Source organism: Bradyrhizobium sp. dw_78 (assembly GCF_018449525.1).
Classification (GTDB): Bacteria; Pseudomonadota; Alphaproteobacteria; order Rhizobiales; family Xanthobacteraceae; genus Bradyrhizobium.
Genome location: NZ_JAAVUS010000003.1, coordinates 1 through 57,671 on the forward strand (window position 1 = coordinate 1; position 57,671 = coordinate 57,671).

49 protein-coding genes and 3 tRNA genes (1 of these 52 running past the window's edge) are annotated in these 57,671 nt (G+C 61.4%); 34 read left to right on the forward strand and 18 right to left on the reverse strand.

Annotated elements, in window-relative coordinates; genetic code table 11:
• On the forward strand, window positions 1-1,502 hold a 1,502-nt coding region (locus HB630_RS09170), incomplete at its 5' end, for a hypothetical protein (RefSeq protein ID WP_213771931.1).
• A 68-nt stretch (window positions 1,503-1,570) separates the two neighbouring features.
• Window positions 1,571-1,646: transfer RNA gene (locus tag HB630_RS09175), tRNA-Thr, on the forward strand.
• 21 nt (window positions 1,647-1,667) lie between these two features.
• Here HB630_RS09175 and HB630_RS09180 read toward each other — a convergent pair.
• Window positions 1,668-2,717, reverse strand: a complete 1,050-nt coding sequence (locus tag HB630_RS09180; protein WP_213771932.1) for a polysaccharide deacetylase family protein — start codon at window positions 2,715-2,717, stop codon at window positions 1,668-1,670.
• A 287-nt stretch (window positions 2,718-3,004) separates the two neighbouring features.
• Here HB630_RS09180 and HB630_RS09185 point away from each other — a divergent pair, with 287 nt between their 5' ends.
• The 5 genes from HB630_RS09185 (at window position 3,005) to HB630_RS09205 (ending at window position 8,051) form a co-directional block, all read left to right on the forward strand.
• Complete coding sequence (locus HB630_RS09185) at window positions 3,005-3,229, forward strand: cysteine rich repeat-containing protein (protein ID WP_213771933.1); 225 nt, start codon at window positions 3,005-3,007, stop codon at window positions 3,227-3,229.
• Window positions 3,230-3,412: 183 nt separating this feature from the next.
• The gene (locus HB630_RS09190) at window positions 3,413-4,810 is read left to right on the forward strand and encodes a cytochrome P450 (protein WP_213772391.1); all 1,398 of its coding nucleotides are present in this window, start codon (window positions 3,413-3,415) and stop codon (window positions 4,808-4,810) included.
• Window positions 4,811-4,851: 41 nt separating this feature from the next.
• Complete coding sequence (locus HB630_RS09195; protein ID WP_213771934.1) at window positions 4,852-6,261, forward strand: adenylate/guanylate cyclase domain-containing protein; 1,410 nt, start codon at window positions 4,852-4,854, stop codon at window positions 6,259-6,261.
• A gap of 179 nt (window positions 6,262-6,440) precedes the next feature.
• Window positions 6,441-6,944: a TerB family tellurite resistance protein gene (locus HB630_RS09200; RefSeq protein WP_213771935.1), complete on the forward strand. Its 504-nt coding sequence runs from the start codon at window positions 6,441-6,443 to the stop codon at window positions 6,942-6,944.
• Between the two features lie 324 nt (window positions 6,945-7,268).
• Window positions 7,269-8,051, forward strand: coding sequence for an SDR family NAD(P)-dependent oxidoreductase (locus tag HB630_RS09205; RefSeq protein WP_213771936.1), 783 nt, complete (start codon window positions 7,269-7,271; stop codon window positions 8,049-8,051).
• Between the two features lie 203 nt (window positions 8,052-8,254).
• On the opposite strand, the gene HB630_RS09210 is transcribed toward HB630_RS09205, so the two are convergent.
• Window positions 8,255-8,330: transfer RNA gene (locus HB630_RS09210), tRNA-Ala, on the reverse strand.
• A gap of 188 nt (window positions 8,331-8,518) precedes the next feature.
• On the opposite strand from HB630_RS09210, the gene HB630_RS09215 reads away from it, so the two are divergent.
• From HB630_RS09215 to folD, 3 genes are all read left to right on the forward strand, one after another.
• A complete protein-coding gene (locus HB630_RS09215; protein WP_213771937.1) occupies window positions 8,519-8,809 on the forward strand; it encodes a YggT family protein in 291 nt (96 codons plus the stop codon).
• 106 nt (window positions 8,810-8,915) lie between these two features.
• On the forward strand, window positions 8,916-9,254 hold the full coding sequence (locus tag HB630_RS09220; protein ID WP_213771938.1) for a DUF167 domain-containing protein: 339 nt from the start codon (window positions 8,916-8,918) through the stop codon (window positions 9,252-9,254).
• A gap of 1 nt (window position 9,255) precedes the next feature.
• Window positions 9,256-10,140 (forward strand): bifunctional methylenetetrahydrofolate dehydrogenase/methenyltetrahydrofolate cyclohydrolase FolD, encoded by an 885-nt coding sequence (folD, locus tag HB630_RS09225; RefSeq protein ID WP_213771939.1) that lies wholly within the window; start codon window positions 9,256-9,258, stop codon window positions 10,138-10,140.
• Window positions 10,141-10,206: 66 nt separating this feature from the next.
• On the opposite strand, the gene ppa is transcribed toward folD, so the two are convergent.
• Together ppa and HB630_RS09235 are read right to left on the reverse strand one after the other, a co-directional pair.
• Window positions 10,207-10,737: an inorganic diphosphatase gene (gene ppa / locus HB630_RS09230; protein WP_213771940.1), complete on the reverse strand. Its 531-nt coding sequence runs from the start codon at window positions 10,735-10,737 to the stop codon at window positions 10,207-10,209.
• 108 nt (window positions 10,738-10,845) lie between these two features.
• A complete protein-coding gene (locus HB630_RS09235; protein WP_213771941.1) occupies window positions 10,846-11,355 on the reverse strand; it encodes a GNAT family N-acetyltransferase in 510 nt (169 codons plus the stop codon).
• 274 nt (window positions 11,356-11,629) lie between these two features.
• Here HB630_RS09235 and HB630_RS09240 point away from each other — a divergent pair, with 274 nt between their 5' ends.
• On the forward strand, window positions 11,630-12,526 hold the full coding sequence (locus tag HB630_RS09240) for a dienelactone hydrolase family protein (RefSeq protein ID WP_249780797.1): 897 nt from the start codon (window positions 11,630-11,632) through the stop codon (window positions 12,524-12,526).
• 102 nt (window positions 12,527-12,628) lie between these two features.
• Window positions 12,629-13,036 (forward strand): DCC1-like thiol-disulfide oxidoreductase family protein, encoded by a 408-nt coding sequence (locus HB630_RS09245; RefSeq protein ID WP_213771942.1) that lies wholly within the window; start codon window positions 12,629-12,631, stop codon window positions 13,034-13,036.
• 103 nt (window positions 13,037-13,139) lie between these two features.
• Here HB630_RS09245 and HB630_RS09250 read toward each other — a convergent pair whose 3' ends face one another.
• Window positions 13,140-13,814 (reverse strand): dienelactone hydrolase family protein, encoded by a 675-nt coding sequence (locus HB630_RS09250; protein WP_213771943.1) that lies wholly within the window; start codon window positions 13,812-13,814, stop codon window positions 13,140-13,142.
• 250 nt (window positions 13,815-14,064) lie between these two features.
• Between HB630_RS09250 and HB630_RS09255 the strand changes: the two genes are divergently transcribed.
• The gene (locus HB630_RS09255) at window positions 14,065-15,165 is read left to right on the forward strand and encodes an HD domain-containing phosphohydrolase (RefSeq protein ID WP_213771944.1); all 1,101 of its coding nucleotides are present in this window, start codon (window positions 14,065-14,067) and stop codon (window positions 15,163-15,165) included.
• A gap of 140 nt (window positions 15,166-15,305) precedes the next feature.
• Here HB630_RS09255 and HB630_RS09260 read toward each other — a convergent pair whose 3' ends face one another.
• On the reverse strand, window positions 15,306-15,725 hold the full coding sequence (locus tag HB630_RS09260) for a VOC family protein (RefSeq protein WP_213771945.1): 420 nt from the start codon (window positions 15,723-15,725) through the stop codon (window positions 15,306-15,308).
• 134 nt (window positions 15,726-15,859) lie between these two features.
• Between HB630_RS09260 and HB630_RS09265 the strand changes: the two genes are divergently transcribed.
• A complete protein-coding gene (locus HB630_RS09265; protein ID WP_213771946.1) occupies window positions 15,860-16,837 on the forward strand; it encodes a tripartite tricarboxylate transporter substrate binding protein in 978 nt (325 codons plus the stop codon).
• Between the two features lie 86 nt (window positions 16,838-16,923).
• Here HB630_RS09265 and HB630_RS09270 read toward each other — a convergent pair whose 3' ends face one another.
• Entirely contained in the window at window positions 16,924-18,153 is a 1,230-nt protein-coding gene (locus HB630_RS09270; RefSeq protein ID WP_213771947.1) for an MFS transporter, read from the reverse strand.
• Between the two features lie 549 nt (window positions 18,154-18,702).
• Between HB630_RS09270 and HB630_RS09275 the strand changes: the two genes are divergently transcribed.
• The gene (locus HB630_RS09275) at window positions 18,703-21,102 is read left to right on the forward strand and encodes a glucan 1,4-alpha-glucosidase (RefSeq protein WP_213771948.1); all 2,400 of its coding nucleotides are present in this window, start codon (window positions 18,703-18,705) and stop codon (window positions 21,100-21,102) included.
• Between the two features lie 39 nt (window positions 21,103-21,141).
• On the forward strand, window positions 21,142-21,960 hold the full coding sequence (locus HB630_RS09280; protein WP_213771949.1) for a Cof-type HAD-IIB family hydrolase: 819 nt from the start codon (window positions 21,142-21,144) through the stop codon (window positions 21,958-21,960).
• Window positions 21,961-21,963: 3 nt separating this feature from the next.
• Here the strand turns inward: HB630_RS09280 and HB630_RS09285 are convergent, their stop codons facing one another.
• A complete protein-coding gene (locus tag HB630_RS09285) occupies window positions 21,964-24,666 on the reverse strand; it encodes an EAL domain-containing protein (protein WP_213771950.1) in 2,703 nt (900 codons plus the stop codon).
• A 463-nt stretch (window positions 24,667-25,129) separates the two neighbouring features.
• Here HB630_RS09285 and HB630_RS09290 point away from each other — a divergent pair, with 463 nt between their 5' ends.
• Complete coding sequence (locus HB630_RS09290) at window positions 25,130-27,085, forward strand: thiamine pyrophosphate-dependent enzyme (protein WP_213771951.1); 1,956 nt, start codon at window positions 25,130-25,132, stop codon at window positions 27,083-27,085.
• A 15-nt stretch (window positions 27,086-27,100) separates the two neighbouring features.
• Window positions 27,101-27,499 (forward strand): cytochrome c, encoded by a 399-nt coding sequence (locus HB630_RS09295; RefSeq protein ID WP_213771952.1) that lies wholly within the window; start codon window positions 27,101-27,103, stop codon window positions 27,497-27,499.
• Between the two features lie 40 nt (window positions 27,500-27,539).
• Here HB630_RS09295 and HB630_RS09300 read toward each other — a convergent pair whose 3' ends face one another.
• Together HB630_RS09300 and HB630_RS09305 are read right to left on the reverse strand one after the other, a co-directional pair.
• Window positions 27,540-29,165, reverse strand: coding sequence for an MDR family MFS transporter (locus HB630_RS09300; RefSeq protein ID WP_213771953.1), 1,626 nt, complete (start codon window positions 29,163-29,165; stop codon window positions 27,540-27,542).
• Window positions 29,104-30,381 carry an HlyD family secretion protein gene (locus HB630_RS09305; protein WP_213771954.1) on the reverse strand — a complete coding sequence of 426 codons (1,278 nt, stop codon included), beginning with the start codon at window positions 30,379-30,381 and terminating at the stop codon, window positions 29,104-29,106. The genes HB630_RS09300 and HB630_RS09305 overlap by 62 nt, the downstream gene beginning before the upstream one ends.
• Before the next feature lie 112 nt (window positions 30,382-30,493).
• On the opposite strand from HB630_RS09305, the gene HB630_RS09310 reads away from it, so the two are divergent.
• Complete coding sequence (locus tag HB630_RS09310; protein ID WP_213771955.1) at window positions 30,494-31,162, forward strand: TetR/AcrR family transcriptional regulator; 669 nt, start codon at window positions 30,494-30,496, stop codon at window positions 31,160-31,162.
• 3 nt (window positions 31,163-31,165) lie between these two features.
• On the opposite strand, the gene HB630_RS09315 is transcribed toward HB630_RS09310, so the two are convergent.
• Entirely contained in the window at window positions 31,166-32,068 is a 903-nt protein-coding gene (locus tag HB630_RS09315) for a LysR family transcriptional regulator (RefSeq protein ID WP_213771956.1), read from the reverse strand.
• 124 nt (window positions 32,069-32,192) lie between these two features.
• Here HB630_RS09315 and HB630_RS09320 point away from each other — a divergent pair, with 124 nt between their 5' ends.
• The 3 genes from HB630_RS09320 to HB630_RS09330 all read left to right on the forward strand — a co-directional run bounded on the left by HB630_RS09320 (window position 32,193) and on the right by HB630_RS09330 (window position 35,580).
• Complete coding sequence (locus HB630_RS09320; RefSeq protein ID WP_213771957.1) at window positions 32,193-32,939, forward strand: SDR family oxidoreductase; 747 nt, start codon at window positions 32,193-32,195, stop codon at window positions 32,937-32,939.
• Between the two features lie 30 nt (window positions 32,940-32,969).
• On the forward strand, window positions 32,970-34,244 hold the full coding sequence (locus HB630_RS09325) for an MFS transporter (protein ID WP_213771958.1): 1,275 nt from the start codon (window positions 32,970-32,972) through the stop codon (window positions 34,242-34,244).
• Between the two features lie 70 nt (window positions 34,245-34,314).
• Window positions 34,315-35,580: a threonine ammonia-lyase gene (locus tag HB630_RS09330; protein ID WP_213771959.1), complete on the forward strand. Its 1,266-nt coding sequence runs from the start codon at window positions 34,315-34,317 to the stop codon at window positions 35,578-35,580.
• A gap of 10 nt (window positions 35,581-35,590) precedes the next feature.
• Here the strand turns inward: HB630_RS09330 and HB630_RS09335 are convergent, their stop codons facing one another.
• The 4 genes from HB630_RS09335 to HB630_RS09350 form a co-directional block, all read right to left on the reverse strand.
• A complete protein-coding gene (locus HB630_RS09335) occupies window positions 35,591-36,163 on the reverse strand; it encodes a MarR family transcriptional regulator (protein ID WP_213771960.1) in 573 nt (190 codons plus the stop codon).
• Window positions 36,164-36,258: 95 nt separating this feature from the next.
• Window positions 36,259-37,017, reverse strand: coding sequence for an ABC transporter permease (locus tag HB630_RS09340; RefSeq protein ID WP_213771961.1), 759 nt, complete (start codon window positions 37,015-37,017; stop codon window positions 36,259-36,261).
• A gap of 3 nt (window positions 37,018-37,020) precedes the next feature.
• Window positions 37,021-37,842: an ABC transporter ATP-binding protein gene (locus HB630_RS09345; RefSeq protein WP_213771962.1), complete on the reverse strand. Its 822-nt coding sequence runs from the start codon at window positions 37,840-37,842 to the stop codon at window positions 37,021-37,023.
• Window positions 37,839-38,810 carry an ABC transporter substrate-binding protein gene (locus HB630_RS09350; protein WP_249780772.1) on the reverse strand — a complete coding sequence of 324 codons (972 nt, stop codon included), beginning with the start codon at window positions 38,808-38,810 and terminating at the stop codon, window positions 37,839-37,841. The genes HB630_RS09345 and HB630_RS09350 overlap by 4 nt, the downstream gene beginning before the upstream one ends.
• 303 nt (window positions 38,811-39,113) lie before the next feature.
• On the opposite strand from HB630_RS09350, the gene HB630_RS09355 reads away from it, so the two are divergent.
• The 3 genes from HB630_RS09355 to HB630_RS09365 all read left to right on the forward strand — a co-directional run bounded on the left by HB630_RS09355 (window position 39,114) and on the right by HB630_RS09365 (window position 42,987).
• Window positions 39,114-40,244 (forward strand): FAD-dependent monooxygenase, encoded by a 1,131-nt coding sequence (locus HB630_RS09355; RefSeq protein WP_213771963.1) that lies wholly within the window; start codon window positions 39,114-39,116, stop codon window positions 40,242-40,244.
• Window positions 40,245-40,253: 9 nt separating this feature from the next.
• A complete protein-coding gene (locus tag HB630_RS09360) occupies window positions 40,254-41,204 on the forward strand; it encodes a polysaccharide deacetylase family protein (protein ID WP_249780773.1) in 951 nt (316 codons plus the stop codon).
• 85 nt (window positions 41,205-41,289) lie between these two features.
• Window positions 41,290-42,987, forward strand: coding sequence for a methyl-accepting chemotaxis protein (locus HB630_RS09365; RefSeq protein ID WP_213771964.1), 1,698 nt, complete (start codon window positions 41,290-41,292; stop codon window positions 42,985-42,987).
• Between the two features lie 43 nt (window positions 42,988-43,030).
• Here HB630_RS09365 and HB630_RS09370 read toward each other — a convergent pair.
• Window positions 43,031-43,100: transfer RNA gene (locus HB630_RS09370), tRNA-Arg, on the reverse strand.
• A 134-nt stretch (window positions 43,101-43,234) separates the two neighbouring features.
• Here HB630_RS09370 and HB630_RS09375 point away from each other — a divergent pair.
• The 6 genes from HB630_RS09375 (at window position 43,235) to HB630_RS09400 (ending at window position 51,078) form a co-directional block, all read left to right on the forward strand.
• The gene (locus HB630_RS09375) at window positions 43,235-44,506 is read left to right on the forward strand and encodes an integrase family protein (protein WP_213771965.1); all 1,272 of its coding nucleotides are present in this window, start codon (window positions 43,235-43,237) and stop codon (window positions 44,504-44,506) included.
• A 34-nt stretch (window positions 44,507-44,540) separates the two neighbouring features.
• Window positions 44,541-45,224, forward strand: a complete 684-nt coding sequence (locus HB630_RS09380; RefSeq protein ID WP_213771966.1) for a hypothetical protein — start codon at window positions 44,541-44,543, stop codon at window positions 45,222-45,224.
• Window positions 45,225-45,706: 482 nt separating this feature from the next.
• Window positions 45,707-46,951 (forward strand): AAA family ATPase, encoded by a 1,245-nt coding sequence (locus HB630_RS09385; RefSeq protein ID WP_213771967.1) that lies wholly within the window; start codon window positions 45,707-45,709, stop codon window positions 46,949-46,951.
• 230 nt (window positions 46,952-47,181) lie between these two features.
• Window positions 47,182-47,628, forward strand: a complete 447-nt coding sequence (locus HB630_RS09390) for a hypothetical protein (protein WP_213771968.1) — start codon at window positions 47,182-47,184, stop codon at window positions 47,626-47,628.
• Between the two features lie 484 nt (window positions 47,629-48,112).
• Window positions 48,113-50,008: a DUF3696 domain-containing protein gene (locus HB630_RS09395; protein ID WP_213771969.1), complete on the forward strand. Its 1,896-nt coding sequence runs from the start codon at window positions 48,113-48,115 to the stop codon at window positions 50,006-50,008.
• Window positions 50,005-51,078 carry a hypothetical protein gene (locus HB630_RS09400; protein WP_213771970.1) on the forward strand — a complete coding sequence of 358 codons (1,074 nt, stop codon included), beginning with the start codon at window positions 50,005-50,007 and terminating at the stop codon, window positions 51,076-51,078. The genes HB630_RS09395 and HB630_RS09400 overlap by 4 nt, the downstream gene beginning before the upstream one ends.
• Before the next feature lie 621 nt (window positions 51,079-51,699).
• Here HB630_RS09400 and HB630_RS09405 read toward each other — a convergent pair.
• Window positions 51,700-52,389 carry a hypothetical protein gene (locus tag HB630_RS09405; protein WP_213771971.1) on the reverse strand — a complete coding sequence of 230 codons (690 nt, stop codon included), beginning with the start codon at window positions 52,387-52,389 and terminating at the stop codon, window positions 51,700-51,702.
• 138 nt (window positions 52,390-52,527) lie between these two features.
• Complete coding sequence (locus tag HB630_RS09410; protein ID WP_213771972.1) at window positions 52,528-54,468, reverse strand: tetratricopeptide repeat protein; 1,941 nt, start codon at window positions 54,466-54,468, stop codon at window positions 52,528-52,530.
• 132 nt (window positions 54,469-54,600) lie between these two features.
• Between HB630_RS09410 and HB630_RS09415 the strand changes: the two genes are divergently transcribed.
• The 3 genes from HB630_RS09415 to HB630_RS09425 all read left to right on the forward strand — a co-directional run.
• Window positions 54,601-54,837, forward strand: a complete 237-nt coding sequence (locus HB630_RS09415; protein WP_213771973.1) for a helix-turn-helix transcriptional regulator — start codon at window positions 54,601-54,603, stop codon at window positions 54,835-54,837.
• Between the two features lie 326 nt (window positions 54,838-55,163).
• Entirely contained in the window at window positions 55,164-55,349 is a 186-nt protein-coding gene (locus HB630_RS09420) for a type II toxin-antitoxin system prevent-host-death family antitoxin (RefSeq protein ID WP_218626071.1), read from the forward strand.
• A 127-nt stretch (window positions 55,350-55,476) separates the two neighbouring features.
• On the forward strand, window positions 55,477-57,671 hold the 5' portion of the coding sequence (locus tag HB630_RS09425) for a type I restriction endonuclease subunit R (protein WP_249780774.1). The gene runs 829 nt beyond the window's last position; only the first 2,195 of its 3,024 coding nucleotides appear in the window; it begins with the start codon at window positions 55,477-55,479; the stop codon falls past the right edge of the window.

Here is a 57,671-nt window from a genome sequence, read left to right on the forward strand (position 1 = left end):
TGGTGGCGGGCGGCCGCGGCGAGGCGGCTGCCGCGCGCGCCCATGTCGCGGTCGCGCGCCGCCACGCCGCGCAGGATCCGCTGACGCCGCTGTTGGATGCGCAAACCGCGCAACTCGACGGCGACCGCGCCGGCGCGCAGCGCGCCTTCCGCGCCATGGCCGAGCGCGCGGACACCCGGCTGCTGGGCCTGCGCGGCCTGTTCATCGAGGCGCAGCGCGCCGACGATCCGGTTTCCGCGGTGATGATCGCGGAGGAAGCACTGAAATTGTCGCCGTCATCGACCTGGGCTTCGCATGCGGTGCTGGGATTTCGCTGCGCCAAGGGCGACTGGAGCGGCGCGCTGTCGATCCTCGACCATAATCTGGCGTCGGGCCTGATCGACAAACCGGCCTATCGCCGCCAGCGCGGCGTGCTGTTGACCGCGCGGGCGCTGGAACTGGAAACCATTGACCGGGACTTGTCGCGCGACAGCGTGATGGAAGCGATCAAGCTGGCGCCGACCTTGATTCCGGCCGCCGTGCTCGCCGGCAAATTTGAAAGCGAGGCGCATCAGGTGCGGCGCGCGATGCGGCTGGTGGAGGCGGCTTGGCTGGCGCAGCCGCATCCCGATCTGGCGGACGCCTATGCGCATGTCAGGCTCGGCGATTCGGCGCGGCAGCGGCTGGTGCGGGTCGAGACGCTTGCGGCGAAAACGCCCGGCCATGTCGAAGGCGCGCTGGCGATCGCGCGCGCCGCCATCGATGCCTCGGAATTTGGCCGCGCCCGCGAGGCGCTGGCGCCATTCGTCGCCGCGCCCACGCAGCGGGTGGCGATGCTGATGGCGGAGCTCGAACGCACCGAACATGGCGACTCCGGCCGAGCGCGGGCCTGGACCCAACGCGCGGTCCGCGCGCTGCACGATCCGGCCTGGACCGCCGACGGCTATGTCTCGGCGTCGTGGCGGCCGGTGTCGCCGGTCTCGGGCCGCCTCGACGCCTTTCAGTGGCAGACCCCGGTCGCGGCGCTGCCCTCCGGTAAGGGGACCACGATCGAATCCTCGCCGTTCGAGGAAGCCATGCTGGCGCCGCCGGTGCCACGCCGCGACAGGATAGCGAGCGAAACTCCGGCCGTTGCGGCCGAGTCGCCTGCTTCCGCGACCGCGCCGGGGGCCATGCAGGACAATGCCCCGTCGCAGCCGGTTCCGGCCGTGGCCGAATCTGTACCCGCCGCAATCTCTGCGCCCGCCCCGGCCGGATCGTCCCAAATCGCATCGCAAGTCACCTCACAGGCCGCGTCCCAGACCGCCGAAGCGCCGCTGTTTCGCGCCCGGCGCGACCTCCCGGACCATGAGCTTGCAGCCGCCGCGCCGGCCGGCATTCCACCCATCATCCCGATTGTCCGGGCGCCGGACGATCCCGGCATCGACGATGAGGGAATGCGGGACGAATTCGCGGAACAGATGGCCGCCTCGCGCGCCCAGGCCGGCGGCTGGCGCGGATTTTGGTCGCGCTGGGGCGCGTGATTTCCGCGTTTTCCTTGCCAATCCGGGCTGCGCCCGATATCAGATGCACGCGTTTTTCCGCGTGGTCCGCCGCAATAGCTCAGTTGGTAGAGCACGTCATTCGTAATGACGGGGTCGGGGGTTCGAATCCCTCTTGCGGCACCAGCCTTCAGATGATCCGCACCCTTACTGCGCGATGGTCTGCACCACGCTGGCGACCGGACGCGCGGCGGAAGCCGGAACCTTGCCGTCCTGACGCACCATGTCGTCATATTCCACCAGCGTCTGCAACGGCGCCTTGGCCTTCATCTGCACGACCTTGTAGCCGCCGGCCTTCAGCCGGCGCAGCAATTCCGGCAGCGCCTCGGCGGTGTGCTTCTGGAAATCGTGCATCAGGATGATGCCCTTGCCCTGTTTGTCGAGCTTGGTCATGACCGTCTGCACGATCTTGTCGGGCGTGCTGGTCTTCCTGAAGTCGAACGAATCGAGGTCGCAGGAGAAGATCGCGACATTGCGCTGGCCGAGATAGGCCACCGCCTGCGGATTATGCTGCAACTCCGGGAAACGGAAGAACGGCGCCGGCGCGGTGCCGAGCGCGAGCTTCACCGCGCTCATGCCCTTTTCGATTTCGTCCCTGGCCTCCTGCTCCGTCATCTTCTTGCTGTTGAGATTGGCGTGCGACCAGGTGTGCGTGCCGACGGTGTGGCCGGCGGCCAGAACCTGCCGGAGAATCTCGGGATGATAGGTGGCATGCTTGCCGATCGAGAAAAACACCGCCTTGGTGCATTGATCGGCGAGCGCCTTGAGCACGGCCGGCGTGGTGCCCGGCCACGGGCCGTCGTCGAAGGTCAGCACGACTTCCTTGTCGATCAGGAAGTCGAACTGCTTGAAATGCTCGAAGCCGAAGCCGGGCCCGCCGGTGGTGTCGATTTCCACCACGCGGCTGACGCCGAGCGCGTCCGAATTGGCGCAAGGCGCAGCCGGCTGTGCAGCGGCGACAGCAGCGGGCGCCAAGGGCGGTGTCGGCTTGCCCGGAATGGCGGCGGTAACATCGACCGTGTCCGTAGCAGCGGCCCTGGCGGCGGCGTCGGGCGAAAGCCGGTTGGCCGGCGCGGCGGGCATGGTCGCGGGCGCGGCGGCCATTTCGGCGCGGGGCGAGTATGTCCAGTACCAGACGGCGACGATCAGCGCCGCCGAAACAACACTCGCCAACATCAAGCCCAGCGCGTTACGCATGTTTACTCGTCCCCATCACTCAAAATGACTGCCGGAACCTGGGAGCCGCGGTTTTCCGGGATTCGAGCTGTCGTTCAATGAACGACCCGCCTGCGGTTCCCCCGCCGCGTCCGTCTCTCGCGTCGCTGTCATTAATGAGAAATAGACGTTAACGTCGTGCCAACGTGGCTCCGGTCGAGCGGTTAATTTTGACGGTGGCCGATCCGGAGTGTGAGGGCGCGCGTTGACAGATTTGCCGTGCCGGAATTTTGATCGCGGCTGAAGGATACGCGGAAGGATAGGATGCGATGGCCAGATTTCTTTTGTTCGTCCCGCTTGTTCCGCTGGTGCTTTGCGCCACTGCGGCCTTCGCGCAGCAGCAGCGTGAGCACGATGCCTGTACCCGCGACGTGGTCCGTCATTGCCGGGCGGTGATGAATGACGGCGATTCGGCGGTGCTGGCGTGCCTGAAGGAACACCGCGACCGGATCAGCAAGGGTTGCGACAAGATTCTGACCGACCACGGCCAATAATTTGCCGTCGTGATGCCGGCAGGGGTGTGAACACCGCCGGTTAACCCGTCATATCCCGTTGTGTTTCGCTTGCTATCGCAGATGCTCGATGATCCGCGAGGCTCGCGCACCAGCAGCAAGGATTGCGGCCGCCGGGCCGGCTGACTAGCTGTTGTGGATCTTGTTGGGAGGCTTCCTGTGAGCATGGCCGAAGCCCGTCACCCGGACGGAGATGGCGTCACGGCCACGCGCCGGCCGCTGATCCCGCCGAGTCCGCCGCGCGCGCCCGAAATCATGACGGCGCGCCGCCGGATGAGGGTGCTTCGCAAAAGCGTGTTGGAGACCTGGGCCCAGCGTGCCTATGAAGACGATGTCATCCAGGGCAGCTTTTTCGGACGCAACAGCTTCATCATCAATGCGCCGGATGCGATCCGGCATGTGCTGGTCGACAATTACGAGAATTATACCAGAACGCCGGCGGGCATCCGGGTATTGCGCCCGATCCTCGGCGAAGGCCTGCTGATCGCCGAGGGGCGCAGCTGGAAACATCAGCGGCGAACGCTGGCGCCGGCCTTTACGCCGCGCGCGGTGGCGACGCTGGTGCCGCACATGATCGCAGGCATCGACGGCGCCGTTGCCAATCTCCAGGCGTGCAGCGGCGCGCCGGTCGATCTGCGCGAAGCGATGCAGCGGATGACGCTCGAGATCGCCGGGCGCACCATGTTCTCGCTCGGCATGGATCGTCACGGGCCGGCGCTGCGCGGCTTCGTGATGGAATATGCCGAGCGGCTGGCGCGGCCGCATTTTCTCGATCTCGCATTGCCGCTGGGCTGGCCAAGCCCGAAGGATTTCGCCCGCGCGCGTTTCCGCCGGCGCTGGACCCGGTTCATCGCTATGCTGATGGCGGAACGCCGCGCCGCCGGCCAGAACGACGGCTCTCCGCCGCGCGATCTGTTCGACCTGATGGAGGACGCGCGCGATCCCGAGACCGGCCAGTCCTTCACCGACGAACAGCTCGGCGATCAGGTCGCGACCATGATCCTCGCCGGTCACGAAACTACTGCGAACGCGCTGTTCTGGTCGTTGTATCTGCTGTCGCTCGATCCGGCCGCGCAGGACCAATTGGCCGATGAGGTCAAGCGCGCCGCCGCGGATGGCGCGCTCGACATCGAGCGGCTGAAATTCACCCGCGCCGTGATCGATGAGGCGATGCGGCTTTATCCGCCGGTATTTCTGATCGCGCGCGCGGCCGCGGCGCCGGATACGGTTGCCGGGCTTTCGATCCGGAAAAAGGACATCATCCTGATCGCGCCCTGGCTGTTGCATCGCCATGAAAAGCTCTGGCGCGATCCGGACGCGTTCATTCCGTCGCGCTTTGTGCCGCCGTCGCCGCAGCCGGACCGCTTTGCCTATCTGCCGTTCGGCGTCGGGGCGCGGGTCTGCATCGGCGCGCATTTTGCACTGGTCGAGGCGACGCTGGCGCTTGCCGGGCTGATCGGCGCCTTCCGCGTCGAGCTGCTTGACAAGGATCCGGTCGTGCCGGTCGGTGTGGTCACGACGCAGCCCGACCGTTCGCCGATGTTCGCCATCTCGCCGCGTTGACAGGTTTTCGGCCGACAGGATTTTCGCATGAGCCATTTCACATGAGCAATATTCAAGCCCAGATTTCGGCGCTGAAGCAGGCTGCCGATCCGGCGGTCGCCGACGCGATCGCGCGGCTGATCGAAACCGGCGTGGACCACGAGCTCAATCGCGTCAACCTGCTGGATTTTTCGGCACGGACCGGGCTCGACGAAGAGCGAGTGATCGCGGGATTCCTCCATGCCTCCCGGCTCGGGCTGTTCGACCTGACCTGGAACGTGCTCTGTCCCGGCTGCGGCGGCGTGCTCGACGCCCACAGCACGCTGAAGAATTTGCGTCACGACGATTATCATTGCGGGCTGTGCGCCTGCGGCTACGAAGCTTCCGTCGACGAGCAGGTCGAGGTCGCCTTCACCGTCAGTCCGCTGGTGCGGCGGATCGCGGCGCACGATCCCAACACGCTGCCGATCTGGGATTATTTCAAGCAGGTGTTCTGGAGCTCCGGCGTCGATTTCGACGAGGAATCGATGGCCTCGCTGTCCAACGACGTCGTCCTCAAGGCGCTCGAATTGCCGGCCGGCCGGAAGACGGAATTGTCGCTGCAATTGCCGCCGCAATTCATCATCGTGTTCGAGCCGGTGACCCACAGCGCCCGCTTCATCGATGTCCAGGGCGAGCCGACCAGCGAGCTTCAGCATCTGTCGCTGGTCTACAACAGGACGCACGGGCCGGTCGAAACCACGGTCCTGCGCCCCGGTCCGCTATCGCTGTCGCTCGACAACCAGGCCGCGGTGCGGGTGTTGCCGTCGGTCTTCATCGCGGCCGATGCGCTTCACCATCTGATCGGCAGGCGCAAGCCGTTCGTCACCGCCAAGCGGATGCTGACCAACCAGACCTTCCGCGACGTCTACAAGGCGGACAATCTCGATATCGATCAGCGCCTCAAGATCACCTCGCTGACGTTTCTGTTCACCGACCTCAAGGGCTCGACCGCGTTGTATGAACGCGTCGGCGATCTCGCGGCGTTCGATTTGGTGCGCGCGCATTTCCACGCGCTGCTGGAGATCATCGCGTCGGAAAAAGGCGCGGTGGTGAAAACGATCGGCGACGCCGTGATGGCGACTTTCATCAGGCCCGAACATGCGCTGGCCGCCGCGTTGCGGATGCGTTCGGCGATGGACAAGCTCAATGCCGCGCGCGGCACCAAGGACCTCGTGGTCAAGATCGGCATCCATGAAGGATCCTGTCTCGCGGTGATGCTGAACGAGCGGCAGGATTATTTCGGCCAGACCGTCAATATCGCGGCAAGAGTCCAGGGCCTGTCGACCTCGCAGGCGATTCACATCACCGGGCCGGTGATCGACGCGCCGGCGGTATCCGCCATGCTGGACAGGGAAGAGCTCAAGCCAATCCAGAAGCAGGCCGCGTTGCGGGGCATTGCCGACAAGATCGTCGTATATGAAATACCTTGAGAAACGGCTGCCCACCACCGTAAACGAGGCTGGCCCGTGGGGTTCCGCGCCGGAGATTGCCGAAACGTAATGCAATCCACGGAGTGGACCCGGATTGCGGCGGCCGATTTTCCGACCCATATGTTGGCTACCGCGCGGGTGCGGCGGAAAGTTATCTTTGTGCATTTCGGTAGAGAGTGATGCTGGACGGGTTACGCCAATTCATTGCCGACGTTGTTTCTCCCCAGGCGCATCAAGGGCGGAATTTCGACGACACCGGGTATCGCCTGGCGGCGACGGCGCTGCTGATTCACGTCATTTCGCTCGACGGCGAGCCGTCCGAAATCGAGAAGCGCAAGCTCCACGGCCTGCTCGAATCCCATTTCGGACTGAATCCGGGGACGGCGGATCAACTGATCGCTTCGGCCACGCTGGTCGAGGGCGAGGCGGTCGATCTTTATCATTTCACCAGCGTCATCGTGCGCTCGGTGGACGAAGCGGGCCGGCGTCGCATCGTCGAAATGATGTGGGAGCTGGTCTATGCCGACGGCCAGGTCAGCGAGTTCGAGGATAACGTCCTGTGGCGCGCCTCCGATCTGCTGGGCGTGTCGGCGCGCGACCGGATCGACCTTAAACATCACGTCGCCGAAGGGCGCTCGATCCCGGTCAAGGGCGGCCCGGATATTGCGGACGTCGCGACCTAAGTTGGGGCGCGGCGACCGCTCGCCGCCGGACATGACCGAATTTTAATCTAACCTAAGCGTTTTCGAGCGAAGCGGATCCCGGTCCGCGGGAAGAAAACACGTCAAAACAAAATGTTAGAGCCTAGGCTCCGATTCGAAAGGCTCTAACCGCCGTCGATACGGCGATTTACCCTCGCAATTATTGCCGTTCAATTCCGCCCCGGTGTCTTTGTGCCGGCGCCATGACTGCGAGTCTCTTGCAGGCGGCGTGCGTCCCGCCTAAAGCGTATGCATTGGTTCCGGCGCTCGCCGCGGACTTTGCTAAACGGACCAAGAGCATCGATCGTGACCGAAGGAGTGACGCTGATTACCGGTGCCTCGGCTGGGATAGGCGCCGAGTTTGCCCGTATCTTTGCCTCGAATGGCCATCGCGTGGCGCTGGTGGCGCGGCGCGCGGATATCTTGACCAAGCTTGCAAATGAGATCGCCGTGGCCGGCCGTGCGGCGCCGATCGTGATTCCCTGCGACCTCGCACAGGCGGATGCCGGCGACAAGATCGCAGCCGCTCTCGATGCCGCAGGTGTCGATGTCGAATTCTTGGTCAACAATGCCGGCTTTGGCCTGTTCGGCAACGCGATCGAGATGGATCGCACAGAGCAGCTCAACATCATCGCCGTCAATATTCGCGCGCTGACCGAATTGTCGTTGCGGTTTGCCGACAGCCTGATCCGGCATCGCGGCGGCATTCTCAATGTCAGCTCGATCGCGGGTTTTCTGCCGGGTCCGGGGATGGCGATCTATTATGCATCCAAAGCCTATGTCCTGTCGTTCACCGAGGCGCTGCGCCAGGAGCTGGCACCCCGCGGCGTGCGCGTGACCGTGCTGTGTCCCGGCCCCGTACTCACCGAATTCCAGGAGCGGGCGGGGTTCGATCCCGGATTCGATTCGACCATCCTCAACGTCTCCGCCTCCGAAGTCGCGCGCCAAGGCTATCGCGGGCTGATGACCAACAAGCGCGCCGTGCTGCCCGGTCTCGGGATCAAGATCATGCCGTTCCTGCTCCGGCTGTTTCCTCGCGGATTTATCCTGGCCGCGGTCGGTCGTTTTCAGCTCCGGACGCGCGCGTAAGCGCCGTTTCGGTTCTCCTGGCACCGATGGCGGAACTCGCGCCATTTGTAGGGTAGGCAAAGCGAAGCGTACCCACCTTCCAGGAAGTGCGGGATAGATGGTGGGCACGGCGCTTGCGCGTCTTTGCCCGCCCTACGCTTCTGGTGTGATCGGGGGTTGTCGAGCCGAAATGGGCGTCGTTAACACTCGTAATTCGCGGAGGCTGGTGGAGCCAGGCGGGATCGAACCGCCGACCTCATCATTGCGAACGATGCGCTCTCCCAGCTGAGCTATGGCCCCTCCGCGGCCGCCTCTCATCGAGGGCGGCCTCTGGTCGGCGCATTTACAGTCCGCGCCAAGGACAAGTCAAGAACGCCGAAATTGCTGCTTTCCCGCGCCTTGGCCCGGAACTTCCCTTGTTTGCCAGGGGGGGAACCGATATCTAGCGGAAAGTCCGATCCGCGACTGAAACCGCGAGTAAGCCCTGCATGCGCGCCGTTCTCGACATCGTTCTGATGGTCCTCGATCTCTATGTCTGGCTGCTGATCGCTTCGGCGATCCTGTCCTGGCTGATCGCTTTCAACGTCGTCAACACGCGCAACCAGTTCGTGGCGGCGGTGGCGGAATTCCTGTACCGCATCACCGAACCGCTGCTGGCGCCGATCCGTTCGTTCATGCCCAATCTCGGCGGCCTCGATATCTCGCCGATCATCCTGATCCTGATCATCATGTTTATCCAGCGGGTGATCATTTATTACATCTATCCTGCGGTGTTCTGACCGCGCTCCGAGCGGTTTCGGGCGAATAAGGCTCGTGAGCTTGCGGACGCCTGACGGACCCTTGGTGGATCCTTGACGATGGATACCCGGCGATGGACCCTTGGTAATGGACCCTTGGCGTTACTCGGCCCAAGGTATCAGCGTGGCGCTGCGGGTGACGCCGCGCGGCGGCCGCGACGGTATCGACGGCATTGAAACCCTCGCCGACGGCCGAAGCGTGGTCAAGATACGTGTCCGCGCCATCGCCGACGGCGGTGAGGCCAACCGGGCGGTGACGGAGTTGCTGGCCAAGGCGCTCGGCGTGCCCAAGGCCCATGTGCGGCTGCTGTCCGGTGCGACCTCGCGGCTCAAGCAGGTCGCCGTTGACGGCGATCCCGCCAGGCTCGGCGAGGCGTTGCGAAACATAACAGCCACGGCGTTGACCGGTAAAAAAGCAAAGGATTGAGATGACGGCCCGGATCATCGATGGAAAGGCCATTGCCGCGGAGCTTCGTGCCCGCGTCGCGGAGGAAGTCGCGCGCGTGCGGCGCGAGCACCGGCTGACGCCCGGTCTTGCCGTCGTGCTGGTCGGCAGCGATCCCGCCAGCGAGGTCTATGTCCGCAGCAAGCATACCCAGACCCAGGCCGCGGGCATGGCCTCGTTCGAGCATAAATTGCCGGCCGATGTCGCCGAAAGCGACCTGCTGGCGCTGATCGCGAAACTCAATCGCGATCCCGGCGTGCATGGCATTCTGGTGCAATTGCCGCTGCCGAAATCGCTGCACACCGAGACCGTCATCAACGCGATCGATCCGGCCAAGGATGTCGACGGGCTGCATCCCAACAATGCCGGACGCCTCGCCGGCGGGCTCCCCGCGCTGGCGCCCTGCACGCCGCTGGGCTGCATCATCCTCACCAAAAGCGTGCATGCCTCGCTCGAGGGCATGAACGCCATCGTCATCGGCCGCTCCAACCTGGTCGGGCGGCCGCTGGTGCAATTGCTGTTGAATGAGAACGCCACGGTGACGATCGCGCATTCGCGCTCGCATGATCTTCCGCAACTCACCGCCCGCGCCGATCTGGTCTACGCCGCCGTCGGCAAGCCCGAAATGGTGCGCGGCGACTGGATCAGGCCGGGCGCCACCGTGATCGATGTCGGCATCAATCGCTTGCAGGGCGACGACGGCAAGACGCGGCTGGTCGGCGATGTCGCCTTTCAGGAAGCTCTCAACGTTGCCGGCGCGATCACGCCGGTGCCCGGCGGCGTCGGCCAGATGACGGTGGCGTGCCTGCTGGTGAACACGCTGCGCGCGGCCTGCGCGATCGCAGGCCTGCCCGCGCCGGCGGTTTGAGAAACCGTCATTCCGGATCGGATCGCTTTGGCGACCCGTCCGGAATGACGGGCGTCGTCTTGACGCTTACTTCTTCTGCGCTCGTTCGATGCCTTCCAGGATCAGCTTGTGCGCTTCGGCCGAGTCGCCCCACCGCAGCACCTTCACCCATTTGCCGCCTTCGAGATCCTTGTAATGCTCGAAGAAGTGCTGGATCTGCTGCAGCGTGATGCCGGGCAGATCGTCGTAGTTCTTCACCTTGTCGTAGCGCTGGGTCAGTTTCGAGGTCGGCACCGCGATGATTTTCTCGTCGCCGCCGGCCTCGTCCTCCATCAGCAGCACGCCGACGGGGCGCACGCTCATCACCGCGCCCGGCACGATGGCGCGGGTGTTCGCCACCAGCACGTCGCAGGGGTCGCCATCGTTCGAGAGCGTGTGCGGGATGAAGCCGTAATTCCCAGGATAGCGCATCGCCGTGTAGAGAAAGCGGTCGACCACCAGCGTGCCGGCCTCCTTGTCCATCTCGTATTTGATCGGCTCGCCGCCGACAGGTACTTCGATGACGACGTTGACGTCATAGGGCGGGTTTTTTCCGATCGAAATGGCTTCAATACGCATACACGGCTCCACGAACTCTGGAAGTTAGGTTGGGTAAGGACATAGCACACGCTGGACCGGCGCAAGGAGTGGCTTTGCTGCGTGGTAAAGCCGGGCCGCTCGGCGAGCTCAGTTGGTCCAGGCGAAAGCCACCTTGTCGAGCGACTTGGCGCCGAATTTCTCCGACGAGCGCGCCACCATGCGGCCGCCGAGGGCGCGGTAAAACTCCGTCGCCGGATCGTTGTCGGAAAGCGCCCAGATCACCATGCTCTTCAGGCCGCTCTGCATCAGGTCGCGGCGAGCGGACGTAAACAGGCGGCGGCCGAAACCGAGGCCCTGAAATTCCGGGCGCAGGTAAAGTTCGTAGATTTCGCCCTCGAAATGCAGGCTGCGCGCCCGGTTGCGGCCGTAATTGGCGTAGCCCGCGACCTTGTCGCCGAACACCAGCACACTGACGCGGCTGCCCTTGCGAATCGCGCTGTCCCACCATTGCGGACCGCGGCGATTGATCAGCCTCTCCAGCTCGGCACCGGGGATGATGCCCTGATAGGCTGAACGCCAGGCTTCGTCATGGGTGGACGCCACCGCGGCTGCATCCGCAGCTTTGGCCGGCCTAACCTCGATCAGCGTTGTGCTCATGAGCGGATCAAAGCAAGTCGACGCGTCGGCTTCAAGGTCTATCCTTAATTATCGGTTAACCTGTGGATTTTTTGCATCAGTTTTGTCGCCAGGCTGTGCCGAAAAAGGACAAGAACACACTTCACACGGCAACCGGCTGCCGGCGGATACCGGACGATGTGTCAAACCGGGCTTTCGAACGTGGGATGCGCCACAAGAAAATGCGCCGGATCTGATTCGCCGTCTGTAGTGTGCTCGCCGATCCGCTTCCGTTTCACCCGTGTCAGGTATGATGATGCAGTTCTGCAAGATTCTTTTCGCCCTTGTCCTGTTCGGCTCTGGCTGTTTGCAAAGCGTGGCCGCGCAAGGCCAGTTCGGCGCGCAAGGCGCCGAGGGCCAGCCGAATCGCAGGCAGCTATGGCTGGTCCCTTCGCCAGATCCCGCGCTCGCGGCGCATGCGGTGCTGTTCCGCCCTGCCGGTGACGGGCCGTTTCCGCTGGCGCTGATTGCTCATGCCTCGGTGGAAGACGTGCTCCGCCGCGCGCAGATGCCGGAGCCCGAATACCCGGCGCTGACGGCCTGGCTGGTCGCGCGCGGCTACGCCGTGCTGGTGCCGGAACGGCCCGGCCACGGCGCGACCGGCGGATCCTATCTCGAGGATCAGGGCGGCTGCGACGGGGCCGATTATTCCCGCGCGGGCTATGCGACCGCCGATTCGATCAAGGCGGCGCTCAGCTACCTGCGCGATCAATCCTTCGTGCGGCGGGACGGCATGATCGTGATCGGCGATGCGGCCGGCGGGTGGGGCGCGCTGGCGCTGGCCAGCGATGACCCGAAAACCGTTTCCGCGGTCATCGCCTTCGCGCCGGGACGCGGCGGCCATGCCAACGGCGTCCCCAATCAGGTCTGCGCCCCGCGCGTGTTGATTTCTTCCGCGTCCGAGTTCGGCGAGGATGCGCAGGTGCCGGTGACGTGGCTGGTGGCGGCCAACGACAGTTATTTCTCGCCCGAATTGTCCAAGCAGATGGCCGATGCGTTTCGTACCGGCGGCGACAAGGTGGATTTTCGCATCCTGCCGGCATTCGGTAATGACGGCCATGGGCTGGCGGAAGCCGATGGCGGAGAAAAGATCTTCGGTCCGGTGCTCGACGACGTGCTGAAACTGCGTCCGGCCGCAGCCGGGAAACGATGACGCTGTATTTCCTGGCCAAATATTGCCGACATCGTGGTGTCGCTGGGTTACGTGATCGGCGTGGCCGCCGATTCCGGAATATCGACGGGCCGGGGAGTTTTCATGCGCCGATGGCCGGATGACGACGTGATCCTCTATGACGGCGTCTGCGTGTTCTGCTCGCGCTGGGTTCGCTTCGTCGCCGCGCGCGATGCGAAGCGCCGCTTTCGTTTCACCGCGATCCAGTCGGCTTACGGCACGCGGATGGCGCAGGCGCTCGGCATCGACCCTGACGATCCCGACACCAACGCGGTCGTCCACGGCGGGCGCGCCCATTTCGAGTCCGACGCGGTGCTGACGGTGCTGAGCCAGTTGCCGGGATGGCGCTGGGTGTACCCGCTGTGCCTGGCGCCGAAGCCGTTGCGCGACGCGGTCTACAGCCTGGTCGCCCGCAACCGTTACCGGATGTTCGGCAAATATGAGACGTGCTTTGTGCCTGACGCGGAGTTACGGGCGCGGGTGTTGGAGTAAGGCGCGATCGTCATTCCGGTCCGCTCTCTCGGGCCGGAATGACCATGAAGCGTCCGCGACAATCGCCAAACCTGTTTTCAACAAGCCTGTTTCTTCAACAGGCCTATTTCTTCAGATGCTTGGCAAAAAAGTCCAGGCTGCGCGGCCAGGCGATATCGGCGCTCGCCTTGTCGTAGCTGGCCCGTTCGTCGCAATGGAAGCCGTGCTGCGCGCCCGGATAGACATGGACCTCGACATCCGGCCGCTTGGCCTTGATGGTTTCGACATCGGCCAGCGGAATGCCGTGATCCTTTTCGCCGAAATGCAATTGGGTCGGCACTTTCGGCTTGTCGTCGGCAAAGCGAACGATGGCGCCGCCGTAATAGCCGACCGCCGCCGACAGGCCCGACAGCTTGGTCGCGGCCGCGTAGGCGACGCTGCCGCCCAGGCAAAAGCCGATAATGCCGACCGGACCGGCATCCTTGACCGTATCGATCGCGGCCTGGGTATCGAGCAGCATCGCCGCCCAATCGGGATTGGCGACGAATTTGCGCGCCACCGCCACATCCTCCGGCGAATAGCCGCTCTGGAAATTGGGTTCGATGCGGTCGAAAATCGAGGGCGCGACCGCGACATAGCCGGCGTCTGCGAGACGGTCGCAAACCGAGCGGATGTGGTGATTGACGCCGAAGATTTCCTGGATCACCACGATGGCCGCCTTCGGTGTGCCCGCGGGGTCGGCACGATAGCCGCCGAGTTGAAAACCGTCCGAAGCCTTCAGCTTGATATCTTGTCCCACGGATCATCCATCTGGTTGGGGGGGTATCGGGAGAAATAGCCGGCGCCACGTTATCGCGGCAAAGGGTTTTGCGCGAGGCCGCACCGGCGCCACCTCGCAGGCTTATGATCGCCTGAAGCCTGCCGGCATGGCCGCTAAACTTTTACATGTCGCGGTAGAACGGCGTTCATAACGCCTGTTAAGCCCCGGAGAACCCGCCGCGCCCTATTCTCATCGCTTGTCGGCCATGCCCGTAAGTCGAAGGGGATTCATGTCAGCGCTAGCCAAAAAGATTCCGACCAGACGCCGGTTGCTTCTGGCGTCGGATCGGAGCGATCGGAGCCGTGAGCTCGCCAGCATCCTGCAGTCGGTAGGCGAGGTCGACACCATCTCGACAGCCGATATTCCCGACAATCCGACCGGCCGTTTCTCGGGCATCGTGGTCGACATCAACCTGCGGTCGGCCGAGAGCGTGCAGCGCGTTCGCGACAAGCTTCGCGCCGAATCCTATAGTTCGTTGCCGCGGCTGTTCGTTCTCGCCGACGCCCTTCACCACGGCTCGATGCAGGCGTGGGCGCTGGGCGCGACCGATACGATCGCGCGGCCGCTCAATGCCGATGGCATCCTGCAACGCATCCGCGCCGCTTTTCCGGATGACGATGGCTATGACGCGACGGACCGCGGTACGGCGTTGAACATCGGCGTCGCCGCCGCGCATAAGGTGATGGTCAAGATTTTCCAGAAGCTTCCGGCGGGCGTTCCCTTGAACTTCAACGACGTCGTCGAGGCCGAAACCAAGATTCTCAAGGCGATCAAGCACTCCTCGCTGCGGGAATGGCTGACCACCGTCGGCTGCCACCACGTCGCGAGTTATCGCCATTGCCTGTTCGTCACCGGCTTTGCCGTGGCCTTCGCGCAGCATCTCGGCATGCGCGAGGATGACCAGCGCCGGCTGGCGCGCGCGGCGCTGCTGCACGATGTCGGCAAGGCGTTCATCCCGGTCGACATCCTGGACAAGTCGGGAAAGCTGACCGACGAGGAAATGAGCGTGATCCGCCAGCATCCGCGCCTCGGCTATGATGCGCTCGCTGAGCAAGGCGGCTTTCCGCCCGAAATGCTCGATGTGGTCCTGCATCATCACGAGCTGCTTGACGGCTCCGGCTATCCGGACGGGCTGCACAGCGACCAGATCAGCGACATCGTGCGTCTGACCACGATCGTGGACATCCACGCTGCGCTGGTGGAGAACCGCGCCTATCGGCTGCCCTTCACCCATGCCAAGGCCTTCGCGGTCATGGAGCAGATGGGCGGCAAGCTCGACCGGCATCTGCTGAATGCGTTCCGTCCGGTGACGATGGGATCGTCCTACTGATCGCCTTGGCTGACGCCGCGTCCGGCAAGGCGATGACGGATTTCTGAAATTCACCGCGCGTCCCGCAGACGAATTTACGCCGCCTGCGCAAAGCAGATGGCTATGTCCCGTCATGACGACATAGCGATGGTTGCGCGGCGCTAGCGCGCGCTATCCGCATAGGACGAAATCTCGATCAGGCTGCCGTCGGGATCGCGGCAATAGACCGAACGCAGCGTGCCGCGGGCGCCTTGCTTCGCGACCGGTCCTTCCTCGATCGCCACGCCGTGCGCTTTCAGATGCGCGACGACCTCTTCCGGCGAACTCGCCGTGAGAAAGCAGAGATCGTCGCTGCCGGCGGCCACGTGGTCGGCGGTGAACCATTCCACCTTGTCGGCGTCGCGCGGCCGCACATTGATTTTCTGATGGCCGAAAATCAGCGAGGTGCGCGGGGTCTTGCCCCCGCCCGGGTCAAACACCACGACCTCCATGCCGAGGATTTTTCGATACCATTCCACGGAGCGCGCGACGTCGGCGACATTGATCACGAGATGATCGAGCGCGCTGACTTTCACGGACATGGCTTATCCTTTCGTCGCAGTTCAAGGCGCTTGCGCGGCACTGGCCGCGCCGGGCCTTGTTTGTTACAACCCACTGCCAGTTTAATAATAACAAGGCCGACCGCTAAAAAAAGCGGCGGCGAGGGAGAAACGCAATGATTTCACGGCGTGCCGCGCTGGGTCTCATGACGACGGGACTTTCGGCTCTGGCTTTATCGACTCGCGGCGCTTTCGCGCTTGATTATCCGACGCGGCCGGCACGTTTCGTGGTCGGCTTTTCGGCCGGTGGAGCCACCGACATTCTGGCGCGCCTGGTCGGCCAGCGGCTTTCGGAGCGGCTGGGCCAGCAATTTTTCATCGAGAACAAGCCGGGCGCCGGCAACAATATCGGCACCGAGGCGGTCGCCACCGCCGATCCGGACGGTTACACGGTGCTGCTGGTCAATCCCGCCAATTTCATCAACTCCTCGCTTTACGCCAACCTCGATTTCAATTTCATGCACGACATCGGGCCGGTGGCCTCGTTCATCCGCGTGCCCAACGTGATGACGGTGGCGCCCGGCATGCCGGTAAAGAATGTCGCCGAATTCATCGAATACACCAAGGCCAATCCCGGCAAGGTCAACATGGCTTCGTCCGGCAACGGCACGTCGCTGCATCTGTCCGGCGAATTGTTCATGCTGATGACGGGCGCGAAGATGCTGCACGTGCCCTATCGCGGCGCCGCGCCCGCGATCACGGATCTGATGGGCAATCGCGTGCAGGTGATCTTCGACAACATGCCGTCGATCATCCAGCATATCCGCTCCGGCTCGTTGCGTGCGCTGGCGGTGACGACGGCGGAACGCTCGCCGCAATTGCCGGATGTCCCCACCGTCGCCGAGACCGTGCCGGGTTACGAGGCCAGCGCGTTGTTCGGCATGGGCGCGCCGAAGAAGACGCCGCCGGAAATCGTCGCGAAGTTGAATCGAGAGATCAACGAGATCCTGACCGAGCCCAATATCAAGCTCCGCTTCGCCGAACTGGGCGGCGATCCCCTGATCGCCAGCTCTGACGCTTTTGGGGCGATGATGCAGGCCGAGACCGACAAATGGGAAAAGGTGGTCAAGGCCGCCGGTTTGCGGATCGATTAGGTCCGTCCGCAGAACATTTCCCCGAGGTGGCTGGCCGCCATCGCAGCCGGCAGCTATCGCGCTGCCGGCCGCTCGCTTATGAACGTTCAGGCCGCGGCGGTTTTCGCCTTGGTAAAGACGATGCCTCTGGCCTCGGTGCCGACCGCCGTCAGGATGGCGATGATGATCGCAACCGACCCCGCGACGACGGCAAGCGCGAGGCCGTAATTTCCGTCGTAATGCGTGGCGATGCCGGCCTGCAGCGTCGCGTTCACGGACGCCAGCAGATTGCCGAGCTGATAGACGAATCCGGGGAACGTGCCCCGTGCGGTATCTGGCGACAATTCGTTGAGATGCACCGGCACGATGCCCCAGGCGCCCTGCACGGTGAACTGCATCAGGAAAGCGCCGAGCGCGAGCATCACGGGGCTATCCGAAAACGCCCACAACGGAATCACCGGCAGGCAGAGCAGCGCCGAAATGATGATGCAGCGCCGCCGCCCGAAACGTTCCGACAGCGTGCCGACCAGAATCCCGCCGCAGATCGCGCCGAGATTGTAGATTACCGCGATGATGCTGACGACATGCGGCGTCAGCTTGTGCTGGACCTGCAGGAAGGTCGGATAGATGTCCTGGGTGCCGTGGCTGAAGAAGTTGAACGCGGTCATCAGCACGACGGCGTAGATGCCGAGCTTCCAGTGCTGTTTCAAGACCGTGAGCGTGCCGCCGCGCTCGACCGCCGCCTCCTTGCTCCAGCTCGGCGATTCCGGAACGGTGCGGCGGATGTAGAACACGAGCAAGGCCGGGATCACGCCGACCATGAACATGCCGCGCCAGCCGATATAGGGAAAAAGCACGCCGTAGACGATCGAGGCCAGGAAGTATCCGGTCGGATAGCCTGATTGCAGCAGGCCGGAGACGAAGCCGCGGGCATGCGGCGGGACGGTTTCCATGGTGAGCGAAGCGCCGACGCCCCATTCGCCGCCCATCGCAATGCCGTACAGGGCGCGCAGCACGATCAGCACCGTCAGGCTTGGCGCAAAGCCCGAGGCGAATTCCAGGACCGAATAAAGGAGAATGTTGACCATCAGCGTCGGCCGGCGGCCCCAACGGTCGGCGGCGCGGCCGAAAATGAACGCGCCGACCGGACGCATCGCCAGCGTCAGCAGGATGGCCAGTGTGACGTTGGAAATCTCGGTGTGGAATTCCGTGGCAATGTCCTTCAGGACGAACACGAGAAGGAAGAAGTCGAACGCATCCAGCGACCATCCGAGGAAGCTCGCCGCGACGACGTGCTTCTGTTCACTGGTCCAGCCGGATAATGCCTTAATTGCCATAAGAATCTGCCTCAAGAGATGTGAAGCGTAAATGTTTCACAGAATCAGGCAGGTGAATAGCGGGGCGAGAGCGTCCGAGCCATGCCGCGCTCTGTCGGCAAAGCGGAGGTGTCATCCGATCAAAAAAAGTTTATCGGAAAGACGCGAAAATTATAAGCATGCGGCCCGGCGAGACGCTTCCACCGCCGCGGTAGTGTCGCTTAACCGTTCTTTCGGGTGCGGACGTGGGAATGCCCGCCGCCTCGGTGCATGGCCATTGAATCAGGGCTGAATTCGCAAACGGCTTCGATCGGATCGAAAGCAACGCCACCGTGCCGGCAAGCGCCAGGATTGCAATGACCGGTACGATCTCCCTACAGATGTAGATCATGGCTTTCCCTCTTGTTCAGCATTCGGATGCTAGGAGTGGGCGCGCCGTCATGACGTGAGCCATCACGATATTGTTGAACGCGAGGGGCCGGCGGTAATGGCTTCGGCCGTTTGAGGTGTGGTTAGATTGCCAGGGCCTGCGTTCGCGCGAGCGCCGGCCAGCAAGAAGGAGCATCAGATTTGACCGACTTGTTGGCGCCGCGCGGATCTCCCGGAATTCCCCCACGCTGGACGTCGAGCGCCAAAAGCGCCGTGGGCACGGCGGCCCGCGCCGAAAGCCGGGTCTGGTTCACGATCAGCCATGGCATCCTCAACGAAATCTATGCGCCCAGGCTCGACAGCGCCTGCATCCGGGATTTCGGGTTCATCGTCACCGCCGATGGTTATTTCTCGGAGGAAAAGCGCGTCACCCATCAAACGGTCGAGATGATCGAGGACGGCGTGCCCGCATTCCGGCTGGTCAATACCGCGATCGACGGCCGCTACCGGATCTCGAAAACGGTTTTCTCCGATCCCCTGCGCGAAGTGGTGCTGCAACAGATCCGCTTCGAGGCGCTGGTCGGAAAGCTGTCCGATTATCAGCTTCACGCCATCATCGCGCCGCACCTCGTCAATGCCGGCGCCGATAACACCGCCTGGTACGACGATTTCAAGGGACGCGCGATGCTGTTCGCCGAAGGGCGGGGAACGTCGCTTGCGGTGGCGTCATCAGTGCCGTGGCTGGCGCGTTCGGCCGGCTATGTCGGCATCTCCGATGGTTGGCAGACCTTGTCGCGCGGCGAAGGGCTGCGAACGGAATTCGTCCGCGCGGAGAACGGCAACGTCGCGATTTCGGGCACGCTCGATCTGGCGGCGCAGGACGGCCATGCCATATTGGCGATCGGCTTCGGCGCGCAGCCCGAGGAAGCCGCGCTGCGCGCCCTGCTCAGTTTGCAGCAACCGCAGCTCGCGCTCGAACATTATTGCGAGGGCTGGCGCCAGAAGCAGGCCGAGTTTCTGGCGCTCGACGCGCGACGCGATGCCGGCGGGCTGAATCGCTATCGCGTCAGCACCGCCGTCCTGGCCACGCATCGCGACGAGCCATCCGGCGCCGTCATCGCCAGCCTTTCGATTCCCTGGGGCTCCTCCAAAAGCGATGACGATCTCGGCGGCTACCATCTGGTCTGGCCGCGCGACCTCGTCGAAACCGCGGGCGGGCAGTTGGCCGCCGGCGCCACCGCGGCGGCGAAGGCCGTGCTCGATTATCTGGCCGCGACCCAGGAAGCGGACGGCCATTGGTCGCAGAATTCCTGGCTCGACGGCAGGCCCTATTGGGGCGGCATTCAGATCGACGAGACCGGCTTTCCGATCCTGCTCTACGACATGCTGCTGCGTGCCGGCGCGATCGCGCCTTCGGAGCGCGAACGCTATGCCGATGTGATCCAGGACGCCGCGGCCTATATCGTGCGCAACGGGCCGGCGACCCAGCAGGATCGCTGGGAAGAGGACAGCGGCTATTCCGCCTTCACGATCGCGGTCGAAATCGCAGCTCTTCTTGCCGCCGCCGAAGCGATGGAGGCCGCGGGCCGGAGCGCGATCGCCCGCTATCTCACGGAAACCGCCGATAGCTGGAACGAACAGATCGACGATTGGGCCTATGCCAGGGATACGGAAATCTCGCGCAGACTCGGCATCGACGGCTATTACATGCGCATCGGTTTTTCGTCCGGCGACGCCAATGCGCGATCGCACGGACTGATCCCGATCAAGAACCGGCCCGATGGCGAAGAGGCGGTGGAAGCCGGGCTTCTGATCAGTCCCGACGCGCTGGCGCTGGTGCGCTTCGGCCTGCGCGCCGCCGACGATCCGCGTATCCTCAATACCGTGAAGGCGATTGACGCGCTGCTCCGGCGCGAATTGCCCGCAGGCTCCTATTGGTATCGCTACAATGATGACGGCTATGGCGAGCATGAAGACGGCGCGCCGTTCAATGGCGCCGGCATCGGCCGGCTATGGCCGCTCCTGACCGGAGAGCGGGCGCATTACGAACTCGCGGCCGGGCGGCCGGAAGAGGCGCGCCGGCTGCTCGCGGCGCTCGAGGCCGCCGCGAGTCCGGGCGGGCTTATCCCGGAGCAGATCTGGGACTCTCACGACATTCCGCGCCGGGAGTTGTTTCTCGGCCGGCCTTCGGGCAGCGCGATGCCGCTGGTGTGGGCGCATGCCGAGCACATCAAGCTGTTGCGGTCGCTGTGCGACGGCGCGGTGTTCGATATGCCGCCGCAGACGCTGAACCGCTATGTCAGGGCCACGCCGCCCCCGGCACCGATCATCTGGCAACTGACGTCACGGGTGGAGCGTGTCGCGGCGGGCCGCACGTTGCGGCTGGAGTTCCTGGAAGAGGCGCAGGTGCATTGGTCGATCGACGACTGGGCGACGGTTGCCGACAGCGCGACGGTCGCGACCGGGCTCGGCATGTATTTTTGCGACCTGCCGACCGCGCATCTGGCCGGTGAATGCATCGTTCGCTTCACCCTGTTCTGGCCGAAGCAAAATCGCTGGGAAGGCGCCGACTTCCAGGTTGCGATCGTCAAGGCGATTTGAGGGGCGCTGTTGTTGGAGATTTGAAAAGGATCGGAGACGATGAGCGGACAACGGGATATCAGGTTGTTGCTGGCTGACGTCGACGGCACGCTGGTGACGCAGGACAAGGTGCTGACCGAACAGGCGGTCGCCGCGGCGCAGCAACTGCGCGCAGCCGGCATCACGCTGGCATTGACCAGCGGCCGGCCGCCGCGCGGTATGAGCATGCTGATCGCTCCGCTGAAGCTCCAGGGCGCGATCGCCGGTTTCAACGGCGGCGTGTTCGTCAATCCCGATCTGTCCGTGATCGAGAGCCATCTGCTCGACGCTGATACCGCCAAACAAACGGTTCAACTGATCCTCGACCAGGGCCTGGATGCCTGGCTCTACACCGAAACGGAGTGGCTGATTCGCGATCCCAAGGCGCCGCATGTGGCGCGCGAGGCCTGGACGGTGAAATTCGATGCCAGGGTGGTGGATTCCTTCACCGACGCGGATCTGGCGGACGCCGTGAAGATCGTCGGGGTCTCGGATGATCTCGACCGGGTCGCGGCCTGCGAGAAGCTGGCGCAGCAAAAGCTGGGAGCGCGGGCGAGTGCGGCGCGCTCGCAGCCCTATTACCTCGACGTCACCCATCCGCAGGCGAACAAGGGCGCCGTGGTGCTGACGCTGGCGAAGCTGCAAAACATTTCGCCCGAACAGATTGCGACCATCGGCGACATGCCCAACGACGTCCTGATGTTCCGCAACAGCGGGCTCTCGATCGCGATGGGCAACGCCAGCGACGAGGTCAAGGCGCAGGCGACGGAGGTTACCGACAGCAACCAGGATGAAGGTTTTGCGAAAGCAGTGCGCAAATTCATCCTGAAGAACCGATAAGGCTCAGGCCACCCGCGTATCGCCGGCGGAACGCATCAATAGTTTCATGATCTCTGCCGCCGGTTTTGCGCCGGAGAACACAAATCCCTGCATTTCCGTGCAGCCGAGATTCCGGACCAGTTCCTGCTGCTCGCGTGTTTCCACCCCTTCGGCCGTGGTCGTCATGTTGCGCGCTTTCGCGATACTGACGACCGCGCGCACGATGCAGGACGAACTCTCCGATTCGTCGATGTTATCGACGAAACAGCGGTCGATCTTGATCTTGTCGAACGGAAAGCGTTGCAGGTAGCTGAGGGAGGAATAGCCCGTTCCGAAATCGTCGAGCGCAATCTGCACGCCTGTCGAGCGAAGCTGATGAAGGATCTCCAGGGCGATGTCGTCGTCGCTGATGAGAACCGCTTCGGTAATCTCAAGCTCGAGCCGGTGCGGATCGAGGCCGGAGGCGGCAAGGGCGGATATGACGTGAAGGCATAGCGTGCTGCTTCGGAATTGTACCGGCGAGACGTTGACCGCGACCTTGATGCCGCGCGGCCAGGTTGCGGCCTCGGCACAGGCGGTCTTCAGCACCCATTCGCCGATTTCGGTAATGAGGCCGCGCTCTTCCGCGATCGGAATGAATTCGGCCGGGGATACAAAGCCGCGCGTCGGATGGCGCCAGCGCAGCAAGGCCTCGCAGCCGGTGATCGCGTTGGTCCTGAGACAGACCAGCGGCTGGTAGTGTACTTCCAATTGTCCGGCCGATATCGCGTGCCGGAGGTCGGTTTCGAGCTGAAGGCGCTCCTTGATGCGGGCCTCCATCGCGGGCTCAAAAAAGCGGTACGTTCTACGGCCCTCGGCTTTGGCCGCATACATCGCGAGGTCCGCGTTCTTCAGCAGCTCATCCAGATTGGCGCCGTCCTGCGGCGCGATGGCGATGCCGATGGAGGCGTCCGTCGACAGATGGTGCCCGAGGCATTCGTATGGTGCGCGGATCGTCGATTGCAGCGCGACCGCCAATTCCCTGACGTCGTCGGCCTGAATATTGGTGCAGACGATGGCGAATTCGTCGCCGCCGAGGCGGGCGACAAACCCGTCCTGCGAGACGCACCCGGCAAGCCGTTCGGCGATCGATTTGAGCAGCGCATCGCCCACGAAATGGCCGAGCGAGTCGTTGATGCTCTTGAATTCGTCGACATCGATATACAGGACGGCAACGCGCGTGTCGGTGCCGGCGATGGCCTTTAATTCGTCTTCGAGCCGCTCGCGGAACAGCGCCCGGTTCGGCAGGTCGGTCAAGGCATCGAAATGCGCCATATGCGCGATGCGGCTTTCGGCGCGCCTGCGCTCGGTGATGTCGTCCAGCGTCGTTACCCAGCCGCCGTCCGCGGTCGGCCGGTGGCAGAACTCGATGAACTGGCCCTGGCCGACCTCCAGCACGCTCTTCGACGTCTTGCCTTTCACGCGATTGAAGAGCTCGGTGCAATATCCGTCGACATCGCCCTCGAAAGCCCCGGCTTCCTGGCGGTGGAGCACGAGATCTTTCAGGGTGCAGCCGGGTTGGACGGCATCTGGCGCCACATTGAACATCTCGATGTAACGATCATTGTGCAAAACCAGCCGGTCTTGCGAATTGAACAGAAGCAGGCCTTGCGACATGTTGTTGATGGCAAAATCGAGATGCTGCTTTTGCAGGTGAATCCGGTTTTGCGCAGTGCGGTGGAAGGCTGAAAGCTGACGTATCACCAGCAACACCAGGGCCACGATGATCACGACGCAAAGCGCGGCGACGCCGACCAGAAAGCTGGTCTGCTCCCGCCAGGGCGCCAGGGTCGCGTTCACGGTCGCGGTCGCCGATATCGAGACGGGGAATTGCTGCAACATCCGGGCTGCGATCAGGCGTTCCTTGCCGTCGACCGGGCTGATCAACGTTGATGTGTAGTGGTCCCGCTCGGACAGGATTTTCGCAAAGAACGGGCCTGTGCTCAGTCTGGTCCCGATCAGGGATTCGACATGCGGAAAGCGAGCGATCATCGTTCCGCCATGCACAAACATCGAAATCGCCGAATCGTCGGGCAGCGAGATGGAAGAGAAAAAGCTCTCGAGGCGGGCGGAGTCCAGTCCTCGAACGATCACGCCGAGAAATTCCTGATGGGGCCCGCTGACCCTATAAGCAACGATCGTGGTCGATATTCCGGTCAGGCGAGATCGGGTCTGATCCATCCGGTAAGGCGACGAATTGCCGTCGGCCTTGAGCAACTTGAAGTAGTCGCGATCGGCGATGCTGACGGCCGGCACCGGCCAGATCTTTGAGGAGTTAATCAAGACCCCGTCGGCATCGTAAATGTTGACGCCCGAAACGTCTGCGCTGTTACCAAGGCGGGCGCTCAGCGTTTTGTGCTGTTCGACGGAGCCCATTCGTTTCAGGAAGTCGGCGGGCGTGGCCACCCCTTCCGACTGAAGCTGGAAGATGAGGTCTTTCTGGACGGCGACGAGATCTGCAAATTGCTGGTCGAAATGGCGCGCGAGCAGGGAAACCGTATTTTCGAGGTTGGTTTCCTCCACCTTGAGCGCTTGTTGGCGATAGTTTCCGATCATGACGGTGGTCGCGATGGCGACCACCGCGATCAGGCCGACGCCGCCGAGGATCAGCCAGGGAAGCGGGCCGCGCCGCAGCCATGAGCGCTCCGGCGCCCGCGGGTCGGTATCCCCTGTTTTTGATGACGTCATGGCGCACCCCTAGCGCACGGTAAGCGGCGAAGGGTGGAGGTTACGTTAGAAAGGTCAGTTACTCTTACCTTAAATATTTGGCGATCAGCCGCGGTCGCGGTTACGGTAAACGCTGTGTTAAGCAGGATGGGCCTCGCCAGACGCATGATCCGACATGGATCGCCGGCGCAATGCCGGCTTGCCATAAACAATCAATGATCCGGGTCGCGCCAATAGCGGGCATCGGTCGGACGTGACCACCGGACCTGACCTGCGGCGTCGTCGCATTTGGTGCATCGGGCATGATGCCGGGATTGCAGCAAACCGATTGATCGCGCGGCGAGCTCTACTGATTTTGCCGGACACCCAATTGGCAATCGCATGCTTCACGCTTCCGCGTCTTGACGCGCACAGGTCGTGAGGCGACACTCCATTCAACGAAAAATAGCTGTCGGCATTCGGTGCAATTCCCGGGGAGGAAGCCATGTCCAAACGCAGCAGTTCCAAACGCAGCAGTGCGCCTGATGTTGGTCGTCGAAATTTCCTGAAAGGTGCATCCATCGCGGGTGCCGCGGCCCTGACCGCTCCGGCGGCGGCCAACACTGCGATTTCGGGTGTTTCGGAGCCGCGTCCCAAGGCCACGGTCCCCGGAGCGAAGCTTGCCGCCGCCGATGCGATGCCGCCACCGGCCGATCCCGTCAATCAAACCTCGAGCGGCGGCGACTTTATGGTCGATGTGCTCAAGTCGCTCGACATCGACTATCTCGCGATGAATTGCGCGTCGAGTTTCCGCGGCCTGCACGAGGCGGTCATCAACCACGGCGGCAACACCAAGCCTGAAATCATCACCTGTCCGCATGAGGAAATCGCAGTCCATATGGGGCAGGGCTACGCCAAGATGGAGGGCAAGCCGCTCGCCATGATCTGCCACGGCGTGGTCGGCCTGCAGCATGCGTCGATGGCGATGTACAACGCCTGGTGTGATCGTGTGCCGGTGATTGTCATGGGCGGCAACATCATGGAGGCCGACAAGCGCGCGCCCGGCGCCGAATGGCCGCATTCCGCGATCGACCCGGCGGCGCTGACCCGCGATTTCGTCAAATGGGACGATCAGCCGGCGTCGCTGCAGCATTTCGCGGAGTCGGCGGTGCGCGCCTACAAGATCGCGACCACGCCGCCGATGGCGCCGGTGATGCTGTCGCTTGACGCCGAACTGCAGGAGAACCCGATCGAGAACCGCGACCTGCTGCGGATTCCGAAATTTTCCAGCGTGATCCCGCCGCAGGGCGATGAGGCGGCGCTGGCGCAACTCGCCAAGATGCTGGTCGAGGCGGAGAATCCGGTCATCATCTGCGACCGGGTGGCGCGGACCCCGGCCGCCATGCCGCGGCTGGTGGAGCTTGCGGAAACGCTGCAATGCGCGGTCATCGACAATTACGGCCGGATGAATTTTCCGTCGCGGCATCCGCTGAACCAGTCGTTCCGCCGCTCGATCATTTCGCAGGCCGACGTCATCGTCGCGATGGAGGTCAACGAATTGTGGGGTTCGCTGAGCGACTTCCACGACCGCATCGTCCGCACCTCCTCGCCGAATTACAAGAAGACCGCCAAGATCGTCACGCTGGGCACGCGCGACCTCTACATGAAGGCCAATTACCAGGATCTTGGCCGCTATCAGGACGTCGATCTCGATATCGCCGGCGACGCCGAAGCAAGCCTGCCAACCCTGATCGAGCAGGTGAAACGCCTGACCGACGAAGGCCGCAAATCTGCGTTCGAAGCGCGCGGCAAAAAGCTCGCCGCCGCCAAGCTCGCGACCATCGCGCAGGCCAAGTCGGATGCAACCATCGGCTGGGATTCCAGCCCGATCACCACGGCCCGGCTGTGCGTCGAACTCTACAACCAGATCAAGGACGAGGACTGGTCGCTGGTCGGCACCTCGATCCGGCTGGCATGGCCGCACAAACTATGGAATTTCGACAAGCCGTATCAATGGAACGGCGTCGCCGGTGGCGGCGGCATAGGATATACTTTGCCGTCTTCGCTCGGCGCGGCGCTGGCCAACAAGCGGCATGGCCGCCTGACGGTCGCGATCGGCGGCGACGGCGACTTCATGTTCGTGCCGGGGACGTTGTGGACGGCGGCGCATCACCGCATTCCCCTGCTCTATATCGTGCATAACAACCGTGCCTATCATCAGGAATACATGTATCTGCAGGCGATGGCGGCGCGCCACGGCCGCGGCATCACCAACACCGATATCGGCACCACGCTCAAGGATCCGTTTATCGACTACGCCACGCTCGCCAAGGGCTTTGGCGTCTATGGCGAAGGTCCGATCAGCGATCCGAATACGCTCGGCCCGGCGCTGAAACGCGCCATCGCCATGGTCAAGGGCGGGCAGCCGGCGCTGCTCGATGTCGTGATGGACCAGCGCTAGGCAAGGATGATGCAGATGTTCGCACGCGATCTCACGGCATCGGTCAACCGGCTCTGCATGGTTGCATTGCTGGTGGCTTTGTCCGCCGCCGGCAGCCTGATGGCGGCGCGCGCCGATGATGCGCTGGTGGGTGATCCCGTCAACGGCAAGCGCATCTATCTCGCGGATGGCTGTTTCGAATGCCACGGCCGCGCCGGGCAGGGTGGCAATTTCAACTATCCGACCCCCGTGCTGGCGCAGATCGAGCTGCCGGTGGAATCCTTCATCGCGTTTATCCGGGAAGCGCCGAACGATATGCCGTCATTTTCCGCCGACGTGCTGTCCGACAAGGAAGCCGCCGATATCCACGCTTTCCTGAGCTCGCTGCCGGGCCCCAAATCGGGCAAGGACCTGCCGCCGATCTTGAACCAATAAAAGATATCCGCCGCTTCGCGCGAGGCGGCAGATATGGTCTTTAATGCGCGCCGGCGCCGCTGGCGCCTTTGACTTTGCGGGTCAGCATCACGGCGATCGCGGACAGAACCAGCACGAACCCAAGCACCGCAAAGGTGTCGCCAAAGCCCATCACCAGCGCCTGATGCTTGACGGTATTGCCGAGGGCGACGATCGCCTGCGCCCGTGCGGCGGCTGGATCGGGCACGCCGTGGGCCATGAAATAGTCCGTCATCGCGGCCAGCCGGTCACGCACTTCCTCGCGGCCGAGCGTGACCGACTGGCCGATGATGTTGGAATGAAACTGCTCGCGCTTGGTGATCACGGTCGCGAGCACGGCCGTGCCGATGGCGCCGCCGAGATTGCGGAACATGTTGCTGATGCCGGAGGCGGCCGCGGCCTCCTGCGGCGCGATATCGCCTGTCGTCACCGAGGTCAGCGGCGTCAGCACCATGGCCTGGCCGATAGCGCGCACGATGTTCGGAATCCAGAGCTGGTCGCCGGCATAATCCGGCGACATCGCCGTGTTCATGAAGCAGCTATAGGCGAAGATCATCAGGCCCACGAAAGCGATGTAGCGGGTGTCGAAGCGCTGCATCAATTTCGGCACCAGCGGAATCAGGATCAGCTGCGGCAGCCCGGTCCAGGCCATCACCGAGCCGATCTGCTCGGCGTTGTAACCCTGCGCCTGGCCGAGATAGGCTGGCAGCAGATAGACCGATCCGAACAGCGCAAAGCCGAGCAGCGTCATCGCGATGGTGCCGAAGCCGAAATTGCGCCCCTTCAACAGCCGCAACCGGATCAGAGGTTTTTCGGCCGAGAGTTCGATCCAGGTAAACAGCGTCAGGCTGACGGCGGCGATCGCGGCGAGGCGCAGGATGAAGGGCGAGGAGAACCAGTCATCCTTGTTGCCTTCCTCGAGCACGGTCTGCAGCGCGGACAGGCCGATCGCCATGGTGACGATGCCGGCCCAGTCGCCCTCTTTCAGAAGCTTGAGCTGCTTCGGCTGCCGCTCCAGCGTCAGATAAAGCGCGATCACCATCACTACGGTCGGGATCACGTTGACGAAAAAGATCGTCCGCCAGCCGTAATTCTCGGTCAGATAGCCGCCGATGGTCGGCCCGATCGCCGGTGCGAAGGTGACGGACAATGCGAAGATCGCCAGCCCGACCGGCTGCTGCGGCTTCGGCAGTTTGGTCAGCACCAGCGTGAACGCCATCGGAATCAGGACGCCGCCGGCAAAGCCCTGCAAGCCGCGCATGGCGATCATCGACGGCAGATCGTGGGTGAACGCGCAGGCCACTGAGAACACCGCAAACAGCGTGGCGCTCACGAGCATGTAGGTGCGGAACGAGAACACCCGGCTCAGATAATCGGTGAGGGGGATCACGATGATCTCGCCGATCAAATACGACGTCGAGATCCAGGAGCCGTTGTCGACGCCGGTGCCGATGCCGCCTTCGATATTGAGCAGCGAGGCGTTGGTGATCTGGATGTTCAGGATCGCCATGAACGAACCGATCATGGCGGCGAGCACGGCGATCCAGGTCGTGGCGCTGGCGCGGTTCGGATCGGCCGCGGGCTGGTCAGATGCTGTGCGCGAGGCCGGCGGCGCGGATATCGAGACGGACAGGCTGGGATTGGACATGGCACGACGCTCCGGAAACCGTCTTCGGCGCTTTGGCCGTAATGGCCGCTTCGCGGCTGGTGTTGGACGAACGGGTCTCGATGGTCGGGATCACCGACATGCCGGGACGCAGTTCCACGGCGGAATCGCGGGCGGTATCGAGCGCGATCTTCACCGGGATGCGCTGCACCACCTTGGTGAAATTGCCGGTGGCGTTGTCCGGCGGCAGCAGCGCGAATTCCTGGCCGCTTGCGGGCGCGATGCTGTCGACATGGCCATGCACGACCTGGCCGGGGAACATGTCGACGGCGATATCGACCGCCTGGCCTTCATGGACGTCGGTGAGCTGCGTCTCCTTGTAATTCGCCACCACATAGGCGCCTTCGACCGGCACCACCGACATCAATTGCGTCCCGGCCTGCACGAACTGGCCGACGCGCAGGGTGCGGTTGCCGACCACGCCGTCGATCGGCGCTGTGATCGTGGTGTAGCCGAGATTGAGATCGGCCTGGTTCTGCGTGGCTTCGGCGCGGGTGGCGGCCGCGCTCGCCTGAACGATCTCGGCCTTGAGCAGATCAACCTGTTTTTGCGCCGAGATCAGGTTGGCGGCGTCGCGCTCCAGCGTCGCCTGCGCGCTGGCGATATGCGCTTGCGCCTGCTGCGCATTCTGCACGCTGCCGGATCCGGTCGCGGCCAGATCGGTGTAGCGCTTGTTGTCCTGGGCGGCGAAGGTCACGTTGGCCTGATCGACCGCGATGGTCGCTTTGGCGGCGTTGATGACGGCTTGCTGGACATCGAGCTGGGCCTGCTTGCTGGCGACCGTGGCTTTGGCCGCCGCGACATCGGCCCTGGCCTGGTCGAGCGCGACCCGGTAGTCGCGGTCGTCGATCCGCGCCAGCACCTGCCCTGCCTTGACGCGCTCATTGTCGTTCACCAGCACGTCGTGGAGATAGCCGGGGACCTTGGGGGCGATGGTGGTGTTGTCGGCCTTCACATAGGCGTCGTCGGTGGAAACCAGATATTGGCCGACCGTCCAGTAGTCCCAGCCATACCAGGCGGCGCCCGCCAGCACGGCGATCGCCGCCCCCGCCATCAACAGCTTGCGGGCATTAAACTTTTTCGCGGCCGTCACCGGAATGGCGGCCTCGACCCTGCCGGATCCGCCGGCCGGCAGCGCGCCCTCGGTCGCCGCGGCAACCGCCTGTTCGGGTTCGAATGTGCTGGAATGGACGGTCATGGCGCTTGCTCCTGTGGCGTTTCGCCGGGTGGAGTATTTTGGAAACTTGACAATTTCCAAAATAGGGCCCATATCAAAACTGTCAATGGAATGACAGGCATCATATTAAAGCATGACTGAAGGCAGAACTGCCGCCGATCGCCGCTGCCGGGGCCGTCCGCAACTCCGCTCCGACGAGGAGACGCGTCAAATCATCTACGAGGCCGCACGGCACGAATTCTCCGCCAACGGCTATGCCGCGACCAGCACCGAAATCGTGGCGCGCCGCGCCGGCGTTTCCACCAAGACACTCTATCGGCTGATTCCGAACAAGGCCGCCTTGTTCGAGGGCATGGTGTCCGACCGGCTCGACCATTTTCTCTCGGACGTCAATCTGCACGCTGCCGATCATTTCGATCTCGAAGAGGCGCTCAACGCGGCCTTGATGGCCTGCGCCAATCTGGCGCTGGACAAGGAGGTCGTCGGGCTGCAGCGGATCGTGTTGCAGGAGACCGGCCAGTTTCCCGATCTTGCCGCGACGTTCTACCGGAACGGCATTGCGCGTACCGTTGTGGCGCTGGCGGATTGGCTGCGGGTTCAGGTGAAGCGCGGGCTGATCGTGCTCGACGATGCGGACGAGGCGGCCGGTATCCTGATTGGCATGGTCGCTTCGGCGCCGCAGCGCGCCGCGCTGTTCGGCGGCCTGCCGCTGCCCTCGCGCCCGGAGATCGAACGGCGCGTTCGCACCTGCGCGGCGCTGTTCCTGCGCGGCTGTCGCGCTGAAGGCGCGCGCAAGCCGTAAAATTTACTTTGCTGCGGCCGATACCCGTTTGATGAGCTCGCCGATCCGTGACAGGAACAGACGCAGCGTCGGCGACGTGTTGGCCGTGTGATAGCCGACCACGAGGTCGATCGTTGGCGCATCGCCCTCGATCGGCCGGCTGACGACCGACCAGGGCAGGAAATTTTGCGCGTAGCGCGGCAGCAGCGCGACACCGCGGGTCGAGGCGACCAGCGAGATCGCCATCGCGAGATTGTCCGCTTCATGCGCCGGCGTGATCTTCAGGCCGGTTCGCTGGATGTAGCCGTCGATCACCGCACGAAGCGACGGCGCGGTTTTCGACACGTTGATGAAGGGCTGGCCCGCGATCTCGCTGATGTCGATGCTGTCACGGGCGGTGAGTCGATGGTCGCTCGGCAGCACGACGACAAGCGGCTCGCGCGTCACCGTCTTGAAGATGAGATCGGGCGCGTCCGCTTCTCGCCGCATGAAGGCCAGATCGAGCTTGCCGCGCGCCAGCGCCTCGGCAAGGTTCGGTGAATAGGCGCTGGTGACGGTGACGTCGATATTGGGCAGCTCGTCGCGCAGGATATGCATGGCCTCGGGCAGCCAGTCCATTTCCTGACCGGTCAGAAAGCCCAGCGCAAAGCCGGGCTTTTCCGGCTGCGCGGCGCGCCGCGCGGCTTCGCGCGCCGCCTCGACCTGGACCAATGCCAGCCGCGCATGATCGAGAAACGCCTTGCCGGCGGCGGTCAGTTCGACGCCGTGAACGCTCCGCGTCAGCAGCGGCACGCCGACCTCGTATTCGAGGTCGCGAATCTGGCGGCTCAGCGATGGCTGCGATGTGTGCAACCGGTGTTCGGCGGCAACCGTCAGACTGCCTTCCTCGGCGACCGCCACGAAATAACGGAGATGGCGCAGTTCCATAAGCGATACCATACCTGCGAGGCATGGATTGGAACCTACAAAGTCTTTTTCAGCAGTTCAATGCTGAATTACCTCATGCGCCACCAGCATGGCGTTGGGCCGTGCCCCAGCTCAGGAGGTCATCATGACCGCTCTTTCCGGAAAAACCGCCCTCGTTACCGGCGCCTCGCGCGGGATCGGCCGCGCCAGCGCGTTGGCTCTCGCTAAAGCGGGCGCGCAGGTGCTCGTCCATTACGGCCGCGGCAAGGACGAGGCTGAAGCCGTCGTTCAGGAGATCCGCAAGGCCGGCGGACGCGCCGAGGCGGTCGCCGCCAACCTTGCCGCGCCGGATGGCGCGCAGGCGCTCGCCAAGCAGGTCCGTGCCATCATCGGCGATCGTCTCGATGTCCTCGTCGCCAACGCCGGAGTCTCCAAGGCGGCGACCCTCGAAGAAACGACGGTCGAGGATTTCGACAATCTGTTCGCCGTCAACGTCCGCGCGCCATTCTTCCTGGTGCAGCAATTGCTGTCGACCCTCGGGCCCGGCAGCAGCGTGGTGATGGTCTCTTCGCTCGCCGCGCATGCCTCGGTCGGCAACCTCGCCGCCTATGCGGCGAGCAAGGGCGCGATCGATACGCTGGTGAAGCATTTCGCGGCGGCGCTCGGACCGCGCGGCATCCGCGTCAATGCGGTGGCGCCGGGCGTGGTCGAAACCGACATGTCGAATTTTGCCAAAACCGATGCCGGGCGCGATTTCACGCTTGCGATGCAGGCGCTGAAGCGGGTCGCACAGCCTGACGACATCGGCGATGTCGTCGCATTCCTCGCCTCCGAGCAGGCGCGATGGATCAGCGGCGACACTGTCCGCGTCGACGGCGGCTCGAAACTGTAGAGCGTTGATTTCCAGCCAAGGATAACGGCCATGACCGAGGCGATCTGCCTGACCTCCGGATGTTGCGACCGTGACCGGCTCGATGCCGGCACGGTTCGCCGCCGCTTTGTTCTCTCCCGCCGCGCCAGTTTCTGGGTCTCCGCCGGCGTGGTGGCGCATACGCTATGGACCAGCGCCGCGCCGGCGATGGTCTACCGGATCTACGCCGAGCAATGGCATCTGGCGCCGACCACGACGACAGCGATCTTCGCGATCTACCCGATCGTGGTGGTGCTGACGCTGTTGGGATTCGGCGATCTGTCGGACCATATCGGGCGCCGCGCCACGATGCTGATCGGACTTGCAGCCTCGCTCGCCGGTGTGTTCGCCTTCGCGGTCGCGCCCGATGTCGCGTGGCTTCTTGCGGGGCGGGCATTGATGGGGGCGGGCGTCGGCCTCACCGCGAGTCCTTCCACTGCGGCGATGATGGAATTCGCGGCGGAAGGACAATCCCAGCGCGCCGCGTCGATCGCGGCCGCGGCACAGGCGGCCGGCTTTGCCGCGGCATTGCTGCTCGGTGGCGCGTTGGTCGAATATGCGCCTTATCCGACCCGCGTGCCATTCTGGCTGCTGTTCGCGGTTCTTGCCGTGCTGCTGGTCGCGACCTGGGGATTGCCGCGCCAGACCGGCGTGAGCGCAAGCCGTTGGCGGATTCGGATGCCTTACGTTCCGCGGAATTTGCGCGGCGTCTTCATGCTGGCCTCGCTCGCGGCGCTGACCGCCTATACCCACGGTGTTCTCATCCTGTCGTTGGGCGGGCAGGTGGCGCATGATCTCGTGGGATCGTCGAACGCGTTCGTCAACGGCGCGATCCTTGCGCTGTTTCCGGTCGTGTCCGGGATCACCGGGGTTGCCGCAAAGCGGCTCGATGTTCGCGTCGCGATGATTTCCGGAGCCGTTGCCTCGGCGGTCGGCGTCGGCCTGTTCGCGTTCGCTGCGGCGCGTCATGTCTTGCCGGTGTTCCTGGCGGCAACGGCGACCACCGGCATCGGCTACAGCCTGTTGTTCTTCGCCGCACTGGCTGTCGTCAACCATGTGGCGGCGCCGCAGCATCGCGGCGGCATCTTCGCCGCGCTCTATCTTGTCGCGTATCTCTCCCTGGGCTCCGTGGCGCTGGCGCTGGGCGTGATCGCGCGATCCGAAGGGCTCGGATTCGCCATCGAGATCGGCGCCGGCGTCATTGCGCTCCTCAGCCTGGCGACGCTCGGCTGCTCCCTGGCTTGCCCCATCGTCCGAAACGCCGCGGATTCCAGGGATCGAAACTGATGCCTTTGGCCCGATCGTGCTTATCTGGTAATCCGAATCGCAGCGACAGATATGGAACGAGGCCGTCGAAATGCCGAATGCCCCCGGAAATGCGACAGCGGGAAAGCACGTTCCCGCATCGGATTTCAAAAACCTTCCCGTCACGCTGGAGCACGTCAAGGCTGCTGCGGCGACCATTCGCGGCTCGGTCTTGGTCACCGAATGCAATGAGAGCAGGACGCTCAGTGAAATCTGCGGCTGCACCATCTGGCTCAAATTCGAGAACCTTCAGTTCACCTCCACCTTCAAGGAGCGGGGCGCGCTGAACCGGCTCGACGCGCTGTCGCCCGACGAGCGGCGGCGCGGCGTCATCGCGATGTCGGCCGGCAATCATGCGCAAGGCGTCGCCTATCACGCCCGACGGCTTGGCATTCCCGCGACCATCGTGATGCCGATCGGCACGCCGATGGTGAAGGTCGAGAACACAAGGCGGCTTGGCGCCGAAGTCATCGCTTCCGGCAAGACTCTGGAAGAGGCCGGCGAGTTCGCCCGGGCGCATTGCCAGGCCCACGGCATGACTCTGATCCATCCCTATGACGACCCGCTGATCATCGCGGGCCAGGGCACCATCGGGCTTGAAATGCTCGAGGCCGTTCCGCAACTCGATATTTTGGTGGTTCCGATCGGCGGCGGCGGGTTGATCTCCGGCATTGCGGTCGCCGCCAAGTCACTGAAGCCGGACTTGCGGATCATCGGCGTTCAGGCCGAGCTTTATCCCTCGATGTATAACGCGGTCAACGACAGGCATCTGCCGATGCGCGGTGACACGCTCGCCGAGGGCATCGCGGTCAAGGCGCCGGGCCGGATCACCACGGAGATCGTCCGCCAACTGGTCGATGACATCGTGCTCGTCACCGAAGATCAGATCGAACGCGCGGTGGCGATGCTGATTGCCATCGAGAAGACCGTGGCCGAAGGCGCGGGCGCAGCGGGTCTTGCCGCCGTGCTCGCCGCCCCGGAACGCTTTGCGGGCCGCAATGTCGGCCTCGTTCTCACCGGCGGAAATATCGATACGCGGCTGATCGCATCAGTGCTGACCCGCGAGCTCGCCCGCGAGGGGCGTTTGACGCAGCTCGTGATCGACATCGTCGATCGGCCGGGCCAGTTGGCGGCGGTATCGGCGCTGCTTGCCGAGGCCGGTGCCAACATCATCGAAGTCTCACATCAGCGCACGTTTTCCGACCTGCCGGCCAAGGCGACGTTGCTCGAACTGGTGATCGAAACGCGGGACCGCGCGCATCTCGATGACGTCCTGAGCAGCCTCAGCGCGGCGGGATTCAAGGCCCGCTGCTCGTAAGGCCGTCGCATCATTTCGGGCTGTTCGAGCCGGCGCCCTTCGGGGCCGCGGGCCAAGTGTCGATCACCTCGGCGAACCGCGTCAACTCCCGGACAAGGCGCTGTTGACCCTCGGAACCCAGCGGCAACAGCCGGCTGCGCTGCACCTCGAAGACGCGCGGGATCGCTTCGTTGATGACGGCCTCGCCGGCGGCGGTCAACTGGACGCGCAGCGTGCGGCGATCATCGGGCTCCGGCAGCCGAGCCAGGAAATTCTGCGCCTCCAGCCTGTTGAGCCGGCTGGTGAGCCCCGCGCCGCTAAGCAGCAGCGACTGCGCGATCTGCTTCGGCGACAGGCGGTAGGGCGCGCCGGCGCGGCGCAACGCGGTGAGCACGTCGAAGGTGCCGCGAGTCAGCCCGAACGGCTCCAGCGCCTCCTCGATAAAGCCGGTGCATTGCATCTGGATGCGGCCGATCAGGCCGTAGACATGCACCGGGCTGGTGTCGATGTCGGGCCGCTCGGCCTGCCACTGCGAAAAAATCTCGTCGACCTGCTCGCGCGCGGCGCGCCCCTTGCTCACGCGGCGCGACGCGGGCTTGGTCACGGCGGTCTCCCCCGGCGGCTCAGTCGTTGGCTTCGACCTGCTCATTTTCGTTCCTTCATTGGACAGGCGGGATCGGACGCATTGGCCGGTGGGGCTCACGGCGTCCAGTCGACCACGCGCCGCTCGATAAACTCGACGCCATGAAACAGCGCAATGCTGAGCAGCGTCAGCAGCGCGATGGCGGCAAAGGCCAGCGGCGTCTGCGATTGCGCCGTCGATATCAAAATCAGATAGCCGAGGCCGTCCTGCGCCGCCACGAATTCACTGATCACCGCGCCGATCACGGCGAAGGTCACGGCGACCTTGCAGCCGGTGAAGAAGTGCGGCAGCGCCACGGGCAGGCGGAGCCGGCGAAACACCATATGCGGCGATGCGCCGAGCGAGCGCATCAGGTCGAGCATCGTCTTCGGCACCGCCTCGAGCCCGGCAACCATGTTGACCAGGATCGGGAAGAAGCAGACCAGCACGACGACGACGATCTTCGGCCATTCCGACAGCCCGAACCACAGGATGACCAGCGGCGCGACGGCGACCTTGGGCACGGATTGCAGGCCGAGCAGGATCGGATAGAGCAGCTTCCGCGCCAGCGGGTTGAGGCTGATCAGGATCGCCAGCGGCAACGACAGCACGATCGCGAGCAGGAAGCCGCCGACGGTCTCGCGCAGCGTCACCCAGCCGTCCTGTATAAGCTCGGGCGCCCATTTCACCGCCGCCTGGAAGATCGCCGACGGCGCCGGCAGAATCCAGGCCGGTACCTTGAGCGTATCAGCCAGCAATTCCCAGGCCGCGAGCAGAACGAGATAGATCAGCGGCGTGGCGGCGCGGCCGATCAGGCGCGAGGAAGAGGCGGCCATCGGTCAGGCCTGCGCCCGGTTGAAGATGATGTCGCGCACCTGATGTTTGATCTCCTGGAAGCGTGGAAGCTTGACGGTGTCGGCGTTGCGCGGCCGCGGCAGATCGACGGCAATGTCGGTGCGGATCGTGCCCGGCCGTTCCGACATGATCAGCACGCGGTCGCCCAGCAGGATCGCCTCTTCGATATCATGGGTGATCAATAGCGCGGTGCGGCCGAGCTCCTGCCACAGCCGCGACAGCTCGAGCGACAATTCCTCGCGCGTCAAGGCGTCGAGCGCGCCGAACGGTTCGTCCAGCAGCAGCAGGCGGGGATCGGACAGCATCGCGCGGCAGAACGCGGCGCGCTGTTTCATGCCGCCCGACAGCATCTGCGGGCGCAGATGGGCAAAATCCTTCAAGCCGGTCATTTCCAGGAGCCGCATCGCGCGCTCGCGCGAAATCGCCTTCGGCAGCGCCAGCACGTCGGCCGGCAGCAGCACGTTCTCCAGCACGGTGATCCAGGGAAACAGCACGTGTTCCTGGAACACGATGCCGACTTCATGCGACGGTCCGTCCAGCGCCGTGCCGTAGCGCTGCATGACGCCTTCGTTCGGCAGTTCGAGCCCGGCGACGAGACGCAACAGCGTGGACTTGCCGCAGCCGGAGGGGCCGACCACCGAGACAAAGCTGCCGGGCTCGATCCGCAGATCGACCGGCCCGAGCGCATGCACCGATCCGCCGTCGCGCCCGGCATAGGTTTTGGTCACGCCCTTGAGATCGATCGCCGCAACAACCGCCGCGGAGGATCGCGGCGGCGCGGAGCCAGGATAGGCGGCCGCGATCATTCGACGAAGCCGGGCGCAAACAGCTCGGCCGGCTTTACCGGGTTCGCCAGGGTGAAATTCGCGGAGATCACGTCGACGGTGCCGGCGATGCTGTTCGGATCGATCATGCCGAGCGGCTGGCCCTTTACCTCGGCGAGTTCGCTCACGAGCCTGGTTTCGCCTTCGATCACCGCGGGCGATAATTCCTTCTGATACTTCGCCATGATCGCGGCGGCTTCGGCCGGATTGGCGAAGGCGTCCTTCATGCCCTTGATGGTGGCGCGGACGAAGGCGCGGACCTGATCGGGATGCTGCGCGATCATCTCCTCCGAGGCGATGATACCGTTGCCGTAATAGTCCAGGCCGACATCCTTGTAATTGATGCGGACGATCTCCTTTGGCGCGGTGGCCGCCGCGATCAGCGGTTCGCCGACCGAGAACTGGCAGATCGCATCGGCGCGGCCGTTCGCCAATAGCGACGGCAGCGACGAACCTTCCGCGACCACCCATTTCACCTTGTTCGCATCGATGCCGGCAGCCTTGGCGAACGCCGGAAACAACAGGCGGACCGAACTCGACGCGGTGTCGGCGATGGTCTTGCCTTCGAGATCCCTGGGGGAGGCGATGCCGCTACCCTTGATCGCGAAGATCGCCTGCGGCGGCTTCGCATACACGATCGACACCAGCTTGACCGGCACGCCGTCATTGCCGCGCGCCAGCACCAGCGAGCCCGCGTCGGCGAATCCGAATGTCGCGATGCCCGCGGCGACTTTCTTGATGGCGTCGGCCGAGCCCTGGCCGCGCACGAAGTTCACGTCAAAACCTTCGGCCTTGTAGTAGCCCTTTTCGCGCGCGACGTAGAAATACGCGTGGCGGCCGTTGAAGCCGAAATCGGTGACGAAGTTGATGTCCGCCGCGGCCGCGGGACGCACGCCGGCGGCTGCCAGCATCGATACGAGAACAACGGCGAGGCGAGCGCGCAGTTTCATGATCCTGCCTTCGAGGGGAATGGATGGGTTGAACGGAATTGGCTTCGGCGCGGTCGGGCCGCACCGCCGATATCATTCGATATCGAACAAAAACTAGACGTTGACGTAACAAAGATCAACGTGACGGCCGCTCAAAATTTGACGGGGTGGCGCAAAAACAGCGTAAAATATGCACATCTAGCCTGAAAGGCGAGCACCGGCCGGACTTTGTTGACAGGCGCGCCTCCGCCGTTTTAAGCGAATTCATTCGATAGCGTATGATTTGCCGGAGCGACGTTCGGCGCCGGCGGACGGGGTGAACAGATGGATCGAGCGACGCGGATCGCCGTTTTGGGCGCCGGACTGGCGGGCCTTACGGTCGCCGGATTGCTGCAACGCGCGGGTTTTCCGGTTGCGGTGTATGAGCAGTCGCCGGGCTTCTCGCGCATCGGCGCCGGCATCATTCTCGGCGCCGATGTCGCCAAGGTGCTGCGCCGTCTCGATCTCGAACAGGCTTTCGCCACTACCGGCATCCGCCCCGATGCGTTCGTCAGCCGCGCCTGGGACACCGGCGAGACGCTTTACCGGCTGGAGTTCGACGAAGACTGCGAAACGCGCTTCGGCGGTCCCTTTGTCAACATCCACCGCGCCGATCTGCATCAGCTGTTGCAGCGGCCGCTCCAGCCCGGCACGATCCGTTATGGCCACAAGCTCGCGGGGATCGGGGAGACGACCAACGGCGTGACGCTGGCATTCGAGAACGGCGCGACGGCGGAGGCCGATATCGCCATTGGCGCCGACGGCATCCGCTCCAGGGCGCGCGAGATCATCCTGGGCGCCGAAGAGCCGCGCTTCATCGGCCGATCCGCGCCGCGCGCGGTGTTTCCGGCCAATCGCATCAAGGGCGAGCCGATCGGCGACTGCACCAAATGGTGGGCGGCGGATCGGCACACGCTGGCCTATTACATGACCGCGCGCCGCGACGAGGTCTATGTGATGGCGGCGCTGCCGGCCGAGCGCTGGGATGGCGACGGTTCGCCGGTGCCCGGCGATCGCGACGAATTCATCGCCGCGTTCGACGGCGCGCATCCCGATCTGATCCGCGCCGTCGAGGCGGCGGAAGACGTCACGGTATGGCCGATCTTCGATCGCCCGCGCAACGATTGCTGGAGCAAGGGCCGCGTGGTGCTGATGGGCGACGCCTGTCACGCGGTACGCCCGTTCATGGCCGCCGGCGGCTCGATGGCGATCGAGGACGCCGCCATTCTCAGCCGCTGCATCGCAGGCTTCGCCGATCCGGAGACGGCTTTTGCGCGCTACGCCGCGATCCGGATTCCCCGCGTCGCTGAGGTGCAGCGGATCTCGATCGACAACAGCTGGATGCATGGCCCGACCAAGACCGACTGGTTCTTCGGCTATGATCCCTGTCTGGTCCCGCTCGACGCTGCCGCATAAGGAGCCGACATGTCCGATTTCAAAGCCATGCTTCCCGGCGAGATCCGGCCCGATCCGATGCAGGAGCGCGACCTTATCGGCTACGGCGAAATGCCGCCCGATCCACGCTGGCCGGGCGGGGCGAAGATCGCCGTCAGTTTCAGCCTTAACATCGAGGGCGGCGGCGAATCCACTTTGGCCAATGGCGACGCGGTGTCCGAAGGGATGCTCAACGACATCGGCGTTCCCGCCAAGAGCGGCGTGCGCGTGCCGCTGGCGGAATCCGTGTTCGAATATGGCAGCCGGCGCGGGGCCTGGCGCGTGCTCGATATCCTCGACCGGTTTTCCGTTCCGGTCAGCATCCTCGGCGTCGCGCGCGCGTTGGAGCAGAACCCGATTCTCGCCCGCGCCTGCGTCGAGCGCGGCCACGAGATGGTCAGCCACGGCTATCGCTGGGTCGATTATGGCGACATCGACGAGGCGACCGAGCGCGCGCATATCCGCCGGGCCGTCGACACGCTCACGAAACTCACCGGCAGCCGGCCGCGCGGCTGGATGACGGGACGGCCTGGTCCCAATACGCGGCGGCTGATCGCCGAGGAGGGCGGCTTTTTCTACGATCGCGATTCACTCGCCGACGAACTGCCGTACTGGATCGCGACCGCGCACGGGCCGCATCTGGTCATTCCGTATTCGTATGAGGCCAACGACAACCGTTTCAACGAAAATTCCGGCTTCTCGACCGGCGGGCAGTTCTTCGAATACATGCGCGACGGCTTCGACCTGTTATACGCCGAAGGCGTCGCAGGATCGCCGAAGCTGCTGTCGATCGGCCTGCATGACCGTCTGATCGGTCGCCCCGGCCGCGCCGGCGGCCTGATCAAACTGTTGCAGCACATGAAGGGTTTTGACGGCGTCTGGTTTTGTCGTGGCATCGACATCGCGCACCACTGGCGCGCGCATTTTCCGCCAAACGGCTGATGGCCGCGGTGCGGCCCCGGTCCCTCTGATAACGGTCAGTTAATGTTGTATTGCTACCCGTAATCAACCAGAGAGGGATAAGCGGATGCGCCATCTCACCGTCTATCAGCGCCTGGCGATGATTATCGCGGTGCTTTCGGTTGTCTTTGTTGCGGTGTCGGCCACTCAGATTCTGGTGTTGCGCAATGCGGTTCTGGACGAGCGGCGCACCATGATCCGCGACATGGTCGAAGCTGCGGTCAAGGTGTTCGCCTTCTACGACGGCGAGGCAAAGGCCGGCCGGATTGAACCGGATCGGGCGCGTCAATTGGCGTTTGAATCGGTCGGCGCCATGCGCTGGGGCGAATATGCCGACTATGTCGGCGTCTATGGTGCGGGAAATTCCGACGCCGGCGTCACCTATGTGCATGCCAATCCGAAATACATCAACGTCAACCGGTGGGACTTCAAGGACGGCCACGGCAAGTTGCTGATCCAGGATATCGTGCAGACCGCCCGCGCCGGCGGTGGCTATGTCGAATATTTCGCACCGCGCTCCGGCGGCGGCGCCGAACTCCAGAAGCTCTCTTATGTCGGCGCCTTTAGCGCCGGCGACAAGCTTCTCGCGCTTCAGGCCGGCGCCTATGTCGACGACATCGACGCGGTCGTTCTTTATCGATCGGCCTGGGCTGCGATCATCGGGTTGTGCGGGCTGGCCATCGCCGGTGTGGCCGCATTCTGGCTCGGTCGCGGCATGGTCAAGCCGCTCGCCAGAACCTGCGAGGTGATGGACGATCTGACCAAAGGCAATTTTGCGTCCGACGTTCCATTCGTCGACCTGAAGAACGAGATCGGCCGTATGGCGCGAAGCCTCCAGGTCTTCAGGGATCACCTGATCGAGACGGCACGGCTCCGCACCGAGCAGGAGGAGATGAAGTCGCGCGCGGTCGAGGACCGCCGCGCCGTTTTGGCCCGCATTGCCGACGAATTCGAACACAGCATCGGCGGGGTGATCCGGGGGACCGCGGCCGCCGCCGACGAATTGCAGAATTCGGCGTCATCGATGTCCGAGATCGCCGAAGGCACGACAGGCCAAAGCGCGAAGGTCGCTGCCGCCGCGGAGCAGACGGCATCGAACGTTCAGACCGTCGCGGCCTCGGCGGAGCAGCTGTCGTCCTCGATCAAGGAGATCGCGCGGCAAGTCACCCAGTCGACGTCGATTGCGCAGAATGCGGTCGAGCAGGCAACGCGAACCGAGTCCATGGTCGAGAAACTGGTGCATTCCACGCAGAAGATCGGCGAGGTCATGACGCTGATCCAGACGATCGCGGGACAGACCAACCTGCTCGCCCTCAACGCCACGATCGAGGCCGCCCGCGCCGGCGAGGCCGGCAAAGGATTCGCCGTCGTCGCCAACGAGGTCAAAGCTCTGTCGTCGCAGACAGCCAAGGCCACCGACGAAATCGCCAGCCAGATCCAGGCCATCAGCGAGGCGACGGGCTCGACGGTCGACGCCATCCGAGAGATCGGCACGACCATCGGGCAAATGAATGAGATAGCCGGCTCGATCGCCGCCGCCGTCGAGGAGCAGGGCGCTGCGACCCAGGAAATCGCCCGAAGCGTTCAGCAGGCGGCGTCGGGCACGCAGGAGGTCATGCAAACCATTGTGGGCGTTCGCGAAGCCTCGGGCCGGGTTGACGCCGCCGCCACTTCGGTATTGTCCGCAGCCGGACAGTTGACCGCTCAATCCGACCGGCTGGAGAGCGAAACCGGCAAGTTCCTGAGCAACATCCGCGCGGCCTAAGCCGCCTCCAATTGCAAGCGCTGCGATTCAACGATCAGCGCACTGGCGCACCCGACACGATTCGAACGTGTGACCTTTGCCTTCGGAGGGTAAGGGTTGCTGATTTCCTGTGCTTACTCGAAATTTCTCCGAATTGCTTATTGCCCATTTCAGGCTTAAAATTGCCTAAATGAAGGGTAACGGTCGTTTCTTGAGATTTCCTCCATTTTCCAGCGCTTGCTTACCCTCTGCTTACCTGAGGAAAAATTTGGCTAAGCTGACCAAAAGAACAGTCGATGCAGCCGAAACATTCGGTGGGGACCTGTTTATCTGGGACGATGAGCTCCCAGGATTTGGCATGCGGGTCAAGAAAAGCGGGGCCAAGTCCTTCTTAGTACAGTACCGGAACGCCAATGGTCGCAGCCGCCGGCTCACGATTGGGCGGTATGGCGTTCTCACGGCTGAGGAGGCTCGCAGAGAGGCGAAGCTAGCCTTAGGGGATGTCGTGCGTGGGGCTGATCCTGCCGAAGCCCGTAAGCTTGCCCGTGGGGCCATGACGATCAAAGAGCTCGCGCTCGAATACCTCGAAAAGGCGGAGCGCGGCTTGGTATTGACGCGTCGCGGCGACGCCAAGAGTGACTCGACGCTCTACGTCGACAAAGGGCGCGTCCACCGACACATCATCCCGTTGATCGGGAAGCGAACGGTGAAGGATTTCACGCCGACCGATGCCGGACGCTTCCAGCGAGACGTCATAAGCGGCAAGTCCGCCGCTGATATCAAGACCAAGGCCCGTGGCCGAGCCATCGTCAAAGGCGGAAAGGGTACGGCAGCGAGGACCGTTGGTCTGCTAGGCGGGATATTCAGTTACGCTGTCAGCGAGGGATATCGGCCAGATAATCCCATTAGCGGTATGGTACGCCCGAAAGACGGTAATCGCGAATGGCGATTGGACGACGACGGCTATCGAAAGCTCGGCAAATGCCTAGGGACGGCGGACTCCAACGGAGAACACTGGCAACGGGTCATGGCCAGCAAAACGGCAGCTTTGACGGGCTGCCGGCTTGATGAGATTGAAGGACTACTTAAGACAGAAGTCGATCCTGCTGGCATGGCGCTTCGCCTTGGCGACACTAAGACGGGCAAGAGTATTCGCCCTGTTGGATCGGCTGCCATTGCGATCTTGAAGGAGGCAATGGCGAAGTCCGATTCGAAGTATGTTTTCCCGTCAGTCACCAACGACAAGAAGCACCATAATGGTCTGACGCGATGGCTGCAGAAGATATCCGCTAAGGAAGTGCCGGGAATCACAAGCCACGGCCTACGTCATTCTTATTCCTCTATCGCCGAGGACCTCGGCTACACCATCCCGACAATCAAAGCACTAATCGGCCATTCTCGAAAATCGTCTGTAACTGAGGGCTACCTCCACAAAATCGATTCGGCTCTGCTGGCGGCTGCGGACCAGATAGCACGGCATATCGACGACGTAATGAACGGAACGGAAATGACCAAGGTCATTCCATTGCGAAGAGCCTGAGCATCAGGCGATTGTTCATTTCCGATGAAAACACATGAAAAAGCCAAAGCAGCTAAAGTCGACTAAGCTTTCGCCAGAGCTTGAGGCTCTTAAGCAATCACTCCTTCCAAAACCGCCGAGGAACTCCTCAGAGCTTGAAAAGCGCCTTTTTCAAGCCGTTCTCAATAAAATCGAGTGCTCAACTACTGATTCCGGCGGGCTAGAATTCAACTACAGTAAATTAACGCCGGAGGAATGCTTTGCTATTGGCGTGAGTAATTTCGATCCACCCTCAGTTCAAGAAAAGACGCGAGATGTATGGCCCCGTCGTCCGCTGGTTAGTTACGAGGGACGAGCACTTGATGTCGCCCTGCAGCCGACTTCCTCTGATCTAATTGTGGCAGAGAAAAGAGTACGTGAGAGGGCTCGTGCAGAAATCCTTTCCAACATCCGCGGCAGGCAATTCCAGGTCGGGCGGACGAAAGGTGCTTTGAGCCCTATCAATAAATTTTTATTCCGACTGTATACGGAAACGAGTCCGCATCCGACGCTTGAGCAATTGTGGAAGATGCTCTGTAACATGGTGGAAACGAGAGGCCAGCCTGACGGCGATATGGTCACTCTGCAGGAGATTGATGAAGACGTCCTCCGGTACCGTGACAATAAGGGAACAGAAAAAGAGATTAAAAAATCTACAATTCAAAATGCGCTGACGGGTTTCAAGAAATCTGTGCCCTAGGGATTCACAGTTTCCGCTAAACCGTGAGTAGTCTCATTTACGTCCTTCGTCATCAATCACCGGAACTATCCGGCATTTGACGGAAGGATTAAAGAATGGCCATCACGGATAATGCTGCCCAACCACGCCGGTATCGACGCACAGAAGCCAGTCTTTACCTGAAGACCGTTTGGTCTATTGACCGCAAACCTTCGACGCTTGCCAAACTTGCTTGCCTCGGGGGTGGCCCCAAGTTTGAGCACGCGGGCCGCGTTCCGCTTTACCCAGAGCCGGAACTCGACGCCTTCGCTCGATCGATCATAGGGCCGCTTAAGTCATCTACCTCGGATTCCGGCAATGCGACGTAATACGCTGGTCGCCGTTCCATGGAAGCCGCTCTAGCTTGGACAGACGCGCGACGTGCCCTCACGCTCATCAAGCGTGATGTTGCGCTGTGTTCGCGAGAGGGACGAACAAATACTTTATTCAACAGCGCGCGAAAGTTGAGGCAATTCGTCGACGGTGGATTCCTCAGCCCGGCTGAAGTTGAAGACACGATCTGGGAAGTTGCGGAAATGCATGAGCTTCGGGGCGAGCCTGGTTCCCAGACCGAAATGAGTATTGCGCACCTTATCCGCGAGGTGACGGCACCCGCGAGCCTCTACGATCCCGACATCGTTTCCGATGGGGAGGTCATTACATTTCCAACGATTACCCCCAGCGATTGGAGTGGAAGCGCGCCTGAACCAAAGAAGTGGCTTGCCGAGCAGCGCATACCGAGCGGAGACGTCACGATAATCGGGGCAGACGGTGGCTCCGGAAAAACGGAAATTGCTCTCCAGCTCGCGGTGGCAGTCTCCCAGAAACTGGGCAACTGGCTCGGTTGTGCCGTTGATGCCGGTCAAGTGCTATTCTTGAGTGCAGAAGAACCGGAAGACGATATCAGAATACGAGTGAATCGAATTTGTCATCAGTACTGCATCAATCCGGATACAATTCGCGACCTGCATTTCCGATTCCCTGACCTCGATGCCACGCTACTGATTGATGTCGATGTGAGTTCATCGGGAATAAGGAAAACCAATCTTTTCAGGTCGATGGAGGGGTGGGTTCGGAGCCACGGGCCTGCTCTCGTCATAATCGACGCCGTTGCAGCCGTCTTTGGAGCAGATAACGTCTCGCGAAAGCAGGTGCGTGCGTTCATAGCAGCCTTGAGGAAGATCGCTCACGAGACCGGAGCCGCTTTTTTGCTTCTCGATCATCCAAGCGTTCGCGGGATGCGTGATCAAACCGGAACCGTCGGGTCTGTGGACTGGAACAATGCCGTCAGGTCGCGGATGTACCTGACAACAGATAGGCGCGATCCAGATGCTCGAACACTTGAGATCATGAAAGCAAACGGTGGCAAACGGGGCGAGAAGATTAGCTTGCGCTGGACAGCGTACACTTTTGTGGTCGAGAGGATTGAGGCACCTCCACGGCATGTAGCTGCGGATGCAGTTGATGATATATTCCTAAGGCTGTTGGAAAAGTTCACAGCACGAGGGCGCCACGTATTTCCTCACAAGGGACGCGGTTTCGCTCCGAAAGAATTTGAGAGCCATCCCGACGCCGGTGGCATCAGCACGAGAGCTTTTGCTGCTTCCATGGACCGCCTACTTAGCACCGGCAAGATTGTAGCTGTACAGTCTGGACCGCCATCAAAGCGGGTAACCTACATAGCTATAGCAGGACCGAACAATGACTGAATTTCCCTTCGATCACCTCCGATCATTCAGAATCGGGCTTCGATCATCCTTCGGTCATCTATGCGATCGGGCTTCTATCTCATTTCAACCACCATTCGATCATCCTTCTTCCTTTCCCCCAAACCCCCTTGATGGTCGAAGGTGCCCTTCGGGGCCTGTTGGCCCCTCTGACACCAACCGACCTTGACTTGCCGGTTCAGCAGATAGCCGCGAATAGCGAGGAAAGCCCTATGCGCAAATACGCCGTGAAACCGCGAGGCCGTCCGTTTGGACCAGGAAATCCTGGGAAGCCGCTGGGCGCTCGCCACAAAATTACGCTCGCTGTTGAAGCCTTGTTGGATGGTGAGGCGGGCGCATTGACTCGGAAAGCGATTGAGCTCGCTTTGGCTGGCGACATTATTGCGCTCCGGCTCTGCCTAGATCGTATCGCGCCACTTAGGAGAGGACGTCCGGTGGCCATTTCGTTGCCTGACGTGAACAACTCTCAAGGCGTCGCCGACGCACTGGCCGCTGTCGTGACGGCCATGGGCGAAGGCTCGATCACGGCTGACGAAGCATCCGCGATGTGCGCGATCATAGAGACCCGTCGACGCGCCATAGAGACTGTAGAATTGGAAGCTCGAATGGTCGCAATTGAGAAGCGGCTAAAATCCGATGAATCGAAAACTCGAGAATAGGTTGCGCGCCGCCGAGAAGCAGAGTACCGGCTCAGAACATGACCTTCACATCGTATACGTGAAAGGAGGGTTGGCCGGCGCTACCAGATGCGCAACGGCAAATGGTCAGCATTGGCCCCGGCTCACCGAAGAACTAATTGAGAACTTTGAAAAGAGAGTTATCGCAGAAGCGAGGAGTGTCGGCCTGAAAAACTTGGTAATAGGAGGATTATGTTTGTGCTGTTGGAAAGAGCCAGCTAGCTTTGAAGCTTACCTTGCTGGCCCTGATTTTCCTGAAGCGCCACCGGCGGAAATGGCTAATCGGCACTCATTAAGCCTTCGCATGTAGTCGACGTCCCTTAACATCGCGCGAGCGGACTGACGCTCAAAATAGCCCCACTTGTCGTCCAGTGCTGATTCCGCGTTTCGTCAATCAAAGTCTGTTGCAACTAATAGGGATTGTGAAGTACGTTGTACTCTCGCTTTTCGTGTGTTGCAGGACATCATGATTACGAAGTGGTCGATTGAAAATTTCAAATCATTTCGCAACAAGACTGATATCGAGTTGGCCCCGATTACTGTCTTCGCGGGAGCGAATAGCAGCGGGAAGAGCACAATCATCCAAAGCATCCTTCTTATGAAGCAGACCGTTCAATACGCTCCGCCTACAAGGGCGCTAGCGCTGAACGGTCCGATGCTCAAGCTGGGCAAATTCAGCGATGTGAAAAATGCAGCCTCTGATCAGGACTTTATCGGAATCGGTTGGGAGATCGAGCTGGCCGATAGCGACCGACTTCTCTTTCGCAATGCGATTGGCACAGCGTTCCAGCCCTCTCGTCTTTGGGGCAGAACATCGGTCTCTCAAGTGGCGGGCAGCTTCTCGTGGGAAGTGCCGGCGGATACGGAGATCGGGCCGGGAGGACTTGGAACGCCGGAAGCTTTGCTGCAGTTGCAACCCAAGCTAGCAACATCGTTTCTCCGTGTTAGTGGTAGCGACGATCCATCGGAAAAGAATCGGTTCATTAAACTTCGAAGGAGAGAGGCCGAGTCTGAAATCGGCGATGACTCGGGATTTGCTTTCATTGTCCCAGAGGTCGACACAGCTTCGTCCCAGGAAATGCTGGCAGCGAAGCCAGATGGACAAATCGTAGGAGCTGGCCCAAGGCACTTTTTCCCTGGTCAGGTTCTCGTCAAATTTGACGGGGCCATGGAAAAGGCATTTCGCGTCGCCATCGCGCTCTGCGCGGAAGATATGTACCGGTACAGGTCTCCCAATCTACTAAACGTCAAGGTGCCGTACGCAGTCGTTCAACTTTTCCAACAAAAGGTCCCAACGAACCTGGGTAAAAACGTCGGCGGCGCCCTTATGCGCGTGCCTTCAGATGAGCTTATCACCGTCGAGCACCTCTCAGACTTGCTTATACATGCGATGGCAAGTGTAGAAGCGCATCGCGCGCGTACAGGACAACAGGCGAAGTTCAACTTTCTCGACATACGACCGCTGGTGACGAACCTGCTCTTTGAGTATTTCAAAGACCAAGACGACGTCCAAAGGGATGCCGTCGAGCCCCAAATTCCTCGGCTAATATATGAAGGAGCCGAGCAGGCTACCGCATATTTCATTGCTGCCGTACGGTACCTCGGCCCACTGCGAGACGAGCCGCGCCCGATCTACCCGCTAGAGGCGTTAGCGAATCCGACTGAGGTAGGTTACAAGGGTGAGCATACTGCAGCTGTGTTAGAGCTGCATCGAGATCGCCGAATCCGCTATTTGCCCAGTAATTTCCTGGAGGCCAAAGGCGATCGTAGGCTCAGACTCGCAACTTTACACGATGCAGTTGTGGATTGGCTGCAATACGTGGGCGTTGCCAGCGAGATACGCACCTCGGACAGCGGAAAATTCGGCCACGAAATCCAGGTGCAAACGCCTGGTGTGCCCCAATTCCACGATCTAACCAATGTCGGCGTGGGTGTAAGCCAAGTTCTTCCAATCATCGTTATGGCCTTGTTAGCAGAACCTCCGACACTTCTGATATTTGAACAACCGGAATTGCATTTGCATCCGAAGGTTCAAGCGCGTTTGGCGGACTTCTTTTTATCTGTTGCGTTGTCGGGAAAACAATGTCTGTTGGAGACGCATAGCGAATACCTCGTAGAGCGGTTTCGGCTTCGCATTGCGCAAGCCGAAGGGGACAGCATGACGAGGATAGTGAAGCTATACTTCACCGAAAGGAAGGAAGGAGACACGTCGTGCCGCCCGGTAGCAGTCACAAAGTACGGTGCCGTCCCCGAGTGGCCGAGAGACTTCTTCGATCAATCGCAAATTGAAGCCGAACAAATTATCCAGGCGGCACGAGCCAAGCGTCGTAGGGAAAAAGACTCTGCCGGTGACCAGGAATGATCGCAGTTGTAATTGAGCCTGCATTGCTGGCAGTACCGCCAGTTGCGAATTCAGAGGATGAAGTGGAATCGATCATCGATCGTCTCGCTACTTGGTCTGCTTATGCCGTGCGAGGTAGCGTCCTCAAAGTTGCACAGATGACGGAGACAGCTGAGATTTTGGGGGAGACAAACTGTTTTCCATCTGGCCCCAACGTTCATTCGTTGCTGGAGATGTACAATCTCAATCAAGTGTACACGCCTAACGAAGTAACTCGTTTGATAAATACAATTATCGAGCGGGCAATTCTCGTAAAGCATCTTACGGGCTTTGAGGTGCAGGCCTGTGAAACAGAAGACATTCACGTCGAAGAGTTTCAAGACCCACGATTAGCGGCATCAAGTGCTAACGCTTTTGCGACAGTCGGATCGGGCATCAACACGGAAGGCGTCTTTCTTGCAACGGCGTCTCCAGGAGACGGGGCGACCCGCCGTTTTAGGGGAACGGTCAAGGGAATCGATTTGGACCCATCCGCTGAGCTTGCAATTGAAATCCCCTTCGTTGTTGATAGCGAGGTTCCGATTGCGCAAGGACCGAGCTGTGTATACGAGGCGATAAGCTCTTCGAACTTATGGGACAAGGCTCAGGAAGCGATAGATATTCATTCCGCAATCGCGCTTAAGATGTTGGAAATTTCGAATGCATCGCGCGGGGGTTTGCAACTTGATCAATTACCGGAATTTTGTATCGGCAGCGGATTCTTCGAATCGTTGAGCGCTTGCCAGGCTGGACCAGAATCGCGGTTTGGTGACACGGTTCTGGAAAGCTGCGCTAGGGTCGTCTTGGGCACGCCGAAAAGCAGTTTGGACCCATTCATGAAGGGCGCGCGGTCAAAATCCACAGATCAGTGGGAGAGAAAGCGGGATAGCGCCCTGGCCTTTCGAACGCATGTTACCAAGTCACGAGAGGCTTTGAGGTTGATATTCTGGCGAACAACGAATGGACTCATCGAATTTGCGAACGTCGCCGTACACGATGATCTGACGTTATTGGAAGGGGAAGCGGCGACGGTAGTCGGAAGGTCGTGGTAGCTGCTTATTGTTTTCGCGGGGGACGCCCTGGGCCAATAGCTCGGGCACTATAGCATTGCCTAAACTGACAAAAGCGAAGTCCCGGACATAGAGAAGACTGCGGAACGCCACACTTTTATCGGGGCATAGACTCGCTACGATCAAAAGAAGAATCAAGGATTATAAGTAGATCGTTTGAACTAAGGGTCGCCAAGATAGAACGGGTCTTGGGCCAATCCGGACACAGGATACAGGAATTTCACCTCGGCGGTGGACTGGAGCCCGGTGTGGCCAAACGTGCAACATTTGATGGAATCCACTTACAAAGAAATTGGGCGAATCCTTTGAGGCGTTGTGTGAGCGGGCGCGAAAGGCCGCAATAGAGGCGAAAGCCAAGTTTTTGGTTTTCGGAGGCCTACCGGCTGACCCAGTCGAACCCGGTCAGGAGGAAGCTATCAAGGCCGCCGCATCGGCTATGCGCGATGAGCTTGATGTCGAAGATGGGTCGATGACGGCGACGCTGCGCTGGATCGGAATTTGATCCGAAGTAGACCAAACGCTGGTGTCGCCGGAGCGTGACTTCCGAGCTTGACCACAGGCGGCCCTTCATATCTGTTCGCACCTCTCGCAACGGTATCAACGCTATCTTGCCATTAGTTCAGCAAACCGCATGCCAAGCCTGGCCCAAATGGCATGCACCTTGTCTGGGCCGCCCGCATTTTTAGTGCCCCAACTCCCTGTATGCGGCACGCCGTAGATTTCGGCTCCATTCTCGTGTTCGATATGCGCGTTAGGCAACGACACTTCGCTTAATTTACTTAGCCGCTGACCGAAAGCGCGCTGAACTGCGTTAAATGTTGTTTGCCCCAGACAAAGCACCATGCGAGGCCGAATTATCTCAATTTGTGGAAGAGTGTACGTTTTCGCGCAATATGCTAGGTCTTCAAGCGGAATAGCGGCGCTGATGGAGCCCGGCTTGATGAAAACAAACACGTTGGTCGCATAGATGTCTGCAAATTCCAGATCGAAATGCTTTTTGAGAAGCCCCTTCAAGGTTCTGTTTGTCGGAAGATTAGCGTCGTGCCCGCAGCGCTTTCGCTCCTCTTTCTGCACCGAACTGTTCCATTTTGGAGATTTTAGCGTTTCTGCCGATGACCAGTCTTGGGCCACGATCATTAAGTCGGCTTGCAAGTTGCAGGCCGATATAGTCCAGGGGGTTATCCAGTCACCATCGTAAAAGCCGTCATCGAAGTCAGAGAGAGCATGGTACTTTGGATTTCTATCCTGCTTTCGTAGTAAGATTAAATCGGCGAGGGCTTCGTTCTTTTCCACTTAAGTAACCTCCGAAGGTTTGTACTCGCGTCGATTATCATGGTGCTACGTCGGCTCACGGGCATTCTAAGCCGTATATCCCGAGATCGGGTTGGCCGAAACCATTACCGAGACTGTGATGCTCATCGCCAAACCACGCTACCTCACCTCATTCCATACTGGTGTCGTCTTTTTCATACATACAAATTTTGAAAATTCTGGACGAAGCAACACGCCGCTTTTGTTGGATCGGTCGGCTTGATGTTTGCATTTGATCGGATCAGTGTATTCGGGAAAGCCGGAGGGCGAACAATCGGTTTGTTGTGTCCCAAAAGAGGCGCACAGAAAGATCGCAAAATGCGTGTACGTCCCATCAGCATTCGTAGGTTCAGCGGGGGCGGGCGATTGCTCTTTCAGGACGTTATAAACGATGGCGAGAACGGTTTGGGCGTTCGGATATTTTTGATCAGCGGCCTCGCGAAGGTACTTAATGCCTTCTGGGATATCTGGTTTCACGCCTTGGCCTGTAGCGTATCCAACGCCAATATGAAATTGCGCACTATCAAGCCCTTGATCGGCGGCGAGTAGATACCATTTCATCGCCTCGGCTAAATTCGGCCTTACGCCCTCACCTTTGGCATACATTTCCGCCATGTTGTTTTGGGCTTTCGCATCACCTTGGTCGGCGGCCTTCCGATACCAATTGGCTGCTTCCGTATAATCCTTCGTAACACCCTGACCGTCCTCGTACATGGAGCCAAGGATGTTTTGAGAATAGGCGTCACCTTTGTCAGCCGCTTTGCGAAGCCATTTCATAGCCTCACCATAATTCCGGGGCGTACCCTCGCCCAAATAAGACATACTCCCGAGATTTTTCTGCGCGGCGACGTCTCCTTGATCGGCTGCACTGTGAAACCACTTTATTGCTTCAGCATAATTCTGAGCCACGCCGTAGCCGGCGTAGTACATAAATCCTAAGCTGCTCTGACCGCTTGCATTTCCTTGGTCAGCAGATTTCCGGTACCATTTCAGGGCTTCCGCATAGTTTTGAACAACGCCTCTGCCATCAAAATACATGGTACCGAGATTGTGTTGGGCAATATCATTTCCTTGATCGGAAGCCTTCTGATACCACTTGATCGCCTCAGCATAGTCCGCCGGGATGCCTTGGCCTTTTTCGAACATTGCGCCAATATTGTTTTGCGCTTCGGAATCGCCACTGTCGGCGGCCATGTGATACCACTTATGAGCTTTGCCGTAGTCTTTCGCTACGCCATCGCCGAGATAGTAACGTGCTCCAAGTTGTTTTTGCGCGAGAACGAGCCCTTGGTTTGCAGCCAACTGATACCACTGAATGGCCTGCTCAATATCTTTCGGAACGCCTTGGCCGTTCGCATACATGATGCCCAAATTGAACCGTGCGACAGCGTGGCCTTGATCAGCGGCTTTTCGATATTGAGCTAATGCCGCTGCAAAGTCGCCGCCCTTTGAGTAAGCGCGGCCAAGTTGGTACGATAAGCGACTGCTGTTTGGATACTTCTGAACAGCTATTTTGCACGCCGGGATAGCGATGGAAGAATCGATCGCCTCGAATGCGAATCCCCGAGATTTATGCTGAATATCCAGATCGCTGGCGGCATAAGTATCGCAATCAGTAACGGGGGCATCTTGTTCGTTGCTATTTTCAGCGGATATCGTAGCAGATTCACTAGCCGCCGACGCTGGCTTCGAATTGGCGACTGAACTGCTAATTTCGCCCGCGTTTTCCGTTGTTTTTTGTGGTCCATGATTTTGCGATGCGACGAACAAACCGCCGATGATTAGTAATAAACTAGGCGAGGTCGCTATGCCTACTATCGACAAAACAACCCCTAGAACTGAAACAGCAACGCCAGATAGATTTAACGCAGTCGTCCCCCTCAGCACACCTATCAAACTGAAGAAGATAGCGATGGGAACGAACACAATGCCTAGGGTGAAAACTCCTAGAACCGCAAAAATGCACGCCAATATTCCGGCTAGAACCCCACTATGTCGACGTCTGTCTTTTCTGACCGCCTGTTGAACGGCTAATTGAATGTCTCGTTGATAATCACTCATGAAATCCTCTCTCGGACGGAGATAGTTGAAGATCGGATCGCCGATGACAAGCAGCCGAGCTCGTCCGAAGCGTTACTGATGCGTGTATTATAATACGTCGCAATTAAATGCACATCCTGTCCGATTGCGCGCATGGCGGAAGACGTGCGCAAACTGGTCGGGAGGAATGTCAGGCGGCTGCGGCTGCTCGCTGGCATTTCTCAAGCCGAGCTTGCTAATCGGATGGGAGTTGATCGGGGCTATATTAGTGGCCTTGAGCTGGGTCAACGGAACCCTACCATCGTGACCTTGTGGCACCTCAGCAAAGCGCTTGGCGTCAAGGTCAAATCGTTTTTCGACGGAGGCAGGCAGGGCCGCCGAAAGGCCTGAGCTTGCCTTTCGCTTGTGCAATAGCTGCGCTGTTACCGATAAGCGTTTCCGAGTCCGCTCGGCGTGTAGCAAGCGATCAGCTACGTGCGGACTCCCACGGTGGTAGACACACTCAGGTCCTGCTGGACAGAACTGACATCTCTAAGCCTGTTTTTACACGGCCAAGACCCACAGCAAGCGCCGTCGGCAACTCGCATATGTAGCCTTATAACTGAAGAAACGTGCAGGTTTGAAGAATGGCTTCCCACCGGAAGCCGGAACCCCTTGTTTTTTTGGCCAAATTGGCCAAAAAAGGATAGAGCATCTTCGGGCAGCGAGCGCGGATCTTGAGCGCGAAAGACGCGAATTACAGCTTCGGCCGGCAGATCGGCGTGGCCCGTGCCAACTGGGCGGCCTCCAAGCGTGGACGGCCGGTCGTGGCGGTGATGACGGTGGAGGAGTACGAACGGCTGAAGGTTTTTGAGGGAGGCCGCGTCGATGGCTGCCCAAGCCCGACGGGGAGAGCACAGTAATGGATCGAGCCATCCATAACAAGATCACCTTCTTCACCCGTGGCATCAAAGCAGCCTCGGCTCGCGTTCGCCTTTTCAGTCCAGGCAGTCAGACGCTTTCAGCAGATCCAAAGAGTGAGTTCCCGCGATGGCGATGATCGCACCCGAACGTCAACTAGAAGAGGCGCTTATCACGAAGCTACGGGACCTCAAGTATGAATATCGTCCCGATATCCGCGATCGAGCCACGCTTGAAGCAAACTTCAGGGTAAAGTTCGAAGCCCTGAATCGTGTCACACTCACCAACGGCGAGTTCCAGCGGCTCCTCGACGAGATTGTCACACCGGACGTGTACGAAGTTTCCCGGTCTCTCCGGAACCGGGAAGCGTTCATCCGTGACGACGGCACACCGCTCAACTATACCCTCGTCAACATCAAGGACTGGTGTAAGAACGACTTCGAGGTCATCAATCAGCTCCGCATCAATACGGACAACAGCCATCACCGTTACGACGTCATGCTCCTGATCAACGGCGTCCCCGTCGTTCAGATCGAGCTAAAGACGCTTGGGATCAGTCCTCGGCGGGCGATGGAGCAGATCGTCGACTATAAGAACGGCCCCGGTAACGGATACACCAAGACACTTCTCTGCTTCGTCCAGCTCTTCATCGTTAGCAACCGCACGGACACTTGGTACTTCGCCAATAACAACGCACGGCACTTCACCTTCGACGCGGACGAGCGGTTCCTTCCGATCTACCAGTTCGCGGCCAGGGACAACACGAAGATCACTCACCTCGACGACTTTGCCGATCGGTTCCTCGCCAAGTGCACGCTTGGCCAGATGATCAGCAAGTACATGGTCCTCATCGCGAGCGAGCAGAAGCTCCTGATGATGCGCGCGTACCAGATTTACGCCGTCAAGGCCATCGTCGACTGCATCGATCAGAACTGCGGCAACGGATATATTTGGCACGCGACCGGCTCGGGCAAGACGCTTACCTCCTTCAAGGCCTCGACGCTGCTCAAGACCAACGAAAGCATTTACAAGTGTCTCTTCGTCGTCGACCGCAAGGACCTCGACCGCCAGACCCGTGAGGAGTTCAACCGGTTCCAGGAGAACTGCGTCGAGGAAAACACCAACACCGCGGCGCTCGTCCGTCGCCTCCAGTCCGACGACTATGCGGACAAGGTCATCGTCACGACCATCCAGAAGCTCGGGCTAGCCCTCGACGAGAACAGTAAGCACAACAAGCAGAACATCGCTCAGGGGCGGTCAACGTTCAAGCAGCGGCTCGAGCAGATTCGAGACAAGCGGATGGTCTTCATTTTCGACGAGTGCCACCGGTCGCAGTTCGGCGAGAACCACAAGGCCATCAAGGAGTTCTTCCCGCACTCCCAGCTCTTCGGCTTCACTGGCACCCCGATCTTCGAAGACAACGCGACCGTTAAGCAGATCGAGGGAGACGTCGCCACCCTTCGAACCACCAAGGACCTCTTCCAGAAAGAGCTCCACGCCTACACAATCACTCACGCGATCGAGGATCGGAACGTTCTCCGGTTCCACGTCGATTACTACAAGCCCAAGGACGCCCCCGCCCTCAAGCCTGGTCAGACGCTCGCCAAGCAGGCGGTCGCCCAGGCTATCCTCGACAAGCACGATGCCGCGACCGGAGGTCGGCGCTTCAACGCGCTGCTGGCTACCGCCTCGATCAACGACGCCATCGAGTATTATGAGGTCTTCAAGAAGCTCCAGGCAGAGCGCCAGGCCGCCATCCCAGAGTGGGTCCCTCTCAAGATCGCCGCCGTCTTCTCGCCGCCTGCGGAGGGCAACAAGGACGTCCAGCAGATCCAGGAGGACCTGCCCCAGGAGAAGGAGGACAACCGGCACGACCCTGAGGGCAAGAAGACCGCGCTCAAGGCCATCATCGCCGACTACAACCAGCGGTATGGCACGAACCACGACATCGCCAACTTCGACATCTACTACCAGGACGTCCAGCAACGCATCAAGGATCAGCAGTTCCCCAACCGCGACCTGCCCCACAAGGGCCAGGAAAAGATCGACATCACCATCGTCGTCGACATGCTCCTCACCGGCTTCGACGCCAAGTTCCTCAACGCGCTCTACGTCGACAAGAACCTCAAGCACCACGGCCTAATCCAGGCCTTCTCCCGCACCAACCGCGTTCTCAACGCGACCAAGCCCTACGGCCACATCCTCGACTTCCGCAACCAGCAGGACAGCGTCGACGCCGCCATCGCTCTTTTCTCCGGTGCGCACGCTGACCGGGCTCGCGAGATCTGGTTGGTTGACAAGGCTCCGGTCGTCATCGACAACTT

What these genes read in the sequence shown, in the direction of transcription:
- HB630_RS09355 (WP_213771963.1), top strand. Translation starts at nt 39,114, where the DNA reads ATGGATCGAGCGACGCGGATCGCCGTTTTGGGCGCCGGACTGGCGGGC.
- HB630_RS09240 (WP_249780797.1), top strand. Translation starts at nt 11,630, where the DNA reads ATGCAGTTCTGCAAGATTCTTTTCGCCCTTGTCCTGTTCGGCTCTGGC.
- HB630_RS09360 (WP_249780773.1), top strand. Translation starts at nt 40,254, where the DNA reads ATGTCCGATTTCAAAGCCATGCTTCCCGGCGAGATCCGGCCCGATCCG.
- HB630_RS09300 (WP_213771953.1), bottom strand. Translation starts at nt 29,165, where the DNA reads ATGTCCAATCCCAGCCTGTCCGTCTCGATATCCGCGCCGCCGGCCTCG.
- HB630_RS09395 (WP_213771969.1), top strand. Translation starts at nt 48,113, where the DNA reads ATGATTACGAAGTGGTCGATTGAAAATTTCAAATCATTTCGCAACAAG.
- HB630_RS09190 (WP_213772391.1), top strand. Translation starts at nt 3,413, where the DNA reads ATGGCCGAAGCCCGTCACCCGGACGGAGATGGCGTCACGGCCACGCGC.
- HB630_RS09315 (WP_213771956.1), bottom strand. Translation starts at nt 32,068, where the DNA reads ATGGAACTGCGCCATCTCCGTTATTTCGTGGCGGTCGCCGAGGAAGGC.
- HB630_RS09280 (WP_213771949.1), top strand. Translation starts at nt 21,142, where the DNA reads ATGAGCGGACAACGGGATATCAGGTTGTTGCTGGCTGACGTCGACGGC.
- HB630_RS09345 (WP_213771962.1), bottom strand. Translation starts at nt 37,842, where the DNA reads ATGATCGCGGCCGCCTATCCTGGCTCCGCGCCGCCGCGATCCTCCGCG.
- HB630_RS09365 (WP_213771964.1), top strand. Translation starts at nt 41,290, where the DNA reads ATGCGCCATCTCACCGTCTATCAGCGCCTGGCGATGATTATCGCGGTG.
- HB630_RS09255 (WP_213771944.1), top strand. Translation starts at nt 14,065, where the DNA reads ATGTCAGCGCTAGCCAAAAAGATTCCGACCAGACGCCGGTTGCTTCTG.
- HB630_RS09200 (WP_213771935.1), top strand. Translation starts at nt 6,441, where the DNA reads ATGCTGGACGGGTTACGCCAATTCATTGCCGACGTTGTTTCTCCCCAG.
- HB630_RS09220 (WP_213771938.1), top strand. Translation starts at nt 8,916, where the DNA reads ATGGACCCTTGGCGTTACTCGGCCCAAGGTATCAGCGTGGCGCTGCGG.
- HB630_RS09260 (WP_213771945.1), bottom strand. Translation starts at nt 15,725, where the DNA reads ATGTCCGTGAAAGTCAGCGCGCTCGATCATCTCGTGATCAATGTCGCC.
- HB630_RS09245 (WP_213771942.1), top strand. Translation starts at nt 12,629, where the DNA reads ATGCGCCGATGGCCGGATGACGACGTGATCCTCTATGACGGCGTCTGC.
- HB630_RS09295 (WP_213771952.1), top strand. Translation starts at nt 27,101, where the DNA reads ATGTTCGCACGCGATCTCACGGCATCGGTCAACCGGCTCTGCATGGTT.
- HB630_RS09305 (WP_213771954.1), bottom strand. Translation starts at nt 30,381, where the DNA reads ATGACCGTCCATTCCAGCACATTCGAACCCGAACAGGCGGTTGCCGCG.
- HB630_RS09285 (WP_213771950.1), bottom strand. Translation starts at nt 24,666, where the DNA reads ATGACGTCATCAAAAACAGGGGATACCGACCCGCGGGCGCCGGAGCGC.
- folD (WP_213771939.1), top strand. Translation starts at nt 9,256, where the DNA reads ATGACGGCCCGGATCATCGATGGAAAGGCCATTGCCGCGGAGCTTCGT.
- HB630_RS09325 (WP_213771958.1), top strand. Translation starts at nt 32,970, where the DNA reads ATGACCGAGGCGATCTGCCTGACCTCCGGATGTTGCGACCGTGACCGG.
- HB630_RS09400 (WP_213771970.1), top strand. Translation starts at nt 50,005, where the DNA reads ATGATCGCAGTTGTAATTGAGCCTGCATTGCTGGCAGTACCGCCAGTT.
- HB630_RS09235 (WP_213771941.1), bottom strand. Translation starts at nt 11,355, where the DNA reads ATGAGCACAACGCTGATCGAGGTTAGGCCGGCCAAAGCTGCGGATGCA.
- ppa (WP_213771940.1), bottom strand. Translation starts at nt 10,737, where the DNA reads ATGCGTATTGAAGCCATTTCGATCGGAAAAAACCCGCCCTATGACGTC.
- HB630_RS09340 (WP_213771961.1), bottom strand. Translation starts at nt 37,017, where the DNA reads ATGGCCGCCTCTTCCTCGCGCCTGATCGGCCGCGCCGCCACGCCGCTG.
- HB630_RS09415 (WP_213771973.1), top strand. Translation starts at nt 54,601, where the DNA reads ATGGCGGAAGACGTGCGCAAACTGGTCGGGAGGAATGTCAGGCGGCTG.
- HB630_RS09390 (WP_213771968.1), top strand. Translation starts at nt 47,182, where the DNA reads ATGCGCAAATACGCCGTGAAACCGCGAGGCCGTCCGTTTGGACCAGGA.
- HB630_RS09320 (WP_213771957.1), top strand. Translation starts at nt 32,193, where the DNA reads ATGACCGCTCTTTCCGGAAAAACCGCCCTCGTTACCGGCGCCTCGCGC.
- HB630_RS09270 (WP_213771947.1), bottom strand. Translation starts at nt 18,153, where the DNA reads ATGGCAATTAAGGCATTATCCGGCTGGACCAGTGAACAGAAGCACGTC.
- HB630_RS09180 (WP_213771932.1), bottom strand. Translation starts at nt 2,717, where the DNA reads ATGCGTAACGCGCTGGGCTTGATGTTGGCGAGTGTTGTTTCGGCGGCG.
- HB630_RS09185 (WP_213771933.1), top strand. Translation starts at nt 3,005, where the DNA reads ATGGCCAGATTTCTTTTGTTCGTCCCGCTTGTTCCGCTGGTGCTTTGC.
- HB630_RS09290 (WP_213771951.1), top strand. Translation starts at nt 25,130, where the DNA reads ATGTCCAAACGCAGCAGTTCCAAACGCAGCAGTGCGCCTGATGTTGGT.
- HB630_RS09410 (WP_213771972.1), bottom strand. Translation starts at nt 54,468, where the DNA reads ATGAGTGATTATCAACGAGACATTCAATTAGCCGTTCAACAGGCGGTC.
- HB630_RS09215 (WP_213771937.1), top strand. Translation starts at nt 8,519, where the DNA reads ATGCGCGCCGTTCTCGACATCGTTCTGATGGTCCTCGATCTCTATGTC.
- HB630_RS09330 (WP_213771959.1), top strand. Translation starts at nt 34,315, where the DNA reads ATGCCGAATGCCCCCGGAAATGCGACAGCGGGAAAGCACGTTCCCGCA.
- HB630_RS09310 (WP_213771955.1), top strand. Translation starts at nt 30,494, where the DNA reads ATGACTGAAGGCAGAACTGCCGCCGATCGCCGCTGCCGGGGCCGTCCG.
- HB630_RS09265 (WP_213771946.1), top strand. Translation starts at nt 15,860, where the DNA reads ATGATTTCACGGCGTGCCGCGCTGGGTCTCATGACGACGGGACTTTCG.
- HB630_RS09350 (WP_249780772.1), bottom strand. Translation starts at nt 38,810, where the DNA reads ATGAAACTGCGCGCTCGCCTCGCCGTTGTTCTCGTATCGATGCTGGCA.
- HB630_RS09380 (WP_213771966.1), top strand. Translation starts at nt 44,541, where the DNA reads ATGAAAAAGCCAAAGCAGCTAAAGTCGACTAAGCTTTCGCCAGAGCTT.
- HB630_RS09195 (WP_213771934.1), top strand. Translation starts at nt 4,852, where the DNA reads ATGAGCAATATTCAAGCCCAGATTTCGGCGCTGAAGCAGGCTGCCGAT.